The 54,545-nt window shown below is 70.5% G+C and carries 54 protein-coding genes and 1 other RNA gene (1 of these 55 running past the window's edge); 29 read left to right on the forward strand and 26 right to left on the reverse strand.

All coding sequences use genetic code 11. The features are described 5' to 3' along the window. The first annotated feature begins 439 nt into the window (after nt 1–439). Both BLT59_RS25605 and BLT59_RS25610 read left to right on the forward strand, forming a co-directional pair. On the forward strand, nt 440–1,114 hold the full coding sequence (locus BLT59_RS25605) for a trna delta -isopentenylpyrophosphate transferase (protein WP_091787553.1): 675 nt from the start codon (nt 440–442) through the stop codon (nt 1,112–1,114). Nucleotides 1,115–1,146: 32 nt separating this feature from the next. After that, on the forward strand, nt 1,147–1,458 hold the full coding sequence (locus BLT59_RS25610) for a hypothetical protein (RefSeq protein WP_091787555.1): 312 nt from the start codon (nt 1,147–1,149) through the stop codon (nt 1,456–1,458). Nucleotides 1,459–1,467: 9 nt separating this feature from the next. Here the strand turns inward: BLT59_RS25610 and BLT59_RS25615 are convergent, their stop codons facing one another. Beyond that, a complete protein-coding gene (locus tag BLT59_RS25615) occupies nt 1,468–2,214 on the reverse strand; it encodes a tRNA1(Val) (adenine(37)-N6)-methyltransferase (RefSeq protein ID WP_091787558.1) in 747 nt (248 codons plus the stop codon). Next, nucleotides 2,211–2,435 (reverse strand): putative signal transducing protein, encoded by a 225-nt coding sequence (locus tag BLT59_RS25620; protein WP_091787561.1) that lies wholly within the window; start codon nt 2,433–2,435, stop codon nt 2,211–2,213. Before BLT59_RS25620 ends, BLT59_RS25615 begins: the two co-directional genes overlap by 4 nt. 168 nt (nt 2,436–2,603) lie before the next feature. Here BLT59_RS25620 and BLT59_RS25625 point away from each other — a divergent pair, with 168 nt between their 5' ends. Further along, nucleotides 2,604–3,623, forward strand: a complete 1,020-nt coding sequence (locus tag BLT59_RS25625; RefSeq protein WP_091787564.1) for a polyprenyl synthetase family protein — start codon at nt 2,604–2,606, stop codon at nt 3,621–3,623. 122 nt (nt 3,624–3,745) lie between these two features. On the opposite strand, the gene BLT59_RS25630 is transcribed toward BLT59_RS25625, so the two are convergent. Beyond that, nucleotides 3,746–4,174, reverse strand: a complete 429-nt coding sequence (locus BLT59_RS25630; protein ID WP_091787740.1) for a MarR family winged helix-turn-helix transcriptional regulator — start codon at nt 4,172–4,174, stop codon at nt 3,746–3,748. A gap of 136 nt (nt 4,175–4,310) precedes the next feature. Here BLT59_RS25630 and BLT59_RS25635 point away from each other — a divergent pair, with 136 nt between their 5' ends. Both BLT59_RS25635 and BLT59_RS25640 read left to right on the forward strand, forming a co-directional pair. Continuing rightward, a complete protein-coding gene (locus tag BLT59_RS25635; RefSeq protein WP_091787567.1) occupies nt 4,311–6,128 on the forward strand; it encodes a chloride channel protein in 1,818 nt (605 codons plus the stop codon). Then, nucleotides 6,125–6,607, forward strand: coding sequence for a hypothetical protein (locus BLT59_RS25640; RefSeq protein ID WP_091787570.1), 483 nt, complete (start codon nt 6,125–6,127; stop codon nt 6,605–6,607). Before BLT59_RS25635 ends, BLT59_RS25640 begins: the two co-directional genes overlap by 4 nt. Nucleotides 6,608–6,626: 19 nt before the next feature. Here BLT59_RS25640 and BLT59_RS25645 read toward each other — a convergent pair whose 3' ends face one another. Next, nucleotides 6,627–7,499, reverse strand: coding sequence for a 4-(cytidine 5'-diphospho)-2-C-methyl-D-erythritol kinase (locus tag BLT59_RS25645; RefSeq protein WP_091787573.1), 873 nt, complete (start codon nt 7,497–7,499; stop codon nt 6,627–6,629). 66 nt (nt 7,500–7,565) lie between these two features. Further along, the gene (gene glp, locus BLT59_RS25650; RefSeq protein ID WP_091787576.1) at nt 7,566–8,816 is read right to left on the reverse strand and encodes a molybdopterin molybdotransferase MoeA; all 1,251 of its coding nucleotides are present in this window, start codon (nt 8,814–8,816) and stop codon (nt 7,566–7,568) included. A 143-nt stretch (nt 8,817–8,959) separates the two neighbouring features. On the opposite strand from glp, the gene BLT59_RS25655 reads away from it, so the two are divergent. Then, complete coding sequence (locus BLT59_RS25655; protein WP_091787579.1) at nt 8,960–10,102, forward strand: aminotransferase class V-fold PLP-dependent enzyme; 1,143 nt, start codon at nt 8,960–8,962, stop codon at nt 10,100–10,102. A 206-nt stretch (nt 10,103–10,308) separates the two neighbouring features. Continuing rightward, nucleotides 10,309–11,571 (forward strand): MATE family efflux transporter, encoded by a 1,263-nt coding sequence (locus tag BLT59_RS25660; RefSeq protein ID WP_091787743.1) that lies wholly within the window; start codon nt 10,309–10,311, stop codon nt 11,569–11,571. 18 nt (nt 11,572–11,589) lie between these two features. Here BLT59_RS25660 and BLT59_RS25665 read toward each other — a convergent pair whose 3' ends face one another. After that, nucleotides 11,590–12,588 carry a lipid II:glycine glycyltransferase FemX gene (locus tag BLT59_RS25665; RefSeq protein ID WP_091787582.1) on the reverse strand — a complete coding sequence of 333 codons (999 nt, stop codon included), beginning with the start codon at nt 12,586–12,588 and terminating at the stop codon, nt 11,590–11,592. A 305-nt stretch (nt 12,589–12,893) separates the two neighbouring features. Then, nucleotides 12,894–14,063 carry a glycosyltransferase family 4 protein gene (locus BLT59_RS25670; protein WP_244514143.1) on the reverse strand — a complete coding sequence of 390 codons (1,170 nt, stop codon included), beginning with the start codon at nt 14,061–14,063 and terminating at the stop codon, nt 12,894–12,896. Between the two features lie 202 nt (nt 14,064–14,265). On the opposite strand from BLT59_RS25670, the gene BLT59_RS25675 reads away from it, so the two are divergent. After that, nucleotides 14,266–15,444, forward strand: coding sequence for a DUF1972 domain-containing protein (locus BLT59_RS25675; RefSeq protein WP_091787588.1), 1,179 nt, complete (start codon nt 14,266–14,268; stop codon nt 15,442–15,444). Beyond that, entirely contained in the window at nt 15,438–16,685 is a 1,248-nt protein-coding gene (locus BLT59_RS25680) for a cellulase family glycosylhydrolase (RefSeq protein ID WP_091787592.1), read from the forward strand. The genes BLT59_RS25675 and BLT59_RS25680 overlap by 7 nt, the downstream gene beginning before the upstream one ends. An 11-nt stretch (nt 16,686–16,696) precedes the next feature. Here BLT59_RS25680 and BLT59_RS25685 read toward each other — a convergent pair whose 3' ends face one another. Then, a complete protein-coding gene (locus tag BLT59_RS25685; RefSeq protein ID WP_091787595.1) occupies nt 16,697–18,013 on the reverse strand; it encodes a VpsF family polysaccharide biosynthesis protein in 1,317 nt (438 codons plus the stop codon). Beyond that, nucleotides 18,010–20,115, reverse strand: coding sequence for a GumC family protein (locus BLT59_RS25690; protein WP_091787598.1), 2,106 nt, complete (start codon nt 20,113–20,115; stop codon nt 18,010–18,012). Before BLT59_RS25690 ends, BLT59_RS25685 begins: the two co-directional genes overlap by 4 nt. A gap of 355 nt (nt 20,116–20,470) precedes the next feature. On the opposite strand from BLT59_RS25690, the gene ssrS reads away from it, so the two are divergent. The 6 genes from ssrS (at nt 20,471) to BLT59_RS32205 (ending at nt 25,027) form a co-directional block, all read left to right on the forward strand. Then, a non-coding RNA gene (gene ssrS / locus BLT59_RS25695) (6S RNA) lies at nt 20,471–20,627 on the forward strand. Next, nucleotides 20,617–21,237: a 5-formyltetrahydrofolate cyclo-ligase gene (locus tag BLT59_RS25700; RefSeq protein ID WP_091787601.1), complete on the forward strand. Its 621-nt coding sequence runs from the start codon at nt 20,617–20,619 to the stop codon at nt 21,235–21,237. The genes ssrS and BLT59_RS25700 overlap by 11 nt, the downstream gene beginning before the upstream one ends. Nucleotides 21,238–21,240: 3 nt before the next feature. After that, the gene (locus BLT59_RS25705; protein WP_091787604.1) at nt 21,241–22,062 is read left to right on the forward strand and encodes a TIGR00282 family metallophosphoesterase; all 822 of its coding nucleotides are present in this window, start codon (nt 21,241–21,243) and stop codon (nt 22,060–22,062) included. Between the two features lie 203 nt (nt 22,063–22,265). Further along, nucleotides 22,266–23,252 (forward strand): MotA/TolQ/ExbB proton channel family protein, encoded by a 987-nt coding sequence (locus BLT59_RS25710; protein ID WP_091787607.1) that lies wholly within the window; start codon nt 22,266–22,268, stop codon nt 23,250–23,252. Beyond that, entirely contained in the window at nt 23,252–24,265 is a 1,014-nt protein-coding gene (locus tag BLT59_RS25715; RefSeq protein ID WP_091787610.1) for a peptidoglycan -binding protein, read from the forward strand. The genes BLT59_RS25710 and BLT59_RS25715 overlap by 1 nt, the downstream gene beginning before the upstream one ends. Before the next feature lie 279 nt (nt 24,266–24,544). Further along, a complete protein-coding gene (locus tag BLT59_RS32205) occupies nt 24,545–25,027 on the forward strand; it encodes a methyl-accepting chemotaxis protein (protein WP_091787612.1) in 483 nt (160 codons plus the stop codon). Between the two features lie 142 nt (nt 25,028–25,169). Here the strand turns inward: BLT59_RS32205 and BLT59_RS25725 are convergent, their stop codons facing one another. Next, nucleotides 25,170–27,014, reverse strand: a complete 1,845-nt coding sequence (locus BLT59_RS25725; RefSeq protein WP_091787615.1) for an ABC transporter transmembrane domain-containing protein — start codon at nt 27,012–27,014, stop codon at nt 25,170–25,172. Nucleotides 27,015–27,254: 240 nt separating this feature from the next. Here BLT59_RS25725 and rpmE point away from each other — a divergent pair, with 240 nt between their 5' ends. Together rpmE and BLT59_RS25735 are read left to right on the forward strand one after the other, a co-directional pair. After that, the gene (gene rpmE, locus BLT59_RS25730) at nt 27,255–27,503 is read left to right on the forward strand and encodes a 50S ribosomal protein L31 (RefSeq protein ID WP_012322259.1); all 249 of its coding nucleotides are present in this window, start codon (nt 27,255–27,257) and stop codon (nt 27,501–27,503) included. A 369-nt stretch (nt 27,504–27,872) separates the two neighbouring features. Then, entirely contained in the window at nt 27,873–28,655 is a 783-nt protein-coding gene (locus BLT59_RS25735) for a MetQ/NlpA family ABC transporter substrate-binding protein (RefSeq protein WP_091787618.1), read from the forward strand. 51 nt (nt 28,656–28,706) lie between these two features. Here the strand turns inward: BLT59_RS25735 and BLT59_RS25740 are convergent, their stop codons facing one another. From BLT59_RS25740 to BLT59_RS25760, 5 genes are all read right to left on the reverse strand, one after another. Next, the gene (locus tag BLT59_RS25740) at nt 28,707–29,237 is read right to left on the reverse strand and encodes a protease adaptor protein RcdA (protein WP_091787621.1); all 531 of its coding nucleotides are present in this window, start codon (nt 29,235–29,237) and stop codon (nt 28,707–28,709) included. Between the two features lie 179 nt (nt 29,238–29,416). After that, nucleotides 29,417–31,558 carry a TonB-dependent receptor family protein gene (locus tag BLT59_RS25745; RefSeq protein WP_091787624.1) on the reverse strand — a complete coding sequence of 714 codons (2,142 nt, stop codon included), beginning with the start codon at nt 31,556–31,558 and terminating at the stop codon, nt 29,417–29,419. Between the two features lie 44 nt (nt 31,559–31,602). Then, nucleotides 31,603–32,043 (reverse strand): hypothetical protein, encoded by a 441-nt coding sequence (locus BLT59_RS25750; RefSeq protein WP_244514144.1) that lies wholly within the window; start codon nt 32,041–32,043, stop codon nt 31,603–31,605. Between the two features lie 36 nt (nt 32,044–32,079). Next, complete coding sequence (locus tag BLT59_RS25755; RefSeq protein ID WP_091787627.1) at nt 32,080–33,045, reverse strand: DUF1775 domain-containing protein; 966 nt, start codon at nt 33,043–33,045, stop codon at nt 32,080–32,082. Nucleotides 33,046–33,087: 42 nt separating this feature from the next. Then, complete coding sequence (locus BLT59_RS25760; protein WP_091787630.1) at nt 33,088–33,465, reverse strand: hypothetical protein; 378 nt, start codon at nt 33,463–33,465, stop codon at nt 33,088–33,090. A gap of 228 nt (nt 33,466–33,693) precedes the next feature. Here BLT59_RS25760 and BLT59_RS25765 point away from each other — a divergent pair, with 228 nt between their 5' ends. Together BLT59_RS25765 and BLT59_RS25770 are read left to right on the forward strand one after the other, a co-directional pair. Further along, a complete protein-coding gene (locus BLT59_RS25765; RefSeq protein ID WP_091787633.1) occupies nt 33,694–34,992 on the forward strand; it encodes a L,D-transpeptidase family protein in 1,299 nt (432 codons plus the stop codon). 211 nt (nt 34,993–35,203) lie between these two features. Next, nucleotides 35,204–36,859: a calcineurin-like phosphoesterase C-terminal domain-containing protein gene (locus tag BLT59_RS25770; protein ID WP_091787636.1), complete on the forward strand. Its 1,656-nt coding sequence runs from the start codon at nt 35,204–35,206 to the stop codon at nt 36,857–36,859. Between the two features lie 36 nt (nt 36,860–36,895). On the opposite strand, the gene BLT59_RS25775 is transcribed toward BLT59_RS25770, so the two are convergent. Next, the gene (locus BLT59_RS25775; protein WP_091787639.1) at nt 36,896–37,474 is read right to left on the reverse strand and encodes a type 1 glutamine amidotransferase domain-containing protein; all 579 of its coding nucleotides are present in this window, start codon (nt 37,472–37,474) and stop codon (nt 36,896–36,898) included. Nucleotides 37,475–37,639: 165 nt separating this feature from the next. Here BLT59_RS25775 and BLT59_RS25780 point away from each other — a divergent pair, with 165 nt between their 5' ends. After that, a complete protein-coding gene (locus BLT59_RS25780; RefSeq protein WP_091787642.1) occupies nt 37,640–37,843 on the forward strand; it encodes a hypothetical protein in 204 nt (67 codons plus the stop codon). A 7-nt stretch (nt 37,844–37,850) separates the two neighbouring features. Here the strand turns inward: BLT59_RS25780 and BLT59_RS25785 are convergent, their stop codons facing one another. Continuing rightward, entirely contained in the window at nt 37,851–38,240 is a 390-nt protein-coding gene (locus BLT59_RS25785) for a hypothetical protein (RefSeq protein WP_012322268.1), read from the reverse strand. Between the two features lie 317 nt (nt 38,241–38,557). On the opposite strand from BLT59_RS25785, the gene BLT59_RS25790 reads away from it, so the two are divergent. Beyond that, nucleotides 38,558–38,767, forward strand: coding sequence for a cold-shock protein (locus tag BLT59_RS25790; RefSeq protein WP_091712733.1), 210 nt, complete (start codon nt 38,558–38,560; stop codon nt 38,765–38,767). A gap of 218 nt (nt 38,768–38,985) precedes the next feature. Continuing rightward, nucleotides 38,986–39,222: an AsnC family transcriptional regulator gene (locus tag BLT59_RS25795; RefSeq protein ID WP_091787645.1), complete on the forward strand. Its 237-nt coding sequence runs from the start codon at nt 38,986–38,988 to the stop codon at nt 39,220–39,222. Nucleotides 39,223–39,255: 33 nt separating this feature from the next. Here BLT59_RS25795 and BLT59_RS25800 read toward each other — a convergent pair whose 3' ends face one another. Continuing rightward, nucleotides 39,256–40,071, reverse strand: coding sequence for an inositol monophosphatase family protein (locus BLT59_RS25800; RefSeq protein ID WP_091787648.1), 816 nt, complete (start codon nt 40,069–40,071; stop codon nt 39,256–39,258). A gap of 421 nt (nt 40,072–40,492) precedes the next feature. Here BLT59_RS25800 and BLT59_RS25805 point away from each other — a divergent pair, with 421 nt between their 5' ends. Continuing rightward, nucleotides 40,493–40,948: a DUF6101 family protein gene (locus tag BLT59_RS25805; RefSeq protein ID WP_091787650.1), complete on the forward strand. Its 456-nt coding sequence runs from the start codon at nt 40,493–40,495 to the stop codon at nt 40,946–40,948. 15 nt (nt 40,949–40,963) lie between these two features. Here the strand turns inward: BLT59_RS25805 and ubiA are convergent, their stop codons facing one another. Both ubiA and BLT59_RS25815 read right to left on the reverse strand, forming a co-directional pair. Further along, nucleotides 40,964–41,911, reverse strand: a complete 948-nt coding sequence (gene ubiA, locus BLT59_RS25810) for a 4-hydroxybenzoate octaprenyltransferase (RefSeq protein WP_091787653.1) — start codon at nt 41,909–41,911, stop codon at nt 40,964–40,966. An 87-nt stretch (nt 41,912–41,998) separates the two neighbouring features. Next, complete coding sequence (locus BLT59_RS25815) at nt 41,999–42,478, reverse strand: hypothetical protein (RefSeq protein WP_091787656.1); 480 nt, start codon at nt 42,476–42,478, stop codon at nt 41,999–42,001. 220 nt (nt 42,479–42,698) lie between these two features. On the opposite strand from BLT59_RS25815, the gene BLT59_RS25820 reads away from it, so the two are divergent. The 5 genes from BLT59_RS25820 (at nt 42,699) to BLT59_RS25840 (ending at nt 46,520) form a co-directional block, all read left to right on the forward strand. Further along, nucleotides 42,699–43,451: a 16S rRNA (uracil(1498)-N(3))-methyltransferase gene (locus tag BLT59_RS25820; protein ID WP_091787659.1), complete on the forward strand. Its 753-nt coding sequence runs from the start codon at nt 42,699–42,701 to the stop codon at nt 43,449–43,451. Nucleotides 43,452–43,743: 292 nt separating this feature from the next. Then, complete coding sequence (locus BLT59_RS25825) at nt 43,744–45,111, forward strand: glutamate--cysteine ligase (RefSeq protein WP_091787662.1); 1,368 nt, start codon at nt 43,744–43,746, stop codon at nt 45,109–45,111. A gap of 96 nt (nt 45,112–45,207) precedes the next feature. Further along, nucleotides 45,208–45,555: a hypothetical protein gene (locus tag BLT59_RS25830; protein ID WP_091787665.1), complete on the forward strand. Its 348-nt coding sequence runs from the start codon at nt 45,208–45,210 to the stop codon at nt 45,553–45,555. Between the two features lie 81 nt (nt 45,556–45,636). Further along, entirely contained in the window at nt 45,637–45,906 is a 270-nt protein-coding gene (locus tag BLT59_RS25835) for a sulfurtransferase TusA family protein (protein WP_091787668.1), read from the forward strand. A 38-nt stretch (nt 45,907–45,944) separates the two neighbouring features. Next, nucleotides 45,945–46,520 carry an NUDIX domain-containing protein gene (locus BLT59_RS25840; RefSeq protein WP_091787671.1) on the forward strand — a complete coding sequence of 192 codons (576 nt, stop codon included), beginning with the start codon at nt 45,945–45,947 and terminating at the stop codon, nt 46,518–46,520. A 2-nt stretch (nt 46,521–46,522) separates the two neighbouring features. On the opposite strand, the gene BLT59_RS25845 is transcribed toward BLT59_RS25840, so the two are convergent. From BLT59_RS25845 to BLT59_RS25870, 6 genes are all read right to left on the reverse strand, one after another. Next, entirely contained in the window at nt 46,523–47,179 is a 657-nt protein-coding gene (locus BLT59_RS25845; protein WP_244514145.1) for a WecB/TagA/CpsF family glycosyltransferase, read from the reverse strand. A 199-nt stretch (nt 47,180–47,378) separates the two neighbouring features. Continuing rightward, nucleotides 47,379–48,854: a GumC family protein gene (locus BLT59_RS25850; protein WP_091787677.1), complete on the reverse strand. Its 1,476-nt coding sequence runs from the start codon at nt 48,852–48,854 to the stop codon at nt 47,379–47,381. A 280-nt stretch (nt 48,855–49,134) separates the two neighbouring features. Next, on the reverse strand, nt 49,135–50,247 hold the full coding sequence (locus BLT59_RS25855; protein ID WP_091787680.1) for a glycosyltransferase: 1,113 nt from the start codon (nt 50,245–50,247) through the stop codon (nt 49,135–49,137). Further along, the gene (locus tag BLT59_RS25860; protein WP_091787683.1) at nt 50,244–52,250 is read right to left on the reverse strand and encodes a glycosyltransferase; all 2,007 of its coding nucleotides are present in this window, start codon (nt 52,248–52,250) and stop codon (nt 50,244–50,246) included. The genes BLT59_RS25855 and BLT59_RS25860 overlap by 4 nt, the downstream gene beginning before the upstream one ends. Nucleotides 52,251–52,336: 86 nt before the next feature. Continuing rightward, nucleotides 52,337–53,383 (reverse strand): selenide, water dikinase SelD, encoded by a 1,047-nt coding sequence (gene selD, locus BLT59_RS25865; RefSeq protein WP_091787687.1) that lies wholly within the window; start codon nt 53,381–53,383, stop codon nt 52,337–52,339. Nucleotides 53,384–53,422: 39 nt separating this feature from the next. Next, nucleotides 53,423–54,142, reverse strand: a complete 720-nt coding sequence (locus BLT59_RS25870) for a cytochrome c biogenesis CcdA family protein (RefSeq protein WP_091787690.1) — start codon at nt 54,140–54,142, stop codon at nt 53,423–53,425. A gap of 158 nt (nt 54,143–54,300) precedes the next feature. On the opposite strand from BLT59_RS25870, the gene BLT59_RS25875 reads away from it, so the two are divergent. Continuing rightward, nucleotides 54,301–54,545: the beginning of a metallophosphoesterase gene (locus BLT59_RS25875; protein WP_091787692.1), read on the forward strand. Its footprint extends 265 nt past the window's final position; 245 of the gene's 510 nt are visible here — the first part of the coding sequence; its start codon is at nt 54,301–54,303; the stop codon falls past the right edge of the window.

The following is a 54,545-nucleotide window of genomic DNA, read 5'->3' on the forward strand; positions in this document are numbered from 1 at the left end:
ACCCGCCCACGACGAGGCGGGACGGCTGGAAGGCCACGGCGCTGATAGCGGGTTCCGGAGGTGCGTGCGCCTCGCAGAGACCGCTTGGCAGGCAGGCGCAGGTCCGGGGCGTCGAAAGACACCGCGACGAGAAAGACGGCACCGGCCGGGGAGGATGCCCGGTCGATGCCGCGGGCGCCGCGGGGATCGGATCCCGCGCGTTATTTGGCCGACACAGGGTTCCCGCGGCGTCCCGCGTCCCTCGTGATCTCCCGGGCCATGCCCCCGGCGCCAAAGGCGCGCGGGGACGATGACGCGTGAAATGCGACGCACGTTTCGACCCCAAAGCCTTGCGCATCGCGGGAGGATCACGCATATAGGAGTGAACAAAAAGAGAACAAAAGAGCGCCGCCTGAGAAAGCTGTGGACGACGCTCCCACCCCGCCGGAACGAGCCCCGCATGCGAACCGCCGACAAGCAGATCGCCGACATCCTCGTCCGCTACGGCGAGCCCTTCGGGGGCAACGTCTGGCGCGTTCAGGGGACGGCCGTCATCTACCACAAGACTCTGGAGCGCATCGCCGCGCAGGCCGGCATCGTCTTCGAGCCCCCGACGGTCATCCGGGCCGAGCGCGACGAGGCCGTGATCCTGGTGACCGGTCGCCTGCCCGGCGCGAAGCCCGGCACCGAGCGGGTCGAGTGGTCGATGGGCGAGGCGCTGGTCAACGTGAACTACCGCGTCTCGGGCAAGCAGGCGGCCTACGTCTACGCCATGGCCGAGAAGCGCGGGAAGGACCGCGTCATCCTCAAGCTGATCGAATTGCACGGTCTGGTCTACTCGGAGGAGGAGGCCGACGAGTTCCGCGCCCACCAGATCCCGGTCCGGGCCGTCGACGAGGATTTCGAGGAGGCGCCCGCCTTCGACGAGGTCACCGAGGCCGAGGGCGACCTCAAGCGCCGCATCGACGGGGCCGAGACGATCAACGCGGTGACCGACCTGATGCTGGACGGCGCCACCCAGGCCGTCCTGGCCACGATGCCGTCCGGTACCCGGGACGAGGTGCGCGACTACGCCAAGGCGCGTCTCGTCGCGCTCGGCTGGCCGAAGCGTTCCGGCCGCCGCAGCGCCGCCTGATCCCGTTTTCACCCCCACCGAAGGAGACCGCCATGCATCGCGCGACGAGCCGCCGCACCATGAAGGCCCGCCGGGATTCCCACCACGGCTGGAGCATCGAGACGCTGTCCTACAGCCCGACGCGGATCGTCCGCCTGGGCGCCGAGAAGGTCGCGATCCTCTTTCCGCCGGTCGAGCCCGGCGCGGCCTGGCAGCTCTACCCGCATCCCGACACGTTCCCGGGCCTCAATTTCGAGGGCCTGCCCGAGCCGCTGCGCCCGGAATTCCTCGCCTTCCCGGACCTTCCGGAGGTCGAGCGGTTCCTCGGCATCCGCGACGCCGCGCCCACCGCCCTCGCGGCGTGAGTCTGCCTGTCAGGGCGCCGGCCAGGGCGCGCCGCGATGGAGCGCCTCGGCCTCGGGGGTGAAGCTGCCGTCGGGGCCGTGCAGGACGAGGGGCGGCCGCAGGCTCAAGGCGGCGCGGCTGCCCCGGATCGCCGCGATCAGGACGCGGATCGCGGGCGCGTCGCCGCGGGGATGGACCGGGCGGACCGCCAGCCCGCCGTAGCGGCCCGCGAGGGCGGCCAGGCAGGCCGGAAGCGCATCCGCCCGATGGATCAGACCGAGCCTTCCGCCGGGCCGCAGGATCGCCGTGCAGGCGCGGATCCAGGTCTCCAGATCGCCGCCCGCAAACGTATGGGCGGCGGCGCGGCCCGGATCCGGCGAGGCGCGGTGGCTTCCGGCGGCGAAGAACGGCGGGTTGGTGAGCACGACATCGAAACTGTCGGGCAGCAGACCGGCGGCGCGGCGTTCCGTCGCAGGCGCCAGAACGTCGGCGACCAGAACCTGTGCCGCAATGCCGTTGAGGGACGCGTTGGCGCGGGCCTGCTCGGCGAGGATCGGGTCGCGCTCGACCAGTGTCGGCTGCACGCCCGGTGTCAGGGCGGCGCAGGCGAGGCCGACGGCGCCGGTCCCGGCGCCGACGTCGCAGAGCCGATCCCCGGCCTGCGGGACCAGCAGCCGGGCGAGCAACACGGCGTCGGTCCCGGCCCGATGCGCGCCGCGGGGCGGCTGGCTCAGCCTCAGCCGGCCGCCGAGGAAAGCGTCGGCCTCCGCGGTCACGGCTGGCGCAACTCGTGGGCGATGCCGGCATCCGTGAGCAGGCGGCGCGCCTGGGCCTCGTGGTCGCGCGGCACCATCAGGCGCTGGCCGAACACGCCGATCGAGCCTTCCATCAGGCTCATGTGGCTGTCAGCCACGAGGACCGGGATCTCGGCCGCTTCGAGGATCGATCGGGCGAACCCGATCAGCACGACATCGTTGGCCCGGATCAGCTCGATCATCGCGGGTCCGCTCCGGAACGGACCTCGATCGGCGGTTTCGCCGCGTGAGATCCGCGCTGTCGGCACCCCATATCCGGCCGGCGACGATGTTGCGGCGCCGCGGGGCGCGTGCGAAGGGATCGCCCGCCCCCTGAGGGGCGACCGATCTGGAGGTCACGGATCTTGGGTATGGCCCTCTCCATCGAGAATCCGAAGCCCGAGGCGGAGGCGGGGCTCAACGACCTCGTCGCGCTGGTGGCCGACGGCATGGCGCGGGTCAACACCACGATCCTGTCGCGGACGGGATCGGACGTGGCGATGATCCCCGAGGTCGCCAACCACCTGATCGCCTCCGGCGGCAAGCGCCTGCGCCCGATCCTGACTCTCGCCTGCGCCCAGCTCTGCGGCTATGCCGACGCCACCCACGGGGACGTGAAGCTCGCCGCCAGCGTCGAGTTCATGCACACCGCAACGCTCCTCCACGACGACGTGGTCGACGAGAGCGACATGCGACGCGGCCGGGTCGCTGCCCGGATCAAGTGGGGCAACGAGGCCTCGGTGCTGGTCGGCGACTTCCTGCTCGGCCAGGCTTTCCGGATGATGGTCGAGGTCGGCTCCCTGCGGGCGCTCGACATCCTCTCGGCCGCCGCCACGGTGATCGCCGAGGGCGAGGTGATGCAGCTCACCAACGCCAAGAATCTGGAGACCGACGAGGCCGCCTATCTGGCGGTGATCCGCGGCAAGACCGCCGAGCTGTTCGCCGCCGCCTGCGAGGTCGGGCCGGTGCTGGCGGGTCGTCCGGCGGCCGAGCAGGCGGCCGCCCGGTCCTACGGGATGAATCTCGGCATCGCCTTCCAGCTGATCGACGACGTGCTCGATTACGGCGGCACCTCGGCGGAGCTCGGCAAGAACGTCGGCGACGATTTCCGCGAAGGCAAGATCACCCTGCCGATCGTGCTGGCCTATCGCCGCGCCAGCGAGGGCGAGCGCGGCTTCTGGCGGCGCACCCTGCAGCAGGGCGAGATCGGTGCGGACGACCTGGAGACGGCCCTCGACCTCCTGCAGCGCCACGGCGCCCTGGAGGAGACCGTGGCCCGCGCCCACCATTACGGCGCCGAGGCCCGGGCCGCCCTCGAGATCTTCCCGGATGGACCGGTCAAGACCGCGCTGATCGGAGCCGTCGAGTTCTGCGTGGCCCGGGCGCGCTGAAGGGGCTCACGGCTCCCGCGTCGACAGCCATCACGTCCCGCCACCGTACCGGCAGCTCGCTTCGGGCGCAGCGCCGAAGCGCACGGCCCTTGCCCGGCGCGGCGTCAGCGACCCTGCTGGCGTCACCGTGCCACGGGCGCGAGGGCTTCGGCGAGGGCGGGGGCAAGGTTGCGCAGCTCGTCGAGATGCGCCGCCGTCAAGGTTCGCAGCAGGGCCTCGGCGCGCGGCGTGAGCGACACTTCGCTCCGCCGCCGATCCTCGACCGAGCGCGTCTTGGTCAGAAGGCCGCCCTCCACCATGCGGGCGACCAGCTCGGCCGCGCTATGCGGAGCAATCAGCAGCTGCTCAGCCAGAAGGCCGACCGTGGCGGGCGCGCGTCCGGCATGGCCGGCCAGCGTCAGCAGGGCCTGGTGCTGCTGCGGCGGCAGCCCCGCCCGGGCCGCCGCGGCCTCACTGAACGCCAGGAAGCGGCGGAGACGGAACCGGAAATCGGCGAGCGCCGCATATTGCTCCCGCGAGAGCGCATCCTCCCCCGGCGCGCCGGTCCCCATCATCGCCTCCCTGATCGTCCCGTAAGTCGCCGACACCGCGCCTTATCACAGGCCCGCCGCGCCTCGCCGCGGCTGCATCGTTGTGGAATATATCGTATCACGACATAAATAGCCGCCCTGAGGAAAGGAATCTTGGATGATCGGCGGGACTGGGAGCGGGAGCGGGGGCGGCAGGCCGCTGCGTCGGGCACTGGGGGATTTCAGCGCGGATCGACGTGTGCTGCACCTGGCCGGCATGGCAGTCGTGACCGGGAGCGCCGCGAGCGCCACCGCCTGGATCCTGCTCACGCTCATCGGCCTCGTGACCAATCTCGCATGGTATGGCCGGTTCGACACAGCCCTGACCTCCCTAGCCGGCGCAACGCCGGGACCCTGGATGGTGGCGATACCGGTCATCGGCGCGCTGATCGTCGGCGCCATGGCGCGCTACGGATCGGAGAAGATCCGTGGCCACGGAATCCCGGAGGCGATGGAGGCGATCCTGATCGGCGGTAGCCGGATGTCGCCCAAGGTCGCCGTGCTCAAACCGCTGTCCTCGGCGGTGGCGATCGGCACGGGCGGCCCGTTTGGCGCCGAGGGACCCATCATCGTGACGGGCGGTGCGGTCGGCTCGCTGTTCGCCCAGTTCTTCCATCTGAGCGCTGCCGAGCGGAAGACCCTGCTGGTGGCGGGTGCCGCCGCAGGCATGACCGCCATCTTCGGGACGCCCGTGGCGGCCGTGCTGCTTGCCGTCGAGGTCCTGCTGTTCGAGTGGCGGCCACGCAGTCTCGTCCCGGTGACCGTCGGGGCGGTGACGGCTGCCTGCTGGCGGCCCGCGCTGTTCGGCGCCGGCCCGCTCTTTCCTTTCGCCGATAATCCCGCCCTTCCCTGGTGGGGGCTTCCCGCCTGCGCCCTGCTCGGCGTCGCCTGCGGCCTGATCTCGGGTGCGCTGACACGGGCGCTCTACGCGCTGGAGGACGGCTTCGGGCGGCTTCCCGTGCATTGGATGTGGTGGCCCGCCATCGGCGCCCTCGTGGTCGGCCTGGGCGGCCTCGTGGAACCCCGGGCGCTCGGCGTCGGATACGACGTCATCCACGACCTGCTCTCCGGCCACATGCTGGCGAGCGCCGTCGTGACGATCCTGTTGGTGAAGGCGGTGATCTGGCTCGCGGCACTGTCGTCGGGCACATCCGGAGGCGTGCTGGCGCCCCTGCTGATCCTGGGCGGCGCTGTCGGCTGGCTGATCGGGCTCCTCCTGCCGGGCGCCCACGGATTCTGGGCGCTGATCGGTATGGCGGCGATGCTCGGCGGCACGCTGCCTGCGCCGCTGACCGGCGTCGTCTTTGCCGTCGAGGTGACGGGCGACGTCGCCGCTCTGGCGCCCCTGCTCGCCGCCACCATGGCGGCCTATGCGGTGACCGTCCTGCTCCTGAAGCGCTCGATTCTCACGGAAAAGATCGCCCGGCGCGGGCAGCACGTCACCCGGGAATACGGGATCGATCCCTACGATCTGGCGCGGGTCGAGGCGGTGATGACCCGGAGGGTCGAGACCCTGGATGCGGATCTGCCCCTGGCCGAGGCGCTCGCCGCCATCGAGACCGGTCTTCACCACGCCTACCCGGTCGTCGACGGCGCGGGCCGGCCGGTGGGACTCGTCTCGCGCAACGACGCCCTGCGCTGGACCCTGGAAGAGCGCGACGGCACGGTGGCGGAGGGCACCCTCGGCGAGCGCGTCTCGGATGCCGATCTGGCGCTGGTCCATCCGGGCGACGTGGTCTCGCACGCCATCGACGTGATGCTGTCGGCCGGACAGGGACGCCTGCCGGTCACCGATCCGCGGAGCGGCGGCCTCGTGGGCTTGTTGACGCGCAAGGATCTGCTCCAGGTGCGCGCCACCGTGGTGCGGGCGGAAGCCGAGCGCCGTGCGTTCTATCGGAGCAGGCGAAGCGCGCGCCGCGCACGGATGGAAGCATGACCATGGACCTGCGCTTTCCCGGGTGGCCCTCCCGCCTCGATCGGCTCGGTCCGGGCAGCTGTTACCTGATCGCAGGCCCGGACGGGCCGGATCTCGCCCTCGTCGTCCTGCGCGACGAGCGACGGGAGGCCCTGCTCCTGAACCGGCGTGACGACGCTGATGGCCACCTGCGGATCCTGTCGGATATCGCCCTCGATGCCGATGTGCTGGCTCTGCGGGGCGCCGTCCTGGCGCCCAGCGGCGCCCTCTCCGACATCGCCCTCGGCCGAGCCGCGCTCGATCCGGCCGCGCTCCATCTGGGCGACGGCAGCGCCTATCTGTGCGGCCGGGACGGATCGGGCCGGCTGGCGACCTTCGATGTCGGGAGCGGCCGGGCCAGCGCGATCGATCTCGGGGACCGGCCGCGCGCCCGCCGCTGGCGCGTGGTGGTGCCGGAGGGCAACGGCGTCGTCACGGTCTACGAAGCGGAACCCGGCTGAACGCGGCTTGCCGCTCTGCTCAACGCAGGAGGGTTGGCGCCACCCACCATCCGGGATGGGCTGCCCGCAGGGTGCCCGCGGCCCGGACGGCAGCCCGCCGGTCGGCGAACAACGCGAACACCGTCGCACCGGAGCCCGACATCCGCGCGAGCCCGCAGCCCTGGGCGCGGAGGGCGGCCAGCACGTCGCCGATGACGGGTGCCACCGTCAGCGCTGGCGCTTCGAGATCGTTGCGCGCCTCCGCAAGGGCTTCCAGCAGCGACGCGGTGGCCATATTGCGGGGGATCACCGGATGCGGCGCGCCGGCGAGATCCTGGCCGACGACGAGGCCCAATGCCTTGAAGACCGGGGCTGTGGGAACCGGAACGCCGGGATTGATCAGCACCGCCGGCAGCGGCGCGAGCCCGAGGGCCGGACCGATCGTCTCGCCCGCTCCGCGCATCATCCGGGCGCGGGGATCGAGGCAGACCGGCACGTCGGCTCCGGTCTCCCGCGCAACCGCGCCGAGGGCGGTGTGATCGAGGGGCAGCCCATTGAGGCGCGCCAACAGACGCAGGGCCGCGGCGGCATCGGAGGAGCCGCCGCCGATCCCGGCCGCGACCGGCAGGCGCTTCACCAGATGGAAGGCGCCCACGCGCAGGCCCGGCACCCGCCCGGCGAGCCCTCTGGCAGCCCGGAGGACGAGGTTGTCGTCCGTGGGGCCGGCCGGGCCGGCGGTGGGGCCAGTAACGGTCAGGCCGAGCGGGGCACTGGCGTCCAGGGTCAGGCGATCGGCGGTCCCCGCGAAGGCGACGAGGCTCTCGAGCGCGTGATAGCCGTCGCTGGCGCGGCGGCCGAGGACGTGCAGCGTCAGGTTGACCTTGGCGGGGGCGCGATCGGCGAGCAGGGTCACTGGGTCTCGGAGGGGTCGTGGCAGTGTGTACCGAGGCTCTACAGGCTCACGGCCCGGAACAACAGCTCAGCTGGCAGCGCCGCCGAAGGCCCCATGCGGTCGGTACGGCAGGGCGTCGCCCACGCGGATCGCAGTCACGTCCTCCGCGAGTTCCACCAGCCCGTCGCTCGCCGCGAGGCCCGACAGAGCGCCGCCAGGCGCCGGAATCGCCTCGGGCAGACCGTCCGAACCGGCACGCAGGCAGACGCGCAGGTACTCGCGCCGTCCGGGACGCTTCTCGCGGGCGAAGCCGCTGCGGACCGCGATCTCGGCCGCCGTGTCACGTGCGCCCGAGAGATGGAGGATCAGGGGACGGAGCACCGCAAGGGCGATCACGTAGGCGGCGGCCGGATTGCCGGGCAGGCCGATGAAGGGGGTCCCGGCCACGGTCCCGAGCGCGACCGGCCGGCCCGGCTTGATCGCCAGCCGCCAGAAAGTCAGGTCCCCCGAGGCCTCGACCGCCGCGCGGACGTGATCCTCCTCGCCGACGGAGACGCCCCCCGATGTCAGGATCAGGTCGTGGGAAGCCGCGGCGGCCGCGATGCGCGCCTGCAGCGGCCCGGGCTCGTCGCGCAGGATGCCGAGATCGACGGGCACGGCGCCGAGCCGTCGCAGCAGCGCGGCGAGCATCGGCCGGTTGGCGTCGAAAATGCCGGCCGGCGGCAGGGGCTGGCCTGCCGGCGTCAGCTCGTCGCCGGTGGAGAACAGCGCAACCCTCAGGGGTGTCCGCAGGATCACGGCGGGCAGGCCGCAGGCGGCGGCGAGCGCGATGTGCTCCGGGCCGAGCCGGGTCCCGGCGCGGATCACCGTGCTGCCATGGGCGATATCCTCACCTGCTCGTCGACGGTTGGAGCCCGGCACCAAGCCCGCGGGCAGGACGACGCTGCCGCCATCGACGCGCACGTCCTCCTGCATGGCGACCGTGTCGGTTCCCGCCGGCATGGGCGCCCCGGTGAAGATCCGCACCGCCGCGCCCGGGTCCGGATCGGCGGCCGGATGGCCGGCGGGCACGCGCCCGCCGAGGGTCAGCCGGGTCTTGCCTGCGGCCGCAAGGTCAGCGGCGCGGAGGGCGTAGCCGTCGACAGCAGCGTTGTCGAAGGGCGGCAGATCGAGCGGCGCGACCACGTCCTCCGCAAGGATGCGGCCATCCGCTTTCCTGAGCGGGACCGACTCGTGGCCGGACAGGATCGGGAGCCGCGCCTGGATCAGCGCCACCGCATCGGCGACCCGCATGGGGGCGGATGCGGCGTCGAAGCAGTCGGGGCTCACGCGGCCCATGGCAATGCTGGCTCAGACGGGGGCGGGCGGGTCGGCACGGGCGGCCTCGCTGGCTGGGACGTGCCGGCTTGCGGCATCGGCGCCGTGCGATCAAGCCTGGGCCGTGGTCGTGGCGGATCCGATCCTCTACGCTTCTGCGCATTATGGCGTTCACCGAATCCGTCGTCACCGCACTCCCGTGCCAGCGTCACCTCTTCGAGGTGCCCGCCGACGTCAGCTACCTCGACGCCGCGGCTTGGTCGCCCCTGCCGCGGTCCGTACGGACAGCCGGCGAGGCGGGCATCCTGGTCAAGAGCCGCCCCTGGGATCATCCGCGCTCGGCGGTTCCGGCCTGGGCCGAGCGGGCGCGCGCGGCGGCCAGCGGGCTGATCGGCGCCAGCGCGGACGATATTGCGATCGTCGGTGCGGTCAGTCACGCCATGTCGGTGGCCGCGTACAACCTGAACCCGAGGCCAGGCGGCCGCCTGTTGCGCGTCGCCGACGAGTTCCCGTCCCTGTGCTTCGCTTTCGACCGGCTTGCCGGCCGGCAGGGACTCGTGGTGGAGGAGGTGCCGCGCCCCCCGGACGGGGACTGGACCGAAGCGGTCGCGGCCGCGATCACCCGTCCGGGTGCCGCGCCGCTCGCCCTCGCCACCTTGACGCCGCTGCATTGGACCGATGGCAGCCTCATCGACCTCGACCGGCTCGCACCCCTGGTCCACGCGGAGGGGGCGGCCCTGGTGATCGACGCCACGCAGGCTGTCGGCGCCATTCCGGTGAGCGTCGCCCGGTGGCGCCCCGATTTCCTGGCCTTCCCCACCTACAAATGGGCCCTTGGTCCCTACGGCCTCGCCTTCCTCTACGCCGCGCCGCACAGGCAGGACGGGACCGCTATCGAGGAGAATGTCGGGAACCGGCCGCCGGCCGTCGGTGCGCGCCGCTATGACCGGGGCGAACTCTACGACCCGGTCGCTCTGTTCATGGCCGTGGCCGGACTGGAGCAGATCACCGAATGGGGCGTTCCGGCCATCGCAGCCCGGCTGCGGGGGCTGACGGACTACTTGGCGGATGGGGCCGCCGAACTCGTCTTGATGCCAGCGCCGGCCTCCTTGCGTGCGCCGCACATCCTCGGATTGCGTCCGCCTGCGGGTCTGCCGGTCAACCTCGCCGACCGGCTGCGTCGGGACAACGTCTTCGTGAGCGAGCGATCCGGCGCGCTACGCATCAGCCCGCATGTTTGGGCGAATGACGATGACCTCGCGCGCTGCATTGCCGCACTGGGCATCGCCCTCCGGGGTGTCACCTGAGACGGTCCGGAAACGAACATTCCGGAATAGGCATGGGACGGGGGAATGCGGATGTCGCCGCCGCCCGCCGGCTCTAGGTGACGCTGCCAGGGCGACGACTGCATCCCCACACGGAGACTACCCACACCCACATGCCTCATTGGATGCTGCGTCCCGGTGATCGGCTCCGGATCCCCGGTACCGGCCGCATCCGTCTGCCCGGACCGATGCGCGCCGTCCTTTCCGGGCGGTTCGCCGTGATCCTCTCGGGCGAGCTGATCCAGAGCCTGTTCCACTTCCTCCTCAACATCCTGCTGGTGCGCGAACTCGGCGCACACGATTACGGGTTGTTCGCCATCGTCTTCGCGGTTGGGGCGGTCGGCATCACCTACATTCGGGCCCTGGTCGCGGTCCCGGCGACGATCCATGTCGCCCGGAGCCTGGGTCGGCCTGCCGCGCTCGGCTACGATGTGATGTTCGGCTCGGGGGCGGTGCTCGTCTCGGGCATGATGGCGACCGTCGTCGGCTCGGTGCTCATCCCGGTTATCGGCCTCGGCGCGCTCGCGGCCGGCGCCTTCGTGGGCCTCTACGCCTTCCGCAGCTACCTGCGGATCGTGCTCCTCGCCCGCGGCCGGCCGCGGATCGCCGGCCTCAGCGATCTGGCCTACGCGGCCTGCGGGGGCGCCCTGGTCGCCTGTTGGTTGAACGGGCAGGGCACAGCCCTCCTCGATCGGGCCTTCATGGCGATTGCGCTCGCGCACGCGGTCGCGATCACCGTAGCCTACGGGGCGCTCCGCGAGCGGATTCGCTTCTCCCTCCATCCGCGTGCGCGGGCCCGCTACCGGGCTATCTGGCGGACGCTGGCTTGGTCGCTGGCGGGTGTCACCAGCCTGACCGTGCAAGGGCAGGGACTGACGCTGCTGCTGGCTCTCCTGGCCGGGCCGGCCGCCTATGCTCCGATCGCCGCCACGATCGTGCTCTACGCGCCGCTGCGCATCCCCGCGAGCGCGCTGCTGAACATGATCCTGCCGGAGATCAGCCGCCAGATCGCGGCCGGTCAGATCGACGCCGCACGCCGGCTCGTCATCCGCAACGGCATCCTGCTCGGCAGCGCCTGTCTCGCCTATGGCGCGCTGATGGCGGCCGCCTTGCCGCTGATCGAGGACATCCTGTTCAAGGGCCGGTTCGCCGAGCAGCCGATGGGCTGGATCGGGCTCGGCGTGTGGGCCGTGGTGACCGTGTCGCTCCTCTACGCAATCCCGCGGGCCTATCTGGAGGCCTCGGCGGCGTTCCGGACGATCACGGCGGGCGCGGTGGCGAGCGCCGTCCTCGGCATGGCCGTGATGGTTCCGGCCCTGCTGCTGCTGACCCCCGCCACAGCGCTCCTCGGCCTGCTGGCCTCCGAGGTGGCGACGCTGGTCTGGTCGGTCTCGGCCTTTCGGACATTGGCGCGGCATCCGAGACCGGCCGGGCCCGACGGCGTCCTGTAACGGATCCGGCTTCCGCGCTCAGCGGAGCGAGAGCAGGACCGGCGCCAGCTTCCGCAGAGCGGGCGACATGCCGTAGACCCAGAGCGGGTTGTGCTGGACGACGTTGGTGCAGAGTCCGCGCTTGAAGTCGAAGACGGGTCTGTTCGCGGCCGGATCGATGCCGCCGAAATCGAAGACCCGGCAGCCCTCGGCCTTCGCACGCTCCACGAAGCGCCAGACCGCGAGGGTCGCTGCGCTCGTCGCGCGCGCCCGCTCGTTCGAGGCGGTATAGAAATCCGTGCAGCGGGTCTCCGACAGGTGCGCGATCCGCACGAGGATGCGCTCCCCCTTCTCCCGGACGTCGAGGAAGAGCAGGTGCTCATCCTCGGCCGCGATATCCCGGTAGGCCTGCGGCTGCAGCGTCGTGGCGAAACCCTTGCGCTGGCGCAGGGCTGCGAACATCGCGGTGAAATCGTCGAAGGCCGACAGGCGCTCGGCTCTGTCTTCCAGGAAATGCGTCGTCACATCGGTGTTGCGCTCGGCCTTGCGCAGGGCCTTGCGCCAGCGCGGCTCCATACCGGCCTGGATCGCATCGAGATCCTGACGCAGGTCGAGTTCGAGGGTGTGGTCGCGTGCGCCGATCACCGGGGTGAAGCCGTGTATCAGCAGCGCGAGCGTCGCGTCCTGGCTCTCAAACTGCTCGTAGTCGATGGCGAGGATGTCGAGCCGACCGAGCGCGAGATGGTCGATGAAGGCGGCGAACACCGCCTCCGCGCGGTGCGCGCCTGCCTCTGTCAGCAGCGGTCCGCCCTGGACGTGGATGAAGCGCACAGGACCCTTGCGGCGTGTCTGCCACTGGATGAAGGCGAGGTCTGCACCGTCGCCGCTCACGAAAGCGCGCCGCACTTCCAGGCCGCGCCGCGCCTTGTAGGCGCCCCAGGCGCTGCCGCAATAAATGTTGGCACCCGGGCAAGCCCAGATCCGTCGATCCCAGTCCCGGGCATCCGCAGTCTCCTGAACTGCGAGTTTGGCCGCCATGTCGCTCCTCGTCCTGCCCGGGCCGGTTATCCGCGCTGCCTGCCTCATCGATCAGCCACCGCCGCAATGCATCCTCGCGCCGACGCTCATCCACAGGGTGACTGTCGCGGTGCGGAATGGGGTCTCCGTCCCCTGTCGTGGACTGAGCGGGAAGTGGGACGGCCGCGGCGCAGGGTCACGGACGACACAGGTCGAAGGCTGGCCTCGGTCGGGAGGGATCGCAGCAGCCGCGGCGGCGTCATCTCGTTCTTGAGTCAGGCTCCGCCACTGGATCGGATCCGACGCATAACCGGCGCAGCGTGCTCCTACGTGCCTGGGCGAGCCGAAGCCTTTGCGATGCGCGACGGATCCGTCCCCTGCGGAGGGTGCAGCGTCGTTCGCACCATGGCGACGATGCCCTCGGCCGCCGAGGCTTCGGAGAACAGGCTCTCGTAGCGCGCCCGTGCAGCCCGGCCGAAATCGCGCCAGTGCGCCGGATGGACGACCAGCTCCGCGAGCAAAGCGGCGATCGGCTCCGGCCCGCCCGGCGGAACGATCCAGCCGGTCTTCCCGGCCTCCACCACCTCGGGGAGGCCACCGACCGCCGTGACGAGCGGTGGCACGCCGTAGGACATCGCCTCGATCGCCACGCGCCCGAGAGACTCGGGCCGTTGCGACGGCATCGTCACCACGTCGGCCCAGCGATAGAGCGCCGCGGGATCGGCCACGAACGGCTCGAGCGTGACCTGAGCGGTGAGGCCGGCTTCAGAGATCCGGTTCAGCAGTGCCCGCTCGCGGGCTTCGTCCTCGAAGGCGCTGCCGACGATGCGCAGCGCGATTTGCCGGCGCACGGTCTCCGGCAACGAGGCCAGCGCCTCCACCAGAACGTCCTGTCCCTTGATCCGGCTGATCCGGCCAAGCATCAGCACCCGGAGCGGGCGGGAGCCGTCATACGCGCTATGGTTCGGCTCAGCCGGTCCCGCGATGCCGTTATAGACGACCCGGGCAATCGTCCCGGGAGGCATCGCGTAGGCCCGTTCGGTCGCGCGCGAGTTGAACACCACATTGGCACCGCTCCAACGGATGAGCCCGCGCAGAACCTTCAGCACAGCGCCTTCCGGGATCTCGTGGACGTGCACGATGCTCCGGCCGGGTGCCAGCCGGGCGGCCAGCAGATAATCCGCCACCACGGTGGTGTTGATGTAGACGAGGTCGCTCGCGCGGAGGCGACGCAGCGCCCGAACAACCGCGATGGGCAGAGCGATCAGTCCGAGGGTGGCGAGGCGCGCCAGGTTCTTGCGCCGCAAAATCCAGAGCGGCGCGATCACGATAGTGCTGGCATACGGTTCAAGCGCGGCCACGATCGGGCCGCTCCGCGGCAGCACCACGTCGATCTGTGCTGCTGGATGAGCGGCCCGGATGGTACGGACGGTCTCGATGAAGCAGCGATCCGAGCCGTAGAGCTCAAATCCCTGGTGGACACAGGTGATCCTCAACCGCGGCGGAACGTCGCCGCCGGAGGCCGGCGCAACTGCGCAAGAATGGTCGCTGCCGTTAGCGGGAACTGCTCGAACTCTTGAAATATCAACCATGCGGTGATTTCAGTACTATATGAACAACCTTGAGTTTACATTCTTGGTGACTTTAACCGTATGCTTGGGGTTTGCAATAGGCGCCCTAAATTGGGAAGGAAGGCCGATGCCTGACCGCCGACCAAAACTGCTAATTCTTGGCACGCGTGGAGTCCCGGCGGCCCACGGTGGATTCGAGACTTTTGCTGAACGTCTCGCGCTCTACTTGGCCGGACGTGGCTGGCAGGTCGGCGTGTACTGTCAGCGGGATGTCGAGATGGTGCGGGAGCGTATTTCGACGCGCTGGTGGAACGGCATCGAACTGATCAGCGTGGAGATTGGCCTCAGCGGCCCTGCCGCAACGCTCGCCTTCGACGCCCTCTGCGCGCACGACGCGGCGGCCCGCGGCGGCGTCTGCCTCGTGCTCGGCTATAACGGCGCCGTGTTCCTGCCCTACCTGCGGGCGCGGGGCGGCCGGATCGTCACCAACATGGACGGGATCGAGTGGCGCCGCCCGAAATGGTCGCTGGCCGTCCGCGCCTTCTTCTACGTCAGCGAGTGGATCGCCGCGTGGTCCTCGCAGCGGCTGGTGGCCGACCACCCCGTCATCGCCGACCATCTCGCCCTGCGGCGGCCGCGCGGCGCCATCGCGACGATCCCATATGGGGGCGATCCACCCCCGGCCGACCTTGGACCGCCGCCCCTCGGCCTCGAGCCCGACCGCTACCTCGTCTCGATTGCCCGCATCGAGCCGGACAACAACATCCTGACGCTCGTCGAGGCATTCTCGCGCCGCCCCCGGGGGATGCGGCTGGTGGTGCTCGGAACGTTGAAGGTCGGCAATCCGTATCATCGCGCCGTGGAGGATGCCGCCTCGCCTGAGGTGCTCTTCCCCGGCGCCATCTATGAGCCCGAGCAGGTCCAGGCCCTTCGGGTTCATGCGCGCGCCTACCTTCATGGGCACACCGTCGGCGGCACCAACCCGTCGCTGGTAGAGGCGCTGTGGGCGGGCAACGCCGTGGTCGCTCACGACAATCCTTTCAACCGAGGCACGGCCGGCGACGGTCAGTTCTACTTCTCGGACGTGGGCAGCTGCGCCACTGCGATTGAGCGCGTGCTCACCGATAAGGCCGCGGTCGCGACAGCCCGTCAGGCGGCGCGGCTTCGCGCCGACCAGTTCCGCTGGGACGACGTGCTGGCCTCCTACGAGAACGCCCTGCGCCGGGTCGGCGGCTACCCGCCGGCACCGCAAGCCCCGACGGCTGGAGCCGCGCCCGTCGGCGCCGCGGCCGGTTCCGAATGGTAGATCCCGACCGGCGGTCGCTACTCGCCGGCGCCCTCGCGGTGGCGGGTGCGGGGGGGCGCCCCGTCCAAGGTGCGCCCGCGCCGATGGCGCTGCGCCGGGGCATCGCGCTCTGGCCGTGGTTCTCGCTGACGACCGAGTACCCGCCGCCACGGACGGACTACGCCTGGCCGCCATTCCAGGCCGGCCGGCCGATACCGACGCCCCAGGACCTGGGCCGTCTCGCCGAACTCGGATTCGATTTCGTCCGGCTGCCCCTCGATCCCGGACCATTCGTGGCATTCACCGGTGCCCGGCGCGCCGAACTCCTCAGCGCGCTGTCGGCGGCCATCGATGCGGCCCTGGCAGCCGGGCTGCGCGTCGTTGTCAATGTCCAGGCGAATGCCGCGACCCACCATTACACGCCGGAGGCGTTCTACGGTTCGGACCAGGCGCCGCTGTTCGCCGCCTATCGCGACCTCGTCGGCGACCTCGCGCGCCTGTGCGCCCGCAAGGGGCCGGACCGGGTGGCACTGGAGCCGGTGAACGAGCCGCCGCAGGCCTGCGGTGCGCTCGCCTGGAATCAGGTACAGGACCGGCTCCTGATCGCAGCCCGGGCTGCCGCGCCGGCGCTCACCCTGGTGGCGACGGGATCCTGCGGCAGCCTCGTCGCCGGCCTGACCGCCATCGATCCGGCCAAGCTCGCGCGGTTCGCGCCGCTGCTCTACACGTTCCATTTCTACGAGCCGTACCTGTTCTCCCACCAGGGGGCGACCTGGCTCACCGAGGAGCCGTTCTACCGCTGGCTCACGGCGGTGCCCTGGCCCGGCACGCGCGGTACGCTCGGCGAGACGCTCGCGACGGTGCAGGCGCGCATGGACGCCGACCGCACGGTGTCGCAGGTCGAGAAGGCGCGGGACCGCGCGGTGATCGAGGCAAAGCTGCGCGAGTATTTCGGGGCCGTGCCCGGCCCCGCCTACATCGCCGACGCGATGGCGCCGGTGGCCACCTGGGCGGAACTCTACGGGATCGCGCCCGGGTTGATCCTGATGGGCGAGTTCGGAGCCCTGCGCACCGATGCCCGCTTCACGGCCGCCCGGGCCGCGGACCGGGCGGCCTACATCCGCGACGTCCGGATGGTGGCCGAGACGAACCGCTTCGCCTGGTCGTTCTGGAACCTGTTCGACGGCCTCGGCCTCATGGACGAGGCCCACGTCGCCGATCCCGCCCTCGTCGCCGCTCTCGGCCTCCGGACCCGGGCCTGAAACGCGCTCGATCAGGCGGCCCTTCGCTCACGATCAGCCGCGGCTGCGGCCGGGAACAGGACGATGAGCATCAGGGCGAACTTGGCGAGCAGGGTGGTCTTGCCGGCGAGACCCTCGAAGGTGTTCACGAGGATCACGAAAGCCAGGATCGGCAGCCAGACGCCGCGCCGGCAATCCCGGGCAATCTCCGCCAGGTAGAGCCCCACCGCGATCACCAGCACCCCCGTGACCAGGATGCCGTGGTAGAGCACGGCCGAGATGACCGAGTTCTCGATGCCCCATTCGAGTCCGTAGATCCGGCGCAGGGTGTTCACCTGCAGGAGGTCGGGGGCGAGCAGGAGTTGCCGGAACGGGATCGCGTCGAACACCGTGAGCATGTCGACCCGGGCCTGGGCGCTGCCGCCGTCCGAGACGAACCGGTCCAGCAAGGTGTCGAAGAAGCCGGCGGTAGCCAGGACGGCGACCAGGACCGGCAGTAGGGTGAGAGCGAAACAGGCGCAGGCGGCCGCCGCCAGCGGGACGCGCCCGGTGCGCAGCGTGCGGTTCAGGGCCACGAGCCCGACGCTGCCCCCGAGGACCAGCGTCGTGACGGTGGCCGAGCGGCCGCCGAACGTGACCAGAGCAACCAGCTGGAGCCCGATCATGGCGGCGCGCGTCATCGGTGCCAGCCGGCCGCCGCCTTTGGCGAGCGCCAGGATGTAGCACGCCGTCATGGTCGCATTGGCCAGGGGATGCCCCTGCAGCGCCGCCGAGCGGGTGTCGGATTCGAACGCCACGCCGTCGAACCGGTAGGGAAAGAAGCGCTGGCCGCTCGCGAGTTCGAACAGGCCGAGAAGGGCGTTGGCGAGCATCACGAGGTGGAAGACGGTCTCCAGCCGCCCGAGGGTGGCGGCATCGCGATCCAACAGCAGGATCGGGACGAGGCCGGCGAGCACGAACGTATCGATCGAGCCGGCGAGGCCTGCGCCGCCCCGCGCCGCGATCAGCGCGAGGAGCAGCACGCCGCAAGCGGCCAGGAGCACGCTCGCCGGCCGCCGGTTCAGCGCGCCCGCCACCGGGATCACGGGATTGCCCGCCCGCATCAGGGACCAGCCGATCAGGATCACCGCCAGATAGGTGGCCGGGTGGATCTTGGAGGCGGCTGAACCGGTGATCCCCTCGTAGTTGAGGCCCAGCACCCATAGGAGGCCGCCCGAGACGCCGACGAGGAGCAAGGCCCAGCCCGACAGCGCCGCAGATTCCAAGCGCAGGAGGACGCGCAGAACCGGACCCGGGCGCGCCGCAGCGTCGTGGCGGCGCGCGTAGGCGGGCTGCCGGATTGACCTCATGCTTTACGCCCGCTGAGGAGCAGGGAGCCGGAGATCGGTCGGCCGAGGGCTTCCGACGTGTCGACGAGGTCGATCAGGTCGCGTTGGCGCGTCGCGCCGTTGCAGGCGACGAGCAGCAGCCGGTCGGCGGCGGCCGCCAGGGGGCCGAGCCGCAGGTTCTCGGTGAGCACGCCGCCATCCACGAGGACGAGGTCGAAGCGGCCCTTCACACCCGCGATGAAGCGCTCGACATTAGCGGGGGTCAGCGCATCGCGCAGGGGCTTCTGGGTGTCGCCGAGTCCGATCAGGCGCGCACCGGAGGCTGGGTCGGTCCGGGTCACGGCGTTGAGGCTCTGCTCGCCGCGCAGCACGTCGAGCAGGCCGCCGCTGCCGGATCCGTCGGCTCGCAGATCGGCATCGATACGGAGGACCCGGTCGCCGCGTCCGACCGCCACTGCGGCGAGCAAGGCGATCACGGCCCGCCGCTCTGCATCATCGGATTCGCCCGAAGTCACGAGCAGCGCCAGCGAGCGGCCGCGGCTGCCGGAGGTCGCGGCGAGGTGGTCGAGCGTCATGCTCGCGGCGGTCGCGTTCGCGCCACCCTGCCGAAGACCAGGCAGCACCGCGACGACCGGGGCGTTCGACAGCCGTTCCAGCTGACGGGGCGACAGCACGGTCGGCGCGACGTATTCCCGCGTCAGCGCGAGGCCTGCACCGAGGCCAAGGCCGCCCGCCAGGGCGGCGGCCACCAGGATCAGCCGCGGCGGCCAGCTCGGATCCTGCGGCGGGCGGGCCGCGGTGATGATCCGCGCATTCGAACTGTCGATGCTGGTCTGCTGCTTGATCTCCCGGGCACGGACCAGGAAGGCATTGTAGACCGAGCGCGCCGCATCGACCTCCCGTTCCAGTTCGCGCTGCTGCACCGACGACTGGGCGTTCACCGCCGCTTGCCGCTGCAGGCGCTCCAGTTCCCCCGAGAGGGTCCGCTCGTTGGCCTGGGCACGTTGGTATTCAGTCTCGGCAGCGCCCGCGATGCGGTTCAGCTCGGCATCGATCAGTCGGCGGACGTCCTGCATCTGCGTGCGCACGGCGGCGATGAACGGGTGACGCTCGCCTAGATTGGTGCGCAGGTCGGCTTCCTTGGCGGCAAGTTCCGCGTATTGGCCGCGCAGCCGGTCGATCACCGAGGATTGAACTGCCTCCGGCATCGCCCCGGATCCGATCGCCTGCCCACGCGCGTCCCGGATCCCCTGAAGGCGCGCCTTGGCCTCGGCGGTCCGCGCCCGCGCGGCGACCAGCCGCGCGTTCAGGTCGGTGAGCTGCTGCTCGTTCACGAGCCGGCCGCTGGAGGCGATCAGGCCGTTGCGGGCCTTGTAATCCTCGAGCTTTTTGTCGGCGGCGTTGACGGCATTGCGCAACTCGTCGAGCCGCCCGCGCAGATCGCCTGCAGCGCGCTTTGCGGCGTCCGAGCGGGCCTCGGTCTGATCCGTCAGATAGGCGTTCGCGATGGCATTGACGATCTGCGCCGAGAGATCGGGATCGGTCGTGGTGACCACCAGGTCGATGACAAAGACCTTGTCGGCGCGCTTGACCGCGAGGCGCCGTCGCAACTGGTCCAGCGCCCGGCCGTGCGCATCGACCTGCCGCTCTGCCTTCGGTCCCGTCAGTATCTCCCGGAGAGACGCGAGGGCACGAGTGACGGCGCTATCCTGTGGCACGCCGAAGCCCGGTACGCGTTCGAGTCCGGCCTGATCGACCGCACGACCCAGGACGGCGTCCGACTCGATCACCTTCACTTGGCTCTCGACCTGAGCGATGCCGCCATCCGGCGACAGCGCTGCGGGATTGACATCATTCGTGACGACCTGACGATCACGAGGATCGATCAGGATCTGCCCAGTGGCCGTGTAGAGCGAGGGCGTGATCAGGGCGTAGGCCAGAACGATGAGGCCGAGCAGAAGCGCCGTGCCGAAGACCAGTCGCTTACGCCGCCACAGGATCCGCCACAGGTCACCCAACTCGGCCGTGGTGTCCGGACGGTGCGGGCCCGGCCGCTCAGGATGCACCGGGTGAACGGGTCCGAGCCACGTCGCGACAGCGATGTTATTGTCGATCTGTGCCACGATCGGTCACCGTCGTCTCAATCCTGGTCGGTCCCTCGCGGGCGCCTTCTCTACTGCAAGAGTCGCGCAGTGTGCTGACAATGTATCGCGACCGCGATCCGCGCCTTAACGGCTGCTATGACTGGGTTCGTGGTAAACACTCTGCGCGCAGCGCGCGCTCCGGTGCCCGCGTCCTTCGTCGAGTTCCTCGTGTTGCTGCAGCCTGTCCGCGGCGCGCGACGCGGATTCGTCGCCGCATGTGAGCCCTTTCGGCGGCCCGGACGAAGGACGAGGTGCGCGGGCCCGACGCCCCGGCCTGAGGATTTTGGTGCGCATGACCCTGGCGGGATCGTGCCGGGACCGCTACATGACGGAGGCGGGGCTGCAGAGTTCGTCAGGAGCACTATCCCCGGGGCCTTATCGACTCCCTCGGGAGCTGTCCCTGGCCTCGTCCCTGGACTTGGCCAACACGGCGCCCACCTACGCTGTAGGTTTCCCGGGATCGATCCTCCAACGGCTCACGTGGCTCCGCACCCGACTACCCCTTCCAAGACCGGCGCCGAGGCTCCGGACGTCGCCCGCAAGGCGAAACTGCGTCGCGCAGCTCTCGCTGCCCGCGACGCCCTCGATCCCGCGGTCCGGCGGTCGGCCTCGGCGGCGATCGGGCGCGCGCTCCTCGCGCTGCCCGAACTCGCGCAGGCCCGTCTGGTCGGAGCCTTCTGGCCGATCCGCAGCGAAGTCGATCCCCGGCCCGCTGTCGAGGGCCTGCGCGCCCGCTCTCAGGCCGTGGCCCTGCCGCACGTCACGCCGGACGGCCTCGTATTTCGCGAATGGCGCATGGGCGACGCGCTGGTCGCCGGCCGGTTCGGCCTCAGCGAGCCGGACCCGTCGCTGCCCCCGGTCGAGCCCGACGCGCTGATCGTGCCCCTTGCCGCCTTCGACCGGTCCGGGCAACGCATCGGATACGGCCGCGGCTACTACGACGGCGCGATCGCGCGCCTCTCCAAGAGCCGCGCGGTTCTCACCGTTGGCATCGGCTTCGCCGCCCAGGAGGTGGAGCGTGTGCCGGCCGAGCCGCATGACCGGCCCCTCCAGTTCGTGATCACCGAAGACGGCGTGATCCGCTGCGACAGGATCGCCTGACCCATGCGTCTGCTCTTCCTCGGCGACGTCGTCGGGCGCTCGGGCCGCACCGTGGTGTGCGAGCACCTGCCGCGCCTGCGCGAGCGCTGGCGCCTCGATTGCGTGGTGGTGAACGGCGAGAACGCGGCCGGCGGCTTCGGCATCTCGGAGACCATCTGCGACGAGCTGATCCAAGCCGGCGCCGATGCGGTGACGCTGGGCAACCACAGCTTCGACCAGCGCGAGGCGATGGTGTTCATCGCCCGCCAGCCGCGTCTGGTGCGGCCGGCGAACTATCCCCCCGGCACGCCGGGCCGCGGCGCGACGGTGGTCGAGACCCAGGGTGGTGCCCGCGTCCTCGTGGTCAACGTGATGGGTCGCGTCTTCCTCGACGCGATGGACGACCCCTTCGCGGCGGTGGAGCGCGAGCTCATCGCCTGCCCCCTCGGCGCGGCGGCCGACGCCGTGATCGTCGACGTCCACGCCGAGGCGACGAGCGAGAAGCAGGCCTTCGGCCACTACCTCGACGGCCGGGCGAGCCTCGTCGTCGGCACGCACACGCATACGCCCACCGCGGACCACCGGATCCTGCCCGGCGGCACGGCCTACATGTCGGATGCCGGCATGTGCGGCGATTACGACTCGGTGATCGGCATGCAGAAGGACGAGCCGATCCGCCGCATGATCCAGAAGACACCGGGCGCACGCTGGGAGGTCGCCGTCGGCGAGGGCACCTTGTGCGGCATCGCGGTGGAAACGGATGCGCGCGGCCTCGCCACGCGCGTCGCGGCGCTCCGCCTCGGGCCGAATCTAGAAGAGAGCGCGCCGCATTTCTGGGATGAGTGACCCGTTCGATCCGGCCGATGCCGGTTCGGCGTAGCATGGGCCGGAGCGTTTAAGCCTTTTGCGCACACCCCGTCCCGATGAGGGTGGGCATAGCTTCGCGGTTGCCTTCGCAAGACTTGATCGCGTGCGGACCTACCCCCACAGTGCCCCGGATGGGCGCCGATGGCCGGCTGCCGCGTAGTAAGATCAGGCTAGAGCGACCGATGGCCGCCCGAGAAACCGGCGACGACAAAAATGGGCCGCTGGCGAAACCCGGGATCTATCTCGGGCGCATGGTCATCTTCTTGATCCTGGTGGGCTTCCTCGCCTTCATCCTGTTCAAGCAGATCACCCCCGCCTTCCTGGCCAATCCCGGGCTCAACGGTCTGATCCTCGGGGTACTGCTGATCGCCGTCCTGATCGCCTTCGGGCAGGTCATCAGGCTCTTCCGCGAGTCCGCCTACGTCAATGCCGTTGCCAACGGCGCGCAGGTCAAGCAGCCGCCTGCCCTCCTGACCCCGATGGCGCCGATGATCGCCGCCCGGGTCGATGGGGCCATCCTGCCGGGTACCACCGGCTACCTGGACACGATCGCGGTGCGGCTGGACGAGGGCCGCGAGATCCTGCGCTACATCGCCGGGATCCTGATCCTGCTCGGCCTGCTCGGGACCTTCTGGGGGCTGATCGATACGTTGTCGGCGGTCGGGGGGGTGATCAAGGGCATGCGCGGCGGCGGCGATGCCGGCGTGATGTTCGACGAGCTGAAGTCCGGCCTCGCCGTGCCGCTGTCAGGCATCGGTCTGGCCTTCTCGGCCTCGCTGTTCGGCCTTGCCTCGTCACTGATTACGGGCTTCCTGGAGCTACAGGCCGGCCAGGCCCATGCGCGGTTCCACAACGAATTGCAGGACTGGCTGATGTCCGGCGCGACCGCCCCCGAGGCGACAACCGCCGCAGCGGCCGTGGCGGTGCGGCCGGCCGCCGGCACGCAGGAACTGAAGGAGGCGGTCGACCGTCTGACTGCCCTGGTGGCCGAGGGCGGCGGCAGCCGTGCGGCCACGCAGGCGATGACCAATCTCGCGGAGGGCATCCAGGGCCTCGTCCAGCACATGCGCGCCGAGCAGCAGATGATCCGCGACTGGGTGGAGGCGCAGGCGAGCCGTGAGCGCGAGCTGAAGCAGGTGCTCGACCGGCTGGGCCGGGAGCGCGTCTAATGGCTTCCACGGCGACACGGACCCGGCGCACGCTCAACGTCTGGCCCGGCTACGTCGACGCGCTGGCGACGCTGCTTCTCTCGGTGGTCTTCCTGCTCACGGTCTTCGTCGTCGGCCAGTTCTTCCTGTCGCAGGAGCTGACCGGCCGCGATGAGACCCTGGCCAAGCTCAACCGGCAGATCGCCGACCTCACCGATCTGCTCGCCCTGGAGCGGACGAACCGCCGCAATCAAGAGGAGGACGTGCGCAACCTCCGAACGACGCTGGCCGGCGTCGAGGCCGAGCGCGACCGGGCCAAGGTGCAGGCGGAGGCCGCGACCGTCAGCCAGGGTGCGGCGGGCACCCTCGACAAGCAGCTGGAGGCTGAGCGCGGCGCAACCAAGCGGGCGCAGTCCCAGATCGACCTTCTGAACGAGCAGATCAGCGCCATGCGCCGTCAGCTCGCCGCCCTGGAGGATGCGCTGGCGGCCTCCGAAAGCCGCGACAGGGAATCCCAGGCCCGGATCGCCGAGCTCGGCAGCCGGCTGAACGTCGCCCTGGCACAGAAGGTTCAGGAACTGGCCCGCTACCGGTCCGACTTCTTCGGCCGCCTGCGCCAGATCCTCGGCAACAGGCCGGACATCCGGGTGGTGGGCGACCGCTTCGTGCTGCAATCCGAGGTGCTGTTTCCGGGCGGTTCCGCGACCCTCAAGCCTGAGGCCGGACCTGAACTCGACCGCATCGCCGGGGCGATCTCGGATCTCGCCAAGCAGATCCCGGCGGATCTACCCTGGGTGCTGCGCGTCGACGGGCACACCGACGCGCGCCCGATCAGCACGTCGCAATTCCCCTCGAACTGGTCGCTCTCTGCGGCGCGCGCCATCGCGGTTGTGCAGTACCTCGCCGGCAAGGGTATCCCGCCGCAGCATCTCCTCGCGGGCGCGTTCGGCGAGTTCCAGCCTCTCGAGGCCGGTGCCAGCGAGGAAGCCTATGCCCGCAACCGCCGGATCGAGATGAAGCTCACCGAACGGTAGGGGCGGGTGACCGCCCCGGCGGCGGTGGTCCCGGCTGGTGGCGGAGAAAAGGCCGAAGCCTCCCGACCGTCAATCGATCTAAGTCTTGCTGAATTTTGATCTGGCTGCTTGCAGGGTCGTCGCATATTTCGACGGTATTCCTACCGCTACCGGAGTATTTCGTCGAAAATTCGTTTCAAAAATTTCGGATCTCAACGTGATTCTTGGCCGCCATGACGCTTTAACCTGTTGTTATCCTTGACGACGCAGGGTGCGGGCGATTCGGGGAGTCTGCCATCGATGTCGAATCTCAACGTGTCCGAGAGGCCGGCTGGGCCCGAGACCACGGATCGTTCCGAGGGCGCGGCTGCGGGGCTCCAGTCGGCCCTGCGCCATCGGGAACTCGGCGAGCACGCGGACGAGGCGCGTGCCATCGCGGCGGCCGTGCAGGTGTTCGAAGACGGTCTGATGCGGCTGGCGGCGGGCGCGACCGGTGCGCGTCCGCCTCAACTGGCAGCCGATGAGGCCACCGGTCTGCTGGCCGGCATTGCCGGGCAGACGAGCCTGATGGCGCTTCGGGCCGCGATCGAGGCGACCCGCGATGGCGGCGAAAGCCGGAGCTTCGCGGCCGCCGCCGCGGAGGTCAGAGATCTGGCCGGGCAAATGGCGCGGGCGACCGAGACAATCGTCGCACAGGTCGGGCTGATCCAGGCCGCTGCGGAGCGGGCGCAGGATGCGTCCGTCCGAGAGCACCGCAGAGCCGAACAGATCTCTGCCGCCTGATGCGGCGCCGTTCGTCCCGAGGGGCCTGAGCGGCCAGGCAGTCGCGCGGCTCGACCCGAAGGGCGCGTGGCCGCGCGCCGTGGGTTCCGCCGTCCCGGCCCGGGGCGACGCCGCAGCCCGGGCCTGTCCGAGCGAGGCTTGGCTATTCCGCGGCCGGCAGACGCTCACCCCGGCTGCGGGGTTCCTTGCCGCGCGCCGTCTCGTCCAGCGCATCGGTAAACTGCAGATTCGCGAGCTGAGCGTAGAGCGCGCCCTGCGCGAGCAGGCTCTCGTGGGTTCCGGTCTCGACGATGCGGCCGTCGTCGAGGACCAGGATGCGGTCCGCGGCGCGGATCGTGGCGAGGCGGTGGGCGATCACCAGGGTCGTGCGGCCGTGCATCAAGGTGGCGAGGGCCGCCTGGACGGCGCGCTCGGATTCGGCGTCCAGAGCTGAGGTTGCTTCGTCGAGGAGCAGGATCGGCGCGTCCTTGAGGATCGCCCGGGCGATGGCGATGCGCTGCCGCTGGCCGCCGGAGAGCGTCACGCCGCGCTCGCCCACCTGCGTCGCGTAGCCCTGCGGCAGGGCCGTGACGAAGCCGTGTGCGTTGGCGAGTTCGGCCGCGCGCCGCACCTCCGCCTCGCTGGCCTCCGGACGGCCGTAGCGGATGTTCTCCGTGACCGTGCCGGAGAATACCACCGGGTCCTGCGGGACCAGGGCGATGCGGGATCGCAGGCGCTCCGGGTCGACCTGGGCGACATCGGTTCCGTCGACCAAGATCCGGCCCCCCTGCGGATCATAGAAGCGCAGCAGCAGCTGGAACACCGTCGACTTGCCGGCTCCGGAGGGCCCCACGATGGCGATGCGTTCGCCGGGGGCGGCCGCGAAGCTCAGCCCGCCGAGGGCCGCATGTTCCGGACGCGTCGGGTAGGCGAAGCGCACGTCTTCGAAGGACACTGCTCCCCGCGGCGGCTCGGGCAGCGGCAGGGCCGGTGACGGCACGCGGATCGCGGGTTCCGTGGCGAGGATCTCGGTGAGCCGCTCGGCCGCGCCGGCCGACATCGCGAGGTCGCCGTAGACTTCGGAGAGCTGGCCGAGGGCGCCCGCGCCGAACACGGCGTAGAGCACGAATTGCGAGAGTTCGCCGCCGGTCATCGTGTGATTGAGGACGCCCTGGGCGCCGTACCACATCACGCCGACCACGGAGGCCGAGATCAGGAAGATCGCGACCCCGGTGAGGAGCGCCCGCGCCCGGATCGAGGCGCGTGCGGCCGCGTAGGCCTCTTCGGAAGCCGCCTCGTACCGGGCCGCCGTCGAGGCCGAGCGGCCGAAGGCCTGCATGGTCCGCACCGCCCCGATTGCCTCGGCGGCATACGCGGAGGCTTCGGCGAGCCGGTCCTGGGCCGCCCGGGAGCGCCGTCGCACGCCGCGGCCCGACACGATCAGCGGGAAGACGATGACGGGGATCGCGGCCAGCACCATCACGGACAGGCGCGGGCTGGTCACCACCATCATGGCGGTGGCGCCCACGAACAGGAACAGGTTGCGCAGCAGGATCGAGATCGAGACGCCGAAGGCCGATTTGATCTGCGTCGCGTCCGCGGTGAGCCGCGAGACGATCTCGCCGGATTGCGCCCGGTCGAAGAAGGCAGGGTCCAGCAGGGTCAGCCGTGCGAAGACGGCGCTGCGCAGGTCCGCGACCACCCGCTCGCCCAGAGTCACGACCGTGTAGACGCGCGCGGCGCTCGACAGCGCGAAGGCCGTGACGACGCCGAGCAGGCCCAGGAAATAGGCATCGATCACCCCCGAGCCGTCGGCGGTGAAGCCGTGGTCGATGACCCGGCGCATGGCGATCGGCACGACCAGCGTCGAGGCGGAGGCGCAAGCGAGGGCGATCAGGCCGGCGGCGATCCGCGCGCGGTAGCGCAGGGCGAAGGGAAGGAGCGGCCGGAGGGCGCTCAGCGGGGCTCTGGGCCGTCCGTCTGCGGCCGCCTTGGTCTTACGGGCCATCACGCCTCACGTGTTATCGTTCTCCCGGTCCGCGGCGCTTGTGACCGGGGAGCGGCTGCGGTATAGGCCGCCGCTCATCCGATTGCGTGTGTTCAATGGCCGCGGGCCGCCACCACGGTCGGCTTGGACGTGCCGTTGCCACGAACCCATGGTTCGGTGCAACCGGTGACATCTTCCGCATTCCGGGCCGGGCGGCGCCTCCTGCGCTTCCCGCCGGCGTGCCAGACAGGGACCAAGGTCATGGCGAAGGACGCGGCCGCGAAGGCCAAGGGGACCGAGCACCCCGATTACCACTTCATCAAGGTCGTGATGACGGATGGTACCGAGTACCAGACCCGTTCGACCTACGGGAAGGAGGGCGATACCCTCAATCTCGATATCGATCCGCTGACCCATCCGGCCTGGACCGGTGGCGAGCAGAAGATGCTCGACCGCGGCGGCCGGGTGTCGCGCTTCAACTCGCGGTTCGGCAATCTCGGCAAGCGCTGAGCGCAGCCGCTGCGGCGTCGAAGCTGTTCAAGACGGGCGGTTCCTCACGGGACCGCCCGTTTTTCGTGCGTCGCCTCGCGCGGTAGAGGCAGCGCCCGTTATCCACAGGACACGTTTGCAAAGATCGCGCGGACCGCGCGGCGAACCGCGCGTCCATGCAGGCGGACGGAAACGCTTCTTCTCGTTCGGGCGGCGCTCGCGGCCTCCCTGGCCGGGCCCAGCCGTTGCCGATTCATTCAAAGCGCGGCTGGGACGTCGTATCCTTCTCCGGTCACCCGCGGTTCGTCCGGAAGCCGCAGCGGGCGCGCGGGCGCCCCTGCCTGTCCGGGGGCCGGCGCTCTTCGGATGTACTGCCAGGATCGAGAGACGATGAGACGTTTGCTGCTGTTGGTTTTCGCCATGATCGCTCTGGCCGCCGCGCCGGCCGTGGCCGCGGACAAGATCAAGGTCGGCATCATGGGCGGGGATGCCGAAGTCCTCTGGGGGAAGGCCAAGGAGATCGCGGCCCGCGACGGGCTCGACATCAACCTGGTGGTGTTCTCCGACTACCTGCTGCCGAACGAGGCGCTCCACTCCGGCGACCTCGACGCCAACGCCTTCCAGCACAAGCCGTTTCTCGCCAACCAGATCAAGGCGCGCGGCTACAAGATCGTCCCCGTCGGCGAGACGATCGTGACGCCGATCGGCCTGTACTCCAAGCGGGTCAAGGCCGTCGGGGACCTGAAGGACGGCGCGCTGGTCGGGATCCCGAACGACCCGTCGAACGGTGGTCGGGCGCTTCTTCTGCTGCAGGCCGAGAAGCTGATCCGCCTGAAGGACGGGGTCGGCCTGCTGCCCACGGTGTTCGACGTCGTCGACAATCCCAAGCGGCTGAAGTTCCAGGAGGTCGACGCCGCGCAACTGCCCCGCAGCCTCGAGGATCTCGACGCCGCGGTGATCAACACCAACTACGCCGTCGATGCCGGCCTGACCCCGGGCAAGGATTCCATCGCCCTCGAGTCCAAGGTCGACAATCCCTACAACAACGTCATCGTCGTCCGCGAGGCGGACACGAAGGCGCCCTGGGTGCCGAAGCTGCTCCACGCGTTTCAGAATGACGCGATCCGCCAGATCCTGAAGGAGCAGTTCCCGGGCCAGTTTCCGGCGTTCTGATCGTCGGGGCCGGTCAGGCCGGCCCTGAGCGGCGGCGCCCCGGGGGGGCGCTCAACCCTCGCTCATCCGGAACGCCATCCGCAGCAGGCCCTGCTGCGCGGCGACCGGGCTCTCCACCGGCGTGGGGGTCGGTCGGTCCTCGGCGATCAGCGCGTCGAGGTGCAGGATGCGGCTGTGCAGCCGCCGCGCCCGGATGATCAACTGCTGGAGGCGCATCGGCAGCAGGTTGAAATCCTGCTGCTTCGGCGGCTCGGACGTTCCGAGCTTGACCCGGTGCTTTTCCTGGAGCGCCTCGGCCGGCGTCATCTCGCCTTCGGCGACCGCGCGCTGCACCAGAAGCCACGAGGCGATCTGCATCAAGAGCGTGGTCAGGCGCATGCTCTCGGCCGCGTAGCTCAGCGTCGCGTCCCGGGAGACGAGGCGCGACTCGTCTCGCCCTTCGCCGTCGAGATAGGCGGCCGTCTCCTCGACTAGGGTCATCCCGTCGCGGAACAGTGCCTTGAAGGCTTCCGAATTGACGTAGGACCTGCCGAAATCGACCCAGTCCTGATCGTCCCGGAACGTGACATCGAAGCCGTTCATCTGCCTCTCCTGTGCCGTCCGACGGCCCGGCTCGTTCCGATCCGGGACGCTCCGTCCTTGGCTTTCGGACGACACCGCAATCCTAGCGCCGATTGCCCCGAACATCAGGGTTCATGTTTTTTTAACCTTAACCCGCCGTCCGTGGCCTGGAGAAGAGCCCAGGATGGCGGCACGCGCGCTCAGAACGAGGCGCGGATACCGCCGAAGACGCTGCGGCCGCTGCCGGGATAGAAGGCGGCCAGGGCGCCCGGGCCGCCCGCCGTCGCGGCGGCGTTGGCCACCACGGCGATATCCGAGACGTAGCGGGCATTCGTGAGGTTGCGGGCATCCACGAACAGGGCGACGCCGTCGGCGAGGTCGAGGCCGGCCTCGACGCCGAGCAGGGCGTAGCCGGGCACCCGCAGGGTGTTGGCGTGATCGGCGAAGGCGCCCTGCGGCACCCAGTCAAGCGACGGCGCGACGTGGAAGCCGCTCGGGTGCCGGTAGCCCAGGACGGTGCGCAGCACGTCCGCCGGGATTCCGGCGATGCGGTTGTTGCCGAAGACCGGGTCGCCGACGAACCGGAAATCGTTGTGGGTCCAGATCTGGGTCACGCTGAGCCCGTCGCCCGGCCTCACGAGGTCGCGGGCGAGGTCCAGGGTGACGGCCGCCTCGACGCCCTGGTGGACCGAGCGCGGCGTATTGAAGGTCGCGGCCGGGATGTTGAGGCCGGGATTGGTCGCGAAGTTGATCAGCTCGTCGCGCAGGTCCGACCGGTAGAGCGTCACGTCGAAGGCGAGGCGGTCGACGCGCCCGCGGGCGCCGGCCTCGAAGGTCCAGGCGCGCTGCGCCCGGAGGGGCACGAAGGTGGTGCTCAGCAGGTTCTGCTGCACGAGGTCGGAGAAGTCCGGCACGTCCCGGGACCGGACGACGTCGCCGAAGATCTGGATGTCGGCCCGCGGCTGCCACAGCAGGCCGACCTTCGGGTTGATCCCCGCGTAGGTCACGTCGGCGAAGCGCGGGTTTGGGTCGCCCGGCAATCCGCCCTTGTCGCTGAAGGTCCGGTTCGACGAGAACGCCTTCGCGCCAGTCATCAGCGCAACGTCCGGCAGGAACCAGAATCGGTTCTCTCCGTAGGCCTCCAGGCTCGAGGCGCTCTGGAGGGCGTTGAGCGTCTGTGCCCCCCGCTGTCCGCGGACATTGACAAATTGCAGCGCGGAGTTCTGGCCCGCGAAGGCGCGCAGACCCAGCACCACGTCGTCGCGAAAACCGCCGAGATCGACCGTCCCGGCCCAGTGCGGGCTGATCCCGTAGGTCCAGCCATCCTGGTCGATCGCCTGGAAGATCGGGTGGTACAGGCTCTTGTGGATCGCCCAGGTGTCGACGTCGAGCTGGCCCACGTCGAGCAGGAACGAGGTACGGTTCGCGATCCGCTCCGTCTCGACCTTGCGGGACTGGTTGCCGGTGATCGCCGTGGGGTTGGCCAGCGTCGGGGTGAGGAGGCTCTGGCCGAGGGTCAGGGTGCCCGGCAGCTTCTGATCGGTGAGATAGGTGCCGAGATAGAAGCGGGTCTCGATGTCGGGGGCGATCCGGTAGCCGATATTGGCGTTGAAATTCTTCGTGGCCTGGGCCTCGTGGGCGCGGAACCCGTCGGAATTGGTCAGCGTCGCGTTGACCAGCACGTCGAGCGGCCCGTCGATGCGGGACATCTGCGCCTGCTCGCGGATCGTGCCGAAGCTGCCGCCGTCGACCCGCAGGATGTTGGGCGCCAGCGCCGTGTAGGCCGTGGGCGTGACGGCGTTGACCGCGCCGCCGAGCGTCGTCGCCCCGAAGGTGAGCGCATTGCCGCCCTTGTAGACCTCCACCGAGCGCAGGGCGAGCGGGTCGACCTGATAGAAGTCGCCGCTCCCGTCCGCGAGGTTGAGCGGGATCCCGTCCTGCAGCAGCTCGATGCCGCGCAGGTGGAAGGCGCGGGCGATGCCGGAGCCGCGGACCGACAGGCGCAGCTCCTGCCCGTAGCGCTCCTGCACGTAGACGCCGGGCACGTCCTTGAGCACGTCGCGGAGCGTGTTGGTGTAGCGGTCCTGGAGCGCCGCGGCGTCGACGAAGGCCACGGAGCCGACGGTTCCCGCCAGGGCGGCCCTCTGGCGGTCGACGCTCGGCACCGAGAGCGAGCCGCGGGTCTCGTCCGACGGAGCGTCCGCGGCGGCGGTGCCGACGACGCTGAGTTCGGACAGGGTGACCGAGGCGGCGGACGGCGTCTGGGGCTGTGCTGCGGCCGGCGTCGCGCAGGTGAACAGCAGGAGCGCGGCGCATCGGCCGGCCCGGAACTGGAGGGGCATGGGGCGGAATCCGTGTCTGGTGATCGGGAGGAAGTGGCGATCGGTCAGACGTCGGGTGGGGCGCGGGCTCCGAGCCCGGGACGCGGGGGTGCCCGCGGGAGGGCGACGCGCTGCGGACGCGGGCCGGCGGCTACGACAGGCCGGGCGACCGGGATGGCCGTGGCGGCCGACGGCGCGGGGAGGGCGGCCGGCCCGGCCGCCTGACAGGCGACGCAGCAATCCCCGCGGTGATGGGCCGGCAGGTGCTTGCCCGCCGGTGCCGGACCGGTCTGGCCATCATCGGCGAGGCAGAGGATATGGACCGACCCCGCGTCGGCGGACACCAGGCCGCCGAGGATGCCCTGCAGCGCCAGGGCGTAGAGGGCGAGCAGTGCGACGATCCGGGCGAGCGCGCACGCCGACCGCGCGGGGGCGACCCGAGGGTCCGCGCGGCCGCGACGGCCGGGCGCCGCGGCGGCCCGGCCTCGTGGATCTGCTCGCGTCACGGCGGTCGCCCGGCAGCCGAGGCTCCGTCCGGGCGGCTAGTGCTGGTGCTGGCCGCCCGGTGCGCCCGCGCCAATCGGCGCCACCGTGAAGGTCACCGGCACGGCGCCGGCCCGCTGGAAGGTGAGCGTCCCCGCGATGGCCTCGCCCGCCTTCGGCGCGCCGGTCAGGTCCTCGAACATCAGGTGATAGCCGCCGGGCTTCAGCTCCACGGTCTCGCCGGGCTTGATCGTGAGGCCGCCCGAGACCGGCGCCATCTTCATGACGCTGCCCTCCATCGACATGGAGTGGATGTCGCTGCTCTTGGCGAAGGGCACCGTCGCGCCCGTGAGCGTGTCTGGCACGCTCCCCGTGTTGGTGATGCGCACGTACCCGCCCGCGACCTTGGCGCCGTTCGGGGTGGCGCGCAGCCACGGCGTCTCGATCGTCAGGTCGCCGGCCTTCACGGTCGAGGCGGCGGGCGTCGCCGCGGCCGGCGCGCCGCCCGCCTGGGCGACCTGGACGATTCGGAAGGACGGCGCGGCTGCCTTCAGGTCGTGGGCGTCCTGACCGGCCTTGGGGATCTCCGACCAGGAATGGCTGCCCTCCGCGCAATCCTGCTGGACCGGGACGTAGACGGTCGCGCCGGGCTCGAACGTGCCGGCGACCTGCGCCAGGAAGGTGAACTCGTCGACCTGATCGTCCGGCAGGGAGCCGCCGCTCCAGGTGATCGCCGTCACGCCCTCCGAGGCCGTGCCGTGGTGGGTCGCGTAGGTCTTGGCGTAGGGCCCGCGCGTCGTCGCGAGGGTCCAGCCGGGCTTCGGCATCGGCTTGGCGCCGATCAGGCCCTCCGGGATGGTAACGCTCACGCGGGTCGTCGGCTTACCGTTGCAGCCGTGCATGATCTGGACGACGCCGCGATACGAGACGCCGGGGGCGGCCTGTTTGCGTTCCAGCACCGCGTGGGCCTGCGCCGCGGAAGCGAGCAGCCCGAGGCCGAGGGCGGCCGAGACAAGGGTCTTCATGGGAGTACATCCGTCCTGAGGGATCCGAAGGGTGGTGATCGCTCAGGCGGTTGGCGGCCCCCTCGGGGACGCGATGGTGCCGGGCGGCGCGCGGGCGCCGACGCTGTCGGTGAAGGGCCAGGCCGAATGACGGTTCGTGGCCACGGCCCATCGGACGCCGATGGCGGCCGGCCGCGGCGGAAGCGCCGGGCCGGTGGCCTGGGCCGCCGTGCAGCAATCGCCGTGGCCATGGGGGAGGGGCGCGCCCGGTACAGCGGACCCGTCGGAATGCTGCGCGCAGAGACCGTCGATCGTCGTCGGCAACGGCATCAGGCCGCCGAGAAAGGCCTGAAGCAGCAGGGCGTAGAGCGCCAGCACGGCGATCGCGGCCCGCAGGGCCGGCCCGACACGTCGATCCGAATGGGGCTCGCCCGAATCCATGCTGCTCCCGCGCGCCGTCCGAACCGGACCGCTATGGCATCTCTGCCACACCTGGCCGACTTAGGCTGTTGCCAGGGTGCCGCACCGAAACGCAGCGTGCGCTGGCGCACGGCGATGCCACATTCCGGCCCCTTCGATAGGGAGTCTTAACGCCATCCCGACACCGTGGCGCCCGAGACAATCCGCTCCCGTCACGCCCTGACGAACCCCGGACCAGAGCCAGGACCGATGCGCAACAAGGCACAAAACCGGTTCACCGCAGTCCTCAGCGTTGCCGCTCTCGGCGCGCTCGGCCTCGGCGGCGCCCAAGCCCGCGATCAAGGCAACTATGCTCAGGCCGAATGGGCGCAGGACTACGCCTCGCCCGCCGGCATGCAGGTGCAGCGCGAGACGGTGCCGATCCTCTCGCCCCAGACCGTGGCGTCCACCGACCAGATGGTGGAGCGCTACAAGGACATCGTCGCTCGCGGGGGCTGGCGGCAGGTTTCCGGCGCCGACCATCTGCGGATCGGCTCGCGCGGCCCGGCCGTAGCGGCCATCCGCCAGCGCTTGATCGTCACCGGCGACCTCGATCCGGCCGCCGGCAGCTCAGGCGTCTACGATTCCTACGTCGCCGCGGGCGTGAAGCGGTTCCAGGCCCGGCACGGCCTCAGCCAGACCGGCGCGATGACCCCCGCCACCCAGCAGGCCATGAACGTGCCGGCCGAGGTGCGCCTGCGCCAGCTCGAGATCAACGTCGTGCGCCTGCGCTCCTACTCGGGCGACCTGGGCCGGCGCTTCGTGATCACCAACATCCCGGCCGCGCTCGTCGAGACGGTCGAGAACGGCCAGGTCGTCACGCTCCACGCCGCGGGCGTGGGCAAGATCGACCGCCAGTCGCCGATCATGAACACCAAGGCGACGCAGATCAATTTCAACCCGACCTGGACGGTCCCGGCTTCCATCGTGAAGAAGGACCTGATCCCGAAGATGCAGAAGGATCCGAACTACCTCACGGACAACAAGATCCGGATCCTGTCGAACGGCTCCGAGGTCTCGCCGAAGTCGGTGAACTGGTTCTCGGACGAGGGCACCCGCTACACCTACCGGCAGGATTCGGGCGCCGACTTCAACTCGATGGGCATCGTCCGGATCAATATTCCGAACCCCTACGGCGTGTTCATGCACGACACGAACACCAAGGGCGTGTTCGGCGACGATTTCCGCTTCATCTCGTCGGGCTGCGTGCGCGTGCAGAACGTGCGCGAGTACATCACATGGCTGCTGAAGGATACGCCCGGCTGGGGCCGCCAGCAGGTCGAGGAGGCGATCGAGAGCGGCAAGCGCATCGACGCCAACATCGCCCAGCCGGTGCCGGTCTACTGGACCTACATCACCGCTTGGTCGACCCCGGACGGTATCGTCCAGTTCCGTGACGACATCTACAAGCGTGACGGCGTGAACGTCCCCTCGACCATCGGCGCGCCGACCCCGGTCGCCAGCGCCGAGCCGATGCCGCAGACCTTCGAGCCCGGCGACGAGGAATAGTCGATCCCGGGCGCCGGCCGCTTCCGGCGGCGCCCGCCCGTCGAACCCGATCCGAGGCCCGCACCTCCGCCGAGGCGCGGGCCTCGCGCGTTCGGGGCCGTGCCTGTCATCGGGAGGTCAAACGCGTCTGCTTGGCCGCGGAGGCTGCGTCCCGGAGCCGGTTGCCGGCCCCCGCGGGACGACGCGCCGCGAAGCCGTGCAGGAGCCGTCCATGTCGCGCGACACCCAACCCGGAGGCCTGACCCGCCGGAGCACCATGGCGGGCGCCGCCGCCCTCGGCCTCGTCGCGGGCCGGGCCGGCGCCCAGGAGGCCGCGGAGGCCACCGGGATCGTCACCGCGCGCGACGCGGCCGGCGCGGAGCCGGTCCCGCTGCCGGGCGTGCTGGTGTCCAACGGCCGCGAGATCGCGCGGACCGACGAGCGCGGCCGCTACCGCCTGCCGATGCCGGGCGACGGCGCGGTCTTCGTCATCAAGCCGCCGGGCTACGCCCTGCCGCGCGACGCCGACAACGTGCCGCGCCATTCCTACATCCACCAGCCCGGGGGCACGCCCGCCGAGCTGGGCCTGCGCTATCGCGGGCTCGCGCCCACCGGCCCGCTCCCGGCCTCGATCGACTTCACCCTGACCTGCGCGGACGAGCCGGACGACTTCGACGTCGTGCTGTTCACCGATCCCCAGCCCGAGAGCCGGTTCGAACTGGACCATGTGCGGGACACCGCGGTCGCCCGCGCCATGGCGATCCCGGCGGCGTTCGGCCTGACCACCGGCGACGTGCTGTTCGACGATCTCTCGCTCTACGGTCGCTCCAACCGGATCGTCGGGCGGATCGGCCTGCCCTGGTACAGCCTGCCGGGCAACCACGACCTCAACATGCAGGCGCCGGACGCGCGCTACAGCCGCGAGACCTGGAAGCGGGTGTTCGGCGCGCCGACCTACGCGTTCCGGCACGGCCGGGCGTGGTTCGTGATGCTCGACAACGTCGCGTGGCTCGGGCCGCCGGTGCCGGTGGGCGCCAACACCTACCGGGGCCGGATCGGCGACCGCAGCCTGGGCTTCCTGCGCAACCTCCTGGCCGAAATCCCCCGGGATGACCTGATCGTGCTGGCCATGCACATCCCGCTGCACACCGACACGGCGCCGGACGATCCCCGCACCACCACGACCGACCGCGCCGCGCTCCTCGAGCTGCTTGCCGGCCGCAAGGTCTTGAGCCTCGCCGGCCACACCCACACGACCGAGCACCATTACCTCGCCGAGGGCCACCACCATCACGTGCTCACCGCCGTCTCGGGCTCGTGGTGGAGCGGGCCCGACACCCGCACCGGCATCCCCTCGGCCGACAGCCGCGACGGAACGCCGAACGGGTTCCACGTGCTCTCGATCCGCGGCACCGCCTACACCTCGCGCTACGTTGCCGCGCAGGGCCAGCCGGACGAGACCATGCGGATCCTCTTCGAGAGCGAGTTGCGGGCCGGCGCGCCCGAGGTGGTGCGCTGGACCCAGCCCGTACAGGGTCTCCGGCCACCGGTGCCGCAAGACGCGCTCGCCGATACGACCCTGGTTGTGAACGTATTCGATGGCGGCCCGCGCACGCAGCTCGCGCTCCGGATCGGCGACGCGCCGCCGCGATCCATGGAGCGCACCCGCCGCCTCGACCCGTTCGTCACCGAACTCTACGAGCGCTACCCGGAGACCAAGAAGAGCTGGGTGAAGGCGGTGCCCTCGACCCATATCTGGACCGCGCGGCTTCCGGACGACCTGGCACCCGGGGCCCACCGGGTCACCGTGGAGGGCGCGGACGAGTACGGCCGCCCGATCCGCGGCTGCACGGTACTGGAAGTCACCGGCGAGCGCGGCCGCGGCTGAGCCCGGGCGCCGCGCGCTCGGCGGCGCCCGGGCGGGTCACGCCGCCAGCTGGCGGGTGCCGTGGCCACCCTCCTGGATCTCCTCGATGACCTTCGCACAGAAGGCGTCGAGGTCGCCCGGATTGCGGCTCGTGACGATGCCGTGATCGGTCACGACTTCCTTGTCGTGCCAGCGGCCTCCGGCATTGATCACGTCGGTCCGGATCGAGCTGAACGAGGTCAGGTCGCGGCCCTTGGCCGCGCCGGTCTCGATGAGCAGCCAAGGGGCGTGGCAGATCGCGGCCACGACCTTGCCGGACGTGAGGAAGCTTTTGATCAGGGCCAAAGCCTTGGGCTCCAGCCGGAGCTTGTCCGGATTGATCTGGCCGCCCGGGAGGACAAGCGCGTCGAAGGCCGAGGGGTCGACCTGCTCGAGGTCGGTGTCGACCGCGACCGCCTTGCCCCAGTCGGTCTTGTCCCAGCCGCGGATCGTGCCCTTGCTCTGGCGCGACTGCGGGGCGGCGACGGTCACGGTCGCGCCGGCTTCGGACAGCTTGGCCTGCGGAACGGTCAGCTCGATCTCCTCGAAACCGTCTGTCGCGAGGATCAGGATCTTGGCTTGGCGAATGTCGGGCATGGTGTACCTCCGGTCGGGGATCTGCCCGGCTAACGGAGGGTCGCCCGTCGCGTTCCTGCGGCCCTCGGCCGCCTGGCCGCGTCCGCGATTGGACCTCGGGACAGAGATCGGAACCGCCGCGAAGGCGACCCGTTGGTCACCATCCCAACCACCAGGAGTCGCGTCATGGCCAATCCAGGCCTTCCCGATCCCACGCCCGGCGATCTGCCGCCGCCCCCGCCGACGCCCGAAGAGGAGCCCGACATCGGCCCGACCGGCCCGCGCACGCCCTATCCGGTGAACGATCCGGGGATCGGTGAGCCCGGCGGTCCGGGCTCGGAGCCCGACATCTTCCCCGGGGCACCGACGGATCCCGGCACACGCATGTGATCCGCTGTCAGTGACCGCCGTGCGACGTGCGCACGTCGCGCGGGGCATTGAGGATCTCGGAGAGGCTCGTCACCACGTGGCGGGCCTCTTCGTCCGTCAGCCGGAGCTGGAACGGCGGCAGCGCACCGGCCTGCAGGGCAACAACGGCCTGGCCCTCGTCGTCGGTCCCGATCTCGATGGCCGACGACGTCACGTCGAGCATGGCGACTTCCTCGTCGCCCATCTCGTCGGCCATGTCGGGCTCGTCGGTGTCGTCGATCGCTGTGAGGAGTTGCCCGACGGCGCGCACCAGTGCCCGGGCGGCGCGGGCATCCATCACCACCGCCGTCGCCTGATCGTCCTTCTGGAAGGACAGCTGGATGTTCGCACCGTCCAGCGAGACCGAGATGCCTGCCATGTATCGTCCAGAGCCACGCGCCTTAACTGCTTGAGCGCATTCCGTATATGCATCGTGAATGCCCGGAATCACAGGGGGCGGCGCGTGTCGGCCACCTCCCGATCCGCCCCTGCGACGCAGATGGTACGCCGCTCATGCCTTGTTGCGGCCGCAGCCATCGCCTAAATACGTCCTCGGGGGGCTCTTCCACCGAGGCTGACGCTGTTCAAGGTTCAGCGACTCGCGCCCCGCCGCACTGGCCAAATCCAGAAAGACCGTGGTGCATCACGCGGCCCTCGCGCCGCGCAGGTGACCTATGGACGAACGAGGTACGCTACGTGAATACCGGTACTGTGAAGTGGTTCAACGAGACCAAGGGCTATGGCTTCATCCAGCCCGATGATGGCGGCAAGGACGTGTTCGTCCATATCTCGGCTGTGGAGCGTGCCGGGATGCGCAACCTGATCGAAGGTCAGCGGGTCACTTACGAGATCCTCACGGACAAGCGGAGCGGCAAGGACGCCGCCGGCAACCTCCAGGCGGCCTAACCGCCGCGCAGATCTCAGGGCTCACCTCGCCAACTCCCGCGGCTCCGTTGTGGGCAACGGGAGTCGCGGGTGACGCTCGAAGCGGCCGCCAGAAGCGGTTCCCCCTTCCGACGCTGCCATCCCGGGCAAGACCGCCCGGGGCAGGTCGCGTCGGAGGCAATATCCCAGAAACGACCCCGGGCGAAGCCAACGTCCGGTCCAGAAAAGAAAAGACATAGATGTTGTTCGAATACACACGGCGCCGCGGCGTCCGTTCCCCCGTCACCGATGCACCGACCTTCCGGGTGGGCAAGCTGGCGCGGGCCAAGACCGCGGATCAGACCGGGATCGATATCAGCGATCTGATCGACCGGTCCTACAACTACCATTCCTCGCGGGAGCTGCACTGGCACTTGGCCGAGCGCCTCGGGCTCGCGCCCGGCGCGATGAAGCTCCGTGAAGCCGCGGCGGCCTGAAAGGGCCGTCGAGCATCACTTGGATACCTGTCCTCAGCGGCCCCAGGCCGCCAGGACGGGGTTCTGCAAGGCGAGTGGCGCGGCGAGCAATTCGCCGTGGACCGGATCGGCGCGATTGTAGGGCGTCGCTGCACCATCGAAGTCGCAGACGATCCCACCCGCCTCGCGCAGGACGAGATCGGCGGCGGCGAGGTCCCAGTCGCGGGCATTGCCCGAAATCATGCCGACATCGACCGTTCCGTCCGCCACACGGGCGAGGCGGAGGGCGAGCGAGGGAATCCGCGCGATCACCTCGAAATCAGAGGCCGTCTCGGCGCCTCGGGTCAGACGGTCGAGCATTGGCTTCGGGCCGGTAATGCGCGCACCTGACAGGTTCTGCCGAGCGTGGACGCGGATCGGTTCGCCGTTCCGCGTCGCGCCACGCCCGCGCACGGCCTCGTAATCCGCGTGGCCCACAGGGGCATGCACGAAGCCGATGAGCGGTTCGCCGCCCGAGAGGAGCGCTACTGCGATCGACCAATCCGGATGGCCCGACAGGAAAGCCCGCGTCCCGTCGATCGGATCCACGATCCAGACGAGGTCGTGGCCGAGACGCGCAGGGTCGTCCGCGGTTTCCTCCGACAGCCATGCCGCGCGCGGCACGAGGGCGCTCAGGCGCACTTTCAGAAACGCGTCGACCGCGACATCCGCCTCCGTTACCGGCGAACCGCCGGCCTTGGACCAGATGCGGGCCGAGGTCTGTCCGCCGAGCCTGAAGAACGGCCGCGCGATCTCGGCTGCCTCGCGCATCACGGCGCGAAGCTCCGGCATCAGGGCAGATACGGCATCGTCGCTGAGGGGCTCGGGCATCGCGCTCCGCGTGTAATCCGTGAGGCCCGCGAGGGCCTCCCTGAGCCGTCCGCCCGCTGGCTCGGACGTCCGGGCCCGCCTGGGCACACCCGCTTGGGCTGAGAACACCTGGCGCGGAGGATCGCGCGCCCGGTCGTCCCGTTGTACGGCGCCTCCTGCAGCGCCACAAGGATGCCGGGTGATCGATCGATAACGACCGATCTGCGCAAGGAAATGTTGAGCATTCAAGGAAGCATTGAGCATTCCGCAAATGACAGCGCTGTCCAGATTCGCTTAACGACGGCTCTTAAGCCGTGCGGAGGAGTTCGGGTGCGATTTTGCTTGGCATAACGGAGGGCCCGGCAGGGTCAGCCACTTGCTCCAGGGACTCGGACAGATGAACACTTCCCCGGTCACGGACAAAAACCCTGCAGGATACGCAATGCACGGTGCCGACACCGCGCCCCGTTTCGTCGCATCGTCGCTTCCGGTGATCGGGCGCGTCTCCGGCGCCCGCCGGGCGGCCGGCATCGCGCTGGCCTACGCCGCCGAGGATGCGGAGATCACCGGGTCAGACCTGTTCACCTTGATGCTGGTCGATGCCGAGGGTGAGGTGCTCCAGCGCCTTGGCAGCTTCGAGGAGGACGACGTCGTCGCCGTGTGGCGCGACATCGCCGTACGGGCCGGACTGGTGCGGATGATCGTCCGCGAGGACGGCCTTCTCGTCCCGGTCTCGCAACAGATCGGCCGCCTCATCCTCGGTCAGGTCCGCATCCGCCGCCGCCATGCCGGCCTCGGCCGCCGCCGCCCCCGCTTCCTCACCCGCCGGAAGACCGGTCGGCTGCCGGCCCGTCCTCAGATCTTCCGCGGCGAGAACGAGATCATTGCCCGCACCTGAGGGCGTCGGCCAATCCTAGAACAGGTTGCGCAGCAGCGCGTCGGCGGTGAAGCCGACGAACAGAATCAGCCCGGCATCCCGGTTCGCCCGGAATAACGCGAGAGCCCCGCGCCCGTCCCGTTCGCGCAGCGACAGGACCTGCCAAGCCAGATGGCCGGCAAAGGCAGCGGCTCCCAGATACCCGATGAAGCCCGCCCCGGCCCCACGGGCCGCCAGCATCACGAAGATCGCCGCCAGCGCGTAGCAGATCCCCACGGCAAGTCGCACGTGCCGGCCGAACAGGCGGGCCGAAGAGCGGATCCCCGCGATTTCATCGTCCTCGATATCCTGCACCGCGTAGATCGTGTCGTATCCGATCACCCAGCAGAGCGCGCCCGCGTAGAGCAGGAGCGCCGGCGGATCGAGGCGGGCGAACACGGCGGCCCAACCCATCAGCGCGCCCCAGGCAAAGGCGAGGCCCAGAACCGCCTGCGGCAGCGGCATGACCCGCTTCATGAACGGGTAGATTGCTACCGGCAGCAGCGAACAGAGGCCGATGATGACCGCCTCGGCGTTGAACTGCAGCAGGACTGCCAGTCCGATCAGCGCCTGCATCACCAGAAACAGGGCCGCATGGCGCGGGCGCACCTGCCCGGAGGGCAGCGGACGCAGGCGCGTGCGTTCGACCAGCGCGTCGAGGTCGCGATCCGCAAGGTCGTTGTAGGTCGAGCCCGCCCCGCGCATCGCCACCGCGCCAATCAGGAACAGGAGGCAGTGCCACGGATCAGGGAAGGCCTGATCCGCAGCGATGGCCGCCAGGGCGGCCGACCACCAGCAGGGCAGGAGGAGGAGCCACCACCCGATCGGCCGGTCGATCCGGGCAAGGCGCAGATAGGGGCGCCAGGGCCGCGGCGCCAAGCGATCGACCCAGTGTCCGGAGACGGAGTCGGCTGGCCGCCCATCGTCAAGCGCCGTCCCGTTCATCGATCGGATCTCCGGTCGTGCCACACGTGCGTCCCCCGCCGTTGCAGAGGGGGACCCATGCCGGATCCGTGATCCTCTCAAACGGTCTTACAGAGCGCCCTGCGGCAGCTTGAAGCTGCCGGTCAAGCCCGGACCGCCAAGCAGGCCACCGCCACCGCCACCGGCCTGAGCCTGGGCCTGAGCGCGAGCCTGCGCCTCCATCTTGGTCGCCTGGGCAGCGACGCTGCAGATCTTGGTGCGGATACCGCTGACCTTCATGTGGTCAGCCTTGAAGCCCTCGGCGAATGAATCGGGGATCGAGCACCATTCCTTGTTGGCCGAGATCCACTTCATGCCCTCGGCGCCGTTACTCTGAAGCTTCCCGAACAGGGCACAGGCCTCCTGCGGGGTCATCTTCTTCTTGGACTGCGAGGCCGCGTTGGCCCGGCCGACCAGCGCCTTGCGCTCGGCCAGCGTCTTCTGAATCGCGCCGCATTCCGGCGCCGCGCTCTGGGCGGAGGCCGCCGTGCCAAACAGGACGGTGCCAGCCAGCACCGCAGCCCCCAGAGTGAAGCTCCCCTTCGCCATTCCGCAACTCCCTCGACGCCCCTGCCGAATCCGCACCCGGCCGGCTTTCTTCCGTTCTCCTGGGTTCGCCATAGGATTGTGGCGTCAATCGAGCGGCAAACCGGCTGCGCCATGCACCGGTGGACCGGCTGCGAAAAACCGGCCTTCGTAACCATTCGGCAACACTTTCGGGCGCGGACGGTCCGTTGACAGTCGTGTCGACCCGCGCAACCACGCTGCCATGCCGGCCTATGACTTCACCGCCCCGCGCCTCCATGTCGCGGCCGATCTCGCCGCGGGCGTGATTCTCCCCCTCGACCGGGCCCAGGCCAACTACCTGCTCAATGTGCTGCGCCGCGGACCGGATGATCCGGTCCTCGTCTTCAACGGTCGCCATGGCGAATGGCGCGCCCATCTGGTCCAGACCGGCCGGAAGGGGGCCGATCTGCACGTTGCGGCGCAGACGCGCCCGCAGCCGGAGCGCGCCGACCTGCATTATCTCTTCGCACCGCTGAAGAGCGCCCGCCTGGATTATCTCGCGCAGAAGGCGGTGGAGATGGGCGCCGGCACCATTCGGCCGGTCATCACGCGGTTCACGCAGGGCGACCGCGTCAACATGGACCGGCTGCGGGCCAACGCCGTCGAGGCTGCCGAGCAATGCGGCATCCTGGCAATTCCCGAATGTCCTGAGCCTGAGCGACTCGCGCCGGCGCTCGCGGCGCTCGCGTCCGAGCGGCTTCTGGTGTTCTGCGACGAGGACGCTCCGGTCCGCGATCCCGTGCAGGCCCTGCGTGCGGCCGCCAATCCATCGGACTCGGTGCCGCTCGCCGTGCTGGTCGGTCCGGAAGGCGGCTTCTCGGACGAGGAGCGGGCGCTGATCCGGGCGCGGCCGAACACCGTCGCGCTTTCCCTGGGGCCGCGCATCCTGCGAGCCGACACGGCCGCCGTCGCCGTCCTGGCGCTGGTGCAGGCGGTGCTGGGTGACGCCCGTTGAGGCGGCACTGGACCAATCCATGTGCGCGGGCGCACATAGAGGCCTCGGCGAGGGCGATTGTTTCCTACGATCAGACGTGAAGCGGGGCACCTGCCGAGGCCGCCGCGTTGTGGGTTCCCGGCGGCTCGATTATGTCCCGGAGCGGACGCCGCCTGCGCCACGTGCTCATCGGGGTCGGGGGCGGGTGTCCGCCCGGATCCCGCTCGCGAGGGCGGGTTTGGACCGGGTGGATCCGCCGGAGTAGTTCGGCGCGCCCATTCCCAGGCACAGGTCAGACGCGGGCAGGCAGCGCATGGCGCGCGACAGCAACGATACCACGCCGCTCACCACGCGCGCCGAACTGGTCGAATGGTTCGCGGCGGGCGAGAAACCGCGCGCGCGCTTCGCGATCGGCACCGAGCACGAGAAGATCCCGTTCTACCGGGAGAACCGGGCACCGGTTCCCTATGAGGGCGGCAACGGTATCCGAGCGCTTCTCGACGGGCTTGCCCGCGAGACCGGCTGGGAACCGATCCTCGATCTCGGCAACATCATCGGCCTGTCGGCGGAGGCGGGCGGCGCGATCTCGATCGAGCCCGGCGGCCAGTTCGAGCTGTCCGGTGCGGCGCTTCCCGACGTACATGCCACCGCGGCGGAACTCGCCACGCATCTCGCTGCCACCAAGCGGGTAGCCGATCCCCTGGGCATCGGCTTCCTGACGCTGGGCATGAGCCCGAAATGGCGACGGGACGAGACTCCGGTCATGCCCAAGAGCCGCTACCGGATCATGGCCGGCTACATGCCGAAGGTCGGGTCCCTCGGCCTGGACATGATGCTGCGTACCGCCACCGTGCAGGTGAATCTCGACTTCGCCTCCGAGGCCGACATGGTGCGCAAGATGCGCGCATCCCTGGCGCTGCAGCCGGTGGCCACCGCACTCTTCGCCAACTCGCCCTTCACCGACGGCCGGCCGAACGGCTTCCTCTCCCGCCGGTCCGAGATCTGGCGCGACACCGATGCCGATAGGACCGGGATGCTTCCCTTCGCCTTCGATTCGGGGTTCGGCTACGAGGCCTATGTCGATTGGCTGCTCGACATGCCGATGTACTTCGTCAAGCGGGGCGACACCTACCACGATGTGTCCGGCGCCTCGTTCCGCGACCTGATGGCCGGCAACCTGCCGCAACTCCCCGGCGAATTCGCGACGGTATCGGACTGGGCTAACCACGCCTCCACCGCCTTCCCCGAGGTGCGGCTCAAGCGCTTCCTGGAAATGCGCGGCGCCGATGTCGGCGATCCGGGCATGATCGCCGCCCAGGCGGCCTTCTGGGCCGGGCTCCTCTACGACGAGGTCGCCCTCGATGCGGCGCTCGACCTCGTGAAGGGGTGGAACACGGCCAACCGCGAGGCCGCGCGTGCAACCGCGCCGCGCCTCGGCCTGGCAACGCCGGTGGCCAACACCACGCTCGGTGCTGTCGCCGCCGAGGCCCTGGCCATTGCCCGAGCGGGGCTGCGGGCACGCGGCCGCCGCGACGCCGAGGGGCGGGACGAGGCGATCTATCTGCAACCCCTCGAGGCCATCGTCGCAGCGGGCCGGACCAGAGCCGAGGATCTGCTCGCTGACTATGAACGCCGCTGGGGCGCCTGCGTGCGTCCGGCCTTCACCGAATGCGTCTTCTGAGCGCTGCCTGACTGATCGCGGAATCCGGAGCGAATCACAATCCGAACGTGCTAATGGAACGTTCCATCGGGCTTCGAGCCTTGGAGGGGCCGTATCGTGATTCGCATCCTTGCCCTCGTCCTGCTTGGGGTGGCGTCCTTGTCTGCGGGTGTGGGTGCAGGTCAGGCCGCTGACTTGGGGCGCTTCGAGGCTCCCGGTCCGTCGCCCGCGCCTGGCCGCTGGCATAACGGACGCGACGGCCGCATCGCGGGCACCGTGGCCGCACGCGGCCGGCCGCAATACAGCTATTACGGCGAGTACGGCTATCCCGCACCCTTCGGCTACGGCTACGCCTACGCCCCGGTGCCGAGCCACGGCTTCGACTATGGCTATTCCGGCCCGCGCTATGCCTGGACTGCGCCGGACAGCTATTATGGACCGGCCTTCGGCTATTACGAATGGTGAGGGTGGCGGCTGGCGTTGCGACGTGGGGATGCCTATGACGCGCCGGGGGGCGGCCTCAGCGCTGGCTCGGGAGCTTCCGGCGTGCGGGACGAGGATGCGGACTGCGTCGATCTCGACCTCAGCGGCCTGAAATGTCCGCTCCCGGTTCTGCGCACGCGCAAGGTCCTGCGCAGCCTCGCAGGCGGCCGAACCCTCGTGGTGACCTGCACCGATCCACTGGCCGCCCTCGACATCCCGAACCTCGTGCGGGAGGAAGGCGCCCGCCTCGACGCCGTCGAACGGCTCGAGGGGCCGCTTGAGCGACGCCTGCGCTTCCGCATCACCGTGTCCGCAAGGCCGCCGCATTCCTGAACGATCCGTCAGCCTTCCGGAAGCAAGGTGGGATTGGAATGGCAGCGAGGATCGGGGGCGTGCGCCTCGTACACGACGGTTGGGCGCGCTACCTCGTCGCCGAGGTGATGCAGGAGGATGGGACCCGCATCACGCGGGAGATGGAGGATCACGGCCGCGCGGTCGCGGTGCTCCCCTACGATCCGGAGCGGCGGGTCGCCACGCTCGTCTCGCAGTTCCGGGCGCCGGTCCTCTATTCCGGCGGACCACCGAGCCATATCGAGGTGCCGGCCGGTCTCCTCGATGAAGGCGACTCCGCGGACGAGGCGCGGCGCGAGGCGATGGAGGAGACGGGCTTGCGCCTGAGCCAGCTCGACTTCGTTGCCAGCACCTGGTCGATGCCGGGGATCTCCACGGAGCGGATGGACCTGTTCCTCGCCGCCTATGGCGAGGCCGACCGGACCGGGACCGGCGGCGGATTGGCCGCAGAGGGCGAGGCCGTGGCGGTGCACGAGATCCCGCTGCCGGAACTGGCCGCCATGGGTCGCCGTGGGGCGATCACCGACATGAAGTCGCTGACGCTGCTGTTCGCGCTCCAACTGCAGCGGCCGGACCTCTTCGCAGAGAGTCGCTGAGGTCAGTTGGCGCTTCGCCGCGTCCGATCCTGCAGGGCGAGGCCGATGAAGCGCCAGGACTTGATGAAGTAGCGGCGGAACAGCCGCCGCGGCGCCTGCAGGAACCGGTAGATCCATTCGAGGCCGAAACGCTGCATCAAGTCCGGCGCACGCGGCAGGAACCCCGCCGCGACGTTCAGGGCGTCGCCCACGCAGAACACCACCGGTTCGCCAAGCGCTTGGCCGTGCCGATCCACCCAGATCTCGGATTTGGGGGCGCCGACTCCCATCACCAGCAGCGTGGTCCCGTGGGCACGGATCCGTTCTGCCAGGGCGCGGCTGTAAGCCGGATCGTTCTCGAAACCGAAGGGCGGCACCGCGCTGGCCACGGCTCCGGACCGAAGGCCCGCTGCCTGCAGCCGGGTGGCAAGCGCGTCCGCCGCATCCTGGCGGGCGGAGACGAAGAACACCCGCTGCGCGAAGTTCGGCGGATCAGCCAGGATGCAGCCCAGGAGATCGTGGCCTGTGATCCGATGCACGGGCTGGGCGCAGGCCTTCCGCGCCAGCCAGACCAGGGGCATCCCGTCGAGGGTCCTGGCCGCGGCGCGCGCGTAGGCCTCGCGGAACAGGGCATTCTCGCTGAGCTGGACGATATGATCGACATTCGCCGTGACGATCATCCGCGGCCGGCCGTCCCGCCGGGCCGCAATAGCGGCTAAGAGGGCCTCCGCGGAACCGGTATGGAATCGATATCCGAAGAGCGCGACGGTCGTGGCCGTCTGCGGCGACCCGGATGCCGTGGTAGCCGGGGCGCTCATTGTCTGTGCCTCCCCGCGGACCGGATCCACGGCGCCCAGGTAGAGACCGATCTCCCCGATGTCACGCATCGGCGGCCCGGAAGCTCGCAGCCGGCCGGGTGGCGGCGCGCCGGTGGCGGCGGCGGTCGCTGTCGGCGCCGAGGAGCAGGGCGATGCCGGCGCCGAGGAGCAGGCCGAGGACCAGGGCCACAGGCAGGACGATCTTGGGTGAGGGCGGGAAGGTCCGCTGGCGCGCCGGTGTCGCGGCCGAGATAATCCGGACGTTGGTGGTGTTGAGCCGCTCCTGCTCGCTCGCCTCGCGGGCGCGCTTCAGGTAGGCCTCGTAGATGCCGCGGCGGGCATCGAGGGTGCGCTCCAGCTCGCGCAGGCCGACGTAGGCCCGGTCGCTGCTGGCCGTCTCGCTCTTCACCCGGTCGAGACTGGCCCGGATCGCCGCCTCGCTGGCGGCGGCGCGATCGTAATCCTTCTGGGTCGTCTCGATGATCCGCTCCTTCTCGCGCTGGATCAGGCGCTGCAGGTCGCGCTGCTGGGCGTATTGCTCGGCCATGGCCGGGTGGCGCTCGCCGAGGCGGGTGGCGAGTTCCGCGGTGTTGCGGGACAGCGTGGCATATTGCTGCCGCAGAGCCTGCATCTCGAGGGATTGCAGCATCTCCGGCAAAGCGGTGCTGGGATCGGACGAGCGCATCCGGCGCGCCTGATCGAGGCGCGACTTCGCCTCGGCCGTTTTGATGGAGGCGGTGACGAGCTGCTGGTTCAGGTCGCCGAGCTGCTGGTCGGTGAGCAGGCGGCCGCTGGCGGCCACGAGCTTGTGATCCTCGCGGTAGCGGACCACGGCGCCCTCTGCCTGCTCGACGTCCCGCTTCAGGCTGCTGAGCCGCCCGGCCAGGGCCTCGGAGGCGCGGCGCGCGGTCTCGGTGCGGGCTGCGGCCTCCTCGGCGAAGTAGGCGTCGCCGATGGCATTGGCGATGCGCGCGGCCTTCTCGGGATCGCGGGACTGCACCGAGACGTCGATCACGAAGGTCCGCTCGGCCCGCCGGACGCTGAGCCGGTTCTGCAGCGTGTCGAGGGCGGTGTTGACGGGGTCGCGGCTCGCCGGCGGGGGCAGCATGCCCAGGGCGCCCTTGATCCAGGTGAGCGTCGGGTTGTCGCCGTCCGGCAGGACGAACTCCTCGTCCTGATCGAGACGGAGCTTGGCGATCACGCGGCGCAGGACGCTGTCGGACTGGATCACCCGCACCTGGCTCTCGGCGATCGAGACGCCGCTGTCGGCCTGGGGCTGGCGCGCGTTCACGTCGTTCTCGACGACCCGCAGGTCGCTGGGATCCACGAGAACCTGGATGCTGGACGTATAACGCGGCGGGATCAGGCCGAGCAGGGCGACCGCCACGGCGACCATGAACAGGCCGCCCAGCACGATGAAGCCGCTGCCGCGCCACAGGCGCCGCAGGATCACGCGGCTGTCCGGCGACGGCGTGACCTGCGGCAGCACCATCCGGACGGGCTGGTCGCCGCTCATCCGTGTCGAGAAGTCGAACATACGCCTCGCTCCCTGACCTGCCCGGGCGGAGACCACCGCCCGTCGCCCTCTGCATCGCCCGTCCCCTTTCTGACCAGCTTCGTGCCGATCCGGAACAGGTGCTCGCCCGAGGCGTCGCCTTCTTCGGGAGCCCAGCAATCAGCATACCGGACCAGTCGTATCGTCCCGATGTGGCTCTTGCGTCAGGAAGCCCGCAGATATCGCTTACCGATGCGATCATGAGTGTCACGATAACAGAGCACGTAAAGTTCCCGATTTGCTGGGGACGACGTGAACCGCCTCAGGCGATGCCACCCCGTGCGACAATTGACTCCGGCGCCGCGTAGGCGGCCGGATCGCCCGCCAGGAATTGTTGGAAGCGCCGGCCGTCCTCGGCCGCGGTCGCGTTCCAGCGGGCCACGTTGGCTCGGCTTGCCGCCGCCGCGCGGGCCGGGCCGCCTTCCCGAAGCCAGGCGCCGACGGCCCGGGCTGCTCCGTCGGGATCCTCCGGCCGGATGAGCAGGCCGGATGTCCCCAGCACCTCGCGGAACACCGGGTCATCCGGCGCCACGACCGGCAGGCCGCCATGCTGGACTTCCAGCAGCGGCAGGCCCAGCCCCTCCGCCATGGAGGTGGAGACCAGCAGGTGGCACGACCCGGCGAGGGCACGCAGCTCTGCGTCGGCGAGGTACCCGTGCCGGTGCAGGAATGGCGGCGGCGCCTCCAGGAAGGCGTGCCGTCCCCAGCCGACCCGGCCGACGAGATGGAGTTCCGCCGGGATACCGGCGCGGATCAGCGCCGCCGTCAGGGCGAGGGTCGCCGGATAGTTCTTGCGCGGCTCGATGGTCCCGATGGCGAGGAGCCGCAGCGTTCCGCCCGGCCCGTAGGCCGCCGGTCCCGGCAGGTCGCCCAGGCCGAAGGCGTCGCGGACGGGGGGGCGCAGCAGGGCGACGCGGGCGCGCGCCGCGCAGAGCCCGCGCACGGCCGCGCCGGTGGTGCGGCTGTTGACGAACAGGTTCGGGCACCAGCGCAGGGCGAGGGCGAAGCTCGGGCTCATGTAGATCCGGCTGCGCAGGCTCAGATCCGCCTTCCGCGTCAGGAGGAACGTGTCGTGGACGTAGAGCAGGCACCGCGCTGCCGCGACGGCGCAGAGAGGCCCCGGTGGGAAGCCCGGGAACAGGAACAGCGCGTCCCGGTCCAGGAGCGCCCGCGCCGGGAGGCCGACGTGCTGCGCGGCGATCATGTCCGGCAGGGAGCCGGCGGTCACCGGCCGCACCGTGTGCGGAGCGAGCCTGTCCGGGGCGAAGAGGTCGAGGGTGACCCGCTCGATCCCCGTGACATGGGCCCGCAGATGGGTCTGGTCGAGGTAGATCCGCCGCCGCACCATATCGGGATCCGCCTTGCCGGCCGTCATGGCGCACGCCGCCGCAGCGCGCCGGCAAGATAGAGGCACCGGCGCACGAAGAGCGGCATCCGGCGCCCGAACATCATCTGCTTGGCCCGCCGCAGCCGGCGAACGAGCGGCGGCGAGACCGCCGGAACGGTGCCGGTCGCGCCAGTCCGCAGATCGGCCGCGAAGGGGAAATGCCCGAGCATCGCGGGTGCGAAGCATGGATGGGTCGCGCCCTCCGACAAGCCCTGTCGCCGGAACACCGCCTCCAGGGACAGCGCTGCCGCGGCCGGGCTGTAGCGGCTCTCCAGGGCGATGCGCGCAAAGGCTCCGAGACGCGTGCGGGCCTCCCGGTCACCGACCAGGGCGGCCAGGGCTTCGGCGAGGGCGCCCGGCCGCATCGGCACGAGGCGGCCGGATACGCCGTCGATCACCGCCGAGGTCAGCCCTGAGGTGCGATAGGCCAGGGTTGGCACGCCGCACAGGCCGGCTTCGATGGGCGTCTGCCCAAGAGTCTCGTGACGGCTCGCGGTGACGTGGAGGTCGCAGGCGCCGTACCACGCCGCCAGCATCGCCTCGTCCGCGATGAGGCCGGGCGCGAAGAGGTTCGCGACGCCGAGCCGGGCCGGATCGTCGAGCCGGCCGATCGCCACCACGCCGACGCCCGGCCCCGCTACGGCCTGCAGCGCCGCTCGGAGATCGGCAAAGCCCTTGTCGGGCCCGTCGACGATCACCGAGGAGACAAGGATCAGCACGTCGTCGGGCGGCAGGCCGAGGCGGCCGCGCAGCTCCGCGCGATCACCGGGCCGGAACACGGCGGTCGGGAAGGCGAGGCGGATCGGCTCGACCACAGTTCCGGGCGGCGCGAGTTCGCGAGCCCGCGCCAGCGTCCAGTCGGAATTGGCGAGCAGCCAGGGAGCCGGCGATGGGGTCGCGGATACCCCTGCGGCGCCGGCCAGCACCGCGCGCTTGCGGCCATGCATGCCGGCGATCCGGCCGGGCGCCAGCTGCGGGTATTCGTCCGGGCTGGGGCAGGCCGCATCGCAGCCGATCGCGGCGCGTCCGCATGCGCGCGGATGGGCGCACCGGCCCGTGAGAGGGAAGAGGTCGTGCAGCACGAGGCCGACCGCTCCCTGTCGGGCCAGACGGCCGACGACGTCGAGGCTGCGGGTGGCGCCGTGCAGGTTGCCGGCGAGGACGAGGTCCGGGGCGGCCTCCGCGATCGCCGCCTCCGCCCGGGGGAAGACGTCGCGCCACTCGGCAGCTTCGGGGCGGCCGCTCAGGATGATCTCCGCAACCCGATGACCCGCGAGGGTCAGCGCCTCCGCGAGCCGGCGCTGGGCCACGCCGGCGCCGCCCTGGGTGCCCGTCCCGGTGAGCGACACGATCGACAGGCCGTCGCCGGGCGGAGGCAAATCCGCATGCAGCCTGTGGAGGAGCGCCGGACGGCCGATCAGGCTCCGCCGGTTCCCGGCAATCCTCGACCAGGCGGCCGCTTCATGCAGCATACCGTCGGCGTCGAGGACCGCGTGGGCCGCGACGGCGTTGCGCCGCCAGAGGATCCCGCCGCCCGCAGGCACGCGGCTGCCGATCGCCTCCGCAGGACAGGGTCCGTCGAGGCCGCGGACGGCGTCGTCGAACAGGACGCGCAGCCCCGCGACCGCGTCGCCATCGGTGAGCGACGCCTCCAGCGCCAGCGCGATCAGCGCCCCCGGTGCGAGCAGGTCGCCGGCGCTGAGCCAGAGCAGGTGGTCCGGACCGGGATCGGCCAGGATGCGCTCGACGGCGGCGCGGGCGGTTCCCGGCGCCAGCACGTCGTGCCGGAGTTCCGGATAGTCCTGTCGCAGGACCGACGCGACGGTCCCGGCCGGCGCCGCGCCTGCCCGGGCCACCGTGACGATCCGGATCCGCGGCCATGGTCGCCCGTCGGGCAGCGACGCCGGACGAGCGGGGCCGGGGGCTTGGCGCCCGAACGGCCAGCCGGCGACGCCGTGGGCAGGCGATGCGATGTCTGCGGCGTCGGTCAAGGCGGCTCTGACGGCGGCTCGGGTCTCGTGCGGGGCGGCAGCGTGGACCGGAAGGTTGAAGATTGCCTCTCGGTGCCGGCGGCGTGTCAGCCGTCCACGCGGATCCGGGCCGGGCCGGACTCGAGCCGGCCGATGCGGGCGGCTGCCGGGTAGCCGGCCTCGCGGATGCGCGCGAGGATCGCCTCGGCCCGGTCGGACGAGCAGGTCACCAGCAGCCCGCCCGAGGTCTGCGGATCGGTCAGGAGGTGGCGGCGCCAGTCCGGGAAGTCCTCCGGCAGGTCGACCGCCTCGCCGAACGCCGCCCAGTTCCGGTGCGAGGCGCCGGTGACGGCGCCCGCGCGCGCCAGCGCCTCCGCCCGCGGCAGCAGGGGGAGGGCATCGGCCTCGAGGGTGAGCGTGAGGCCGGCGCCGCGGGCGATCTCCAGGCCGTGACCCAGGATGCCGAAGCCGGTCACGTCGGTGAGGGCGTGGACGGCGGGATCGGCCGCCAGTTCGGGTCCGATCCGGTTGAGCAGGGTGGTGGTGGCGATGAAGTCGCGGTAGCCGGCCTCGTCGAGGGTCGCCCGCTTGATCGCCGCCGAGTAGACCCCGACCCCGATCGCCTTGGTGAGCAGGACGGCGTCTCCGGCCATCGCGTCGGCGTTGCGGCGCACCGCCTCGCGGCGGCAGGTGCCGATCACCGCGAGCCCGTAGATCGGCTCGGGCGCGTCGATCGAGTGGCCGCCCGCCACCGGGATGCCGGCCTCGGCGCATGTCTCGGCACCGCCCCGCAGGATCCGGGCAACGACCTCCGGGTCGATCTTGCCGAGCGGCATGCCGAGGATCGCGAGCGCCAGGATCGGGCGGCCGCCCATGGCATAGACGTCCGAGATGGCGTTCGTCGCAGCGATCCGGCCGAAATCGACGGGGTCGTCCACCATCGGGGTGAAGAAATCCGTGGTGGCGATGATGCAGGTGCCGTCCTCCAGCTCCCACACGGCCGCATCGTCCGCGGTCTCGTTGCCGACGAGGAGCCGTTCGAACGGGCCGGCCGCCGGCTGCTGGGCGAGGAGCTGGCGCAGGGTGGCGGGGTCGAGCTTGCAGCCGCAGCCGCCGCCATGGGCAAGACTGGTCAGCCGGGGGGCATCGGTCATCGCTGATCTCCGTTCCGGATGTCCTGGGCCGTTCCCGGGTCAGTATCGCGTCGTCAGCGCGTTGAGCCAGTCCGGGGAGGCCGCGACGGCCGCGGCCTCGACCCGCTTGTCGAGCCCGGTCAGCACCAGCAGCCCGAGCAGCACCATCACGGCGCCCAGGGCGGACTTCGCGGCCCGTCCGGCCGCGGCGAGACCGCTGCGCCAGCGCAGCAGCGCCTCGCGGGAGACGAAGCCCAGCAGCATCAGGGGGGCCGCGGCCCCGATCCCGAAGGCCAGCATCGTCACGGCGACGCTCCCGAGATGCTCGCCCCTTGCCGCCATGAGCGAAGCGGCGCCGAGCGTCGGTCCCACGCAGGGGCTCCAGGCGGCGCCGAGCAGCAGGCCCACCGCGAATTGGCCGGACAATCCCCCCGCGCCGAAGCCGCCGAAGCGTTCCTCGGCCCAGGCTCCGACCGGACCCGCCGCCGTCGCGACCCCGGCCTGCAGCCGCGGCACCATCAGCACCACGCCCAGCAGCACGAGGAGCACCGCGCCGGCGCGCCGGAACACGTCGCCGTCCAGGCCGAGGGTGAACCCGATCGTGGCGACGAACAGCCCGATCGCCGTGAAGGCGATCGAAAGCCCGGCGGCGAGCGCCACCGGGCCGAGGCGATGCTCCGCGGCCGCGGTGCCGAGCACGATCGGGATCAGCGGCAGCACGCAGGGCGAGAGCACCGACAGGAGACCGGCCAGGAAGGCGAATCCCACCGTTCCGAGCATGCCCTCGCGCTCCCGATCCCGCTCGCCGGGCGGAGGTCTCGTCCCTGCCGCGCGGGCCGTCAACGCGCCAGGCGGACGCGGGGCCGCGGGAACAAGGCGGCCGCCGGCCGATTTCGGCGGCAGTCCCGTGGCGTTCCCGGGCGAGGCGGAGCAGACCGGTGGCCATCTTCTTCACGGGCGACACGCATTTCGGCGATCCGCGGGCGCTGCGCTTCGACCACCGGCCCTATCCGGATCTCGCGGCCCACGATGCCGGGCTGATCGCGGCCTGGAACGCGACGGTCGCGCCCGGCGACACGGTCTGGCACCTCGGCGACTTCGCCCTCGGGCCGAGCGGCGCCCGGATCCGCGAGATCCTCGCCGGCCTGAACGGCGAGAAGCACCTGATTGTCGGCAACAACGA

The sequence above is a fragment of the Methylobacterium sp. UNC378MF genome, assembly GCF_900103195.1.
Lineage (GTDB): Bacteria > Pseudomonadota > Alphaproteobacteria > Rhizobiales > Beijerinckiaceae > Methylobacterium.

Coding starts and splice junctions, on each gene's coding strand:
- BLT59_RS25870 (WP_091787690.1), bottom strand. CDS start 54,142: ATGCTCGGAACGGTGGGATTCGCCTTCCTGGCCGGTCTCCTGTCGGTG.
- BLT59_RS25845 (WP_244514145.1), bottom strand. CDS start 47,179: ATGATCGTCACGGCGAATGTCGATCATATCGTCCAGCTCAGCGAGAAT.
- BLT59_RS25635 (WP_091787567.1), top strand. CDS start 4,311: ATGATCGGCGGGACTGGGAGCGGGAGCGGGGGCGGCAGGCCGCTGCGT.
- BLT59_RS25775 (WP_091787639.1), bottom strand. CDS start 37,474: ATGCCCGACATTCGCCAAGCCAAGATCCTGATCCTCGCGACAGACGGT.
- rpmE (WP_012322259.1), top strand. CDS start 27,255: ATGGCGAAGGACGCGGCCGCGAAGGCCAAGGGGACCGAGCACCCCGAT.
- BLT59_RS25710 (WP_091787607.1), top strand. CDS start 22,266: ATGGCCGCCCGAGAAACCGGCGACGACAAAAATGGGCCGCTGGCGAAA.
- BLT59_RS25745 (WP_091787624.1), bottom strand. CDS start 31,558: ATGCCCCTCCAGTTCCGGGCCGGCCGATGCGCCGCGCTCCTGCTGTTC.
- BLT59_RS25740 (WP_091787621.1), bottom strand. CDS start 29,237: ATGAACGGCTTCGATGTCACGTTCCGGGACGATCAGGACTGGGTCGAT.
- BLT59_RS25640 (WP_091787570.1), top strand. CDS start 6,125: ATGACCATGGACCTGCGCTTTCCCGGGTGGCCCTCCCGCCTCGATCGG.
- BLT59_RS25680 (WP_091787592.1), top strand. CDS start 15,438: ATGGTAGATCCCGACCGGCGGTCGCTACTCGCCGGCGCCCTCGCGGTG.
- BLT59_RS25685 (WP_091787595.1), bottom strand. CDS start 18,013: ATGAGGTCAATCCGGCAGCCCGCCTACGCGCGCCGCCACGACGCTGCG.
- BLT59_RS25855 (WP_091787680.1), bottom strand. CDS start 50,247: ATGACGGCCGGCAAGGCGGATCCCGATATGGTGCGGCGGCGGATCTAC.
- BLT59_RS25795 (WP_091787645.1), top strand. CDS start 38,986: ATGTTGTTCGAATACACACGGCGCCGCGGCGTCCGTTCCCCCGTCACC.
- BLT59_RS25735 (WP_091787618.1), top strand. CDS start 27,873: ATGAGACGTTTGCTGCTGTTGGTTTTCGCCATGATCGCTCTGGCCGCC.
- BLT59_RS25760 (WP_091787630.1), bottom strand. CDS start 33,465: ATGGATTCGGGCGAGCCCCATTCGGATCGACGTGTCGGGCCGGCCCTG.
- BLT59_RS25665 (WP_091787582.1), bottom strand. CDS start 12,588: ATGGCGGCCAAACTCGCAGTTCAGGAGACTGCGGATGCCCGGGACTGG.
- BLT59_RS25705 (WP_091787604.1), top strand. CDS start 21,241: ATGCGTCTGCTCTTCCTCGGCGACGTCGTCGGGCGCTCGGGCCGCACC.
- BLT59_RS25755 (WP_091787627.1), bottom strand. CDS start 33,045: ATGAAGACCCTTGTCTCGGCCGCCCTCGGCCTCGGGCTGCTCGCTTCC.
- BLT59_RS25625 (WP_091787564.1), top strand. CDS start 2,604: ATGGCCCTCTCCATCGAGAATCCGAAGCCCGAGGCGGAGGCGGGGCTC.
- BLT59_RS25820 (WP_091787659.1), top strand. CDS start 42,699: ATGCCGGCCTATGACTTCACCGCCCCGCGCCTCCATGTCGCGGCCGAT.
- BLT59_RS25630 (WP_091787740.1), bottom strand. CDS start 4,174: ATGGGGACCGGCGCGCCGGGGGAGGATGCGCTCTCGCGGGAGCAATAT.
- BLT59_RS25840 (WP_091787671.1), top strand. CDS start 45,945: ATGGCAGCGAGGATCGGGGGCGTGCGCCTCGTACACGACGGTTGGGCG.
- BLT59_RS25850 (WP_091787677.1), bottom strand. CDS start 48,854: ATGTTCGACTTCTCGACACGGATGAGCGGCGACCAGCCCGTCCGGATG.
- BLT59_RS25715 (WP_091787610.1), top strand. CDS start 23,252: ATGGCTTCCACGGCGACACGGACCCGGCGCACGCTCAACGTCTGGCCC.
- BLT59_RS25675 (WP_091787588.1), top strand. CDS start 14,266: ATGCCTGACCGCCGACCAAAACTGCTAATTCTTGGCACGCGTGGAGTC.
- BLT59_RS25815 (WP_091787656.1), bottom strand. CDS start 42,478: ATGGCGAAGGGGAGCTTCACTCTGGGGGCTGCGGTGCTGGCTGGCACC.
- BLT59_RS25725 (WP_091787615.1), bottom strand. CDS start 27,014: ATGGCCCGTAAGACCAAGGCGGCCGCAGACGGACGGCCCAGAGCCCCG.
- BLT59_RS25610 (WP_091787555.1), top strand. CDS start 1,147: ATGCATCGCGCGACGAGCCGCCGCACCATGAAGGCCCGCCGGGATTCC.
- ubiA (WP_091787653.1), bottom strand. CDS start 41,911: ATGAACGGGACGGCGCTTGACGATGGGCGGCCAGCCGACTCCGTCTCC.
- BLT59_RS25770 (WP_091787636.1), top strand. CDS start 35,204: ATGTCGCGCGACACCCAACCCGGAGGCCTGACCCGCCGGAGCACCATG.
- BLT59_RS25620 (WP_091787561.1), bottom strand. CDS start 2,435: ATGATCGAGCTGATCCGGGCCAACGATGTCGTGCTGATCGGGTTCGCC.
- BLT59_RS25660 (WP_091787743.1), top strand. CDS start 10,309: ATGCGCGCCGTCCTTTCCGGGCGGTTCGCCGTGATCCTCTCGGGCGAG.
- BLT59_RS25785 (WP_012322268.1), bottom strand. CDS start 38,240: ATGGCAGGCATCTCGGTCTCGCTGGACGGTGCGAACATCCAGCTGTCC.
- selD (WP_091787687.1), bottom strand. CDS start 53,383: ATGACCGATGCCCCCCGGCTGACCAGTCTTGCCCATGGCGGCGGCTGC.
- BLT59_RS25805 (WP_091787650.1), top strand. CDS start 40,493: ATGCACGGTGCCGACACCGCGCCCCGTTTCGTCGCATCGTCGCTTCCG.
- BLT59_RS25825 (WP_091787662.1), top strand. CDS start 43,744: ATGGCGCGCGACAGCAACGATACCACGCCGCTCACCACGCGCGCCGAA.
- BLT59_RS25655 (WP_091787579.1), top strand. CDS start 8,960: ATGGCGTTCACCGAATCCGTCGTCACCGCACTCCCGTGCCAGCGTCAC.
- BLT59_RS25765 (WP_091787633.1), top strand. CDS start 33,694: ATGCGCAACAAGGCACAAAACCGGTTCACCGCAGTCCTCAGCGTTGCC.
- glp (WP_091787576.1), bottom strand. CDS start 8,816: ATGGGCCGCGTGAGCCCCGACTGCTTCGACGCCGCATCCGCCCCCATG.
- BLT59_RS25800 (WP_091787648.1), bottom strand. CDS start 40,071: ATGCCCGAGCCCCTCAGCGACGATGCCGTATCTGCCCTGATGCCGGAG.
- BLT59_RS32205 (WP_091787612.1), top strand. CDS start 24,545: ATGTCGAATCTCAACGTGTCCGAGAGGCCGGCTGGGCCCGAGACCACG.
- BLT59_RS25780 (WP_091787642.1), top strand. CDS start 37,640: ATGGCCAATCCAGGCCTTCCCGATCCCACGCCCGGCGATCTGCCGCCG.
- BLT59_RS25605 (WP_091787553.1), top strand. CDS start 440: ATGCGAACCGCCGACAAGCAGATCGCCGACATCCTCGTCCGCTACGGC.